The organism is Plantactinospora endophytica (assembly GCF_016862915.1).
In the GTDB taxonomy this organism is placed as follows: domain Bacteria; phylum Actinomycetota; class Actinomycetes; order Mycobacteriales; family Micromonosporaceae; genus Plantactinospora; species Plantactinospora endophytica.
In genome coordinates, this window is the sequence record NZ_BONW01000039.1 from 230,687 (window position 1) to 288,357 (window position 57,671).

Here is a 57,671-nt window from a genome sequence, read left to right on the forward strand (position 1 = left end):
CGGCGCCGGCCGCCGTCCTTGAGGAACGCCGCCAGCACCGGCGCGACCAGGTACAGCCCGGCGATCAGCCAGAGGAAGTAGAGCGCCGTGAAGACCCGCGCGTCCATCAGGTTGCGGGCCAGCAGGTTCAGGCTCAGCTCCTCGCCCCGCCACAGCACCCGTACGCCCACCAGGTAGACGAGGTGCCAGGCGACCAGGGCGGGGATGATCCGGACGAACCGCTTCCGGTAGAAGGCGGCCGGCCCGGCGGCGTGTGCCCGGGGTGCCAGGGTGAGCGCACCGCTGATCATCACGAAGACCGGGACCACCCAGGTCACCCCGAGGTCGATCGCCGCCGCCGTCCACCAGGTCAGCGTGTGTCGCAGGTCGTCGTGTCCGAGTACGAGCCCGACCACGTGGATCGCGACGACTCCGCAGACGGCCACCACCCGGAGTGCGTCCAGCCCCCACTGCCGGGCCGGTCGGCCGGTGCCCGCCGCGCCGACCGTGCCGCTGGCCGTGGCGTCGACGGAGGTCTCCGGGGCGGGTGTGCCGGTCGCCGCCGACCCGGGCGTGTCCTGGGTCGGCAGTTCCGGTTGGGCCGGCATCCTCATCGCGCGAATACTAGTGGTGCCGGCGGCACCGGTGAATTCGGCCGAGCCGATGCGAAACCGGGCGGTTGCCGTACACTCGTCGGGTCCTCGGGGGCCCTTGGAAGGCGGAGAAGCCAAAAATGGTGGTTGACGGCGCGGCCGGGATGTCCGACTCCCGTCGGCGGATTGTCATGTTGGTCGACAACGCGGTCACGGGTGACTCCCGGGTGCAGAAGGTCGCCCGTTCGGCTGCCGAGGCCGGCTGGGACGTCATCCTGCTGGGCTGCTCGCCGACCGGGCAGACGCAGACCTGGCAGCTCGGCCAGGCCGAGGTGCGGCTGGTGCCGTTCCCGCAGCCGCTGGCCAAGAAGCGGCACGAGTTCCGGCGGGTCTTCCGGCGCGGTCCGCTGGCGTACCCGCCGAGCGGGATCGCCGAGCACCGCGCGCAGTGGGTCCGGGCCTGGCGGGCCGACCTGGGGGTCCGGCGGGCGCAGTTCGCCCTGGCCAAGCGCGGCGGCGGCCCGGTGCCGGCCGGTGGCGCCCGGCGGCTGAAGCTGGAGGAGCAGGCTGCGGCGCTGCTCAAGAAGTGGGTCTCGTTCCGCTACTGGCAGCTCACCAGCGCCCAGCGGTCCCGCCGCCGCCTGGAGGGGCCGATCGACCGCTTCTACACCTGGTTCTGGGGCGCGGTGCAGGGCGACCGGAGCTGGCGGAAGCTGGAGCCCGGGCTCTGGGACTACGAGCTGGCCTTCGGTCCGGTGATCGACCAGCTGGCCCCCGACCTGATCCACGCGCACGACTACCGGATGATCGGAGTGGGTGCCCGGGCGACCGTCCGGGCCCGGGCCGCCGGCAAGACCGTGCAACTGGTCTGGGACGCCCACGAGTTCCTGCCGGGGCTCAGCTCGGCGACCAAGCGGGGCCGCTGGCTGAAGGCGCACGTCGCGCACGAGCGGGAGTACGCGCCCTTCGCCGACGTGGTGCTGACGGTTTCCGAGGGCCTGGCGGAGATGTTGAAGGAGTCGCACGGCCTGGCCGAGCTGCCGACGGTGGTGATGAACGCGCCGGACGTGACGGTACGGGACCGGTCGACCGAGTCCGGCGCCGACGAGCCGGTCACCGACATCCGCGCCCGGTGCGGGCTGGGTCCGGGAACGCCGCTGCTGGCGTACTCGGGCGGGATCGCACCCGTGCGTGGCGTCGACGTGATGATCGACGCGCTGCCGACGCTCACCGACGTGCACGTGGCACTGGTCTCGGTGCCGCCGGGGAAGCGCTCGACCGCCTCGATCGACACCCTGCTCGCCCGGGCCGCCAAGCTCGGCGTGGCCGACCGGGTGCACCTGCTGCCGTACGTGCCGCACTGGCAGGTCTCCGAGTTCCTCTCCACCGCCGACGCCGCGGTGAGCCCGCTGGTGCACCTGACCAACCACGAGATCGCACTCAGCAACAAGTTCTTCGAGTACTCGCAGGCCCGGTTGCCGATGGTGGTCAGCGACGTGCGGACGATGGCCGCCACCGTCCGCTCCACCGGCCAGGGCGAGGTGTTCAAGGCCCAGGACGTGCAGGACTACATCCGGGCGGTCCGGGCGGTACTCGCCGACCCGGCGCGCTACCGGGCCGCGTACGACCGGCCGGGGCTGCTGGAGAGCTGGACCTGGGAGGCCCAGGCGAGGGTGCTCGTCGACGTCTACCGTCGGCTGCTGCCCGGTCGTCCAGCCACCGCGCAACCGGATGTTCCGGGTCACCTCGTCACTACCGGTACGCAACGCACGCTCGAAACCACGGGCTGACCGGCACGACCGACACCGGCACGACCTGCGGGATCTCCCGTCGAGCAGGCAGGCGTGCCGGTGCCGACGATCATCGATCTGCGGCGACGGTCACGATCGGCAACCGCACCCGGGATTGCCGTACACTCGCCGGAGTCTCCTGGAAAGCCCCGACCGGAAGGGCAGAGAAGACACAGTCATGGAGTTCGACGGCGCCGCCGAGGCGCGGAACACGCGTGGGCGCGTGGTGATGCTGGTCGACAACGGGGTGAACGGTGACTCCCGGGTGCAGAAGGCCGCCCGGTCGGCCGCTGCCGCCGGCTGGGAGGTGATCCTGCTCGGCCGCTCCCCGCACGGGCAGCCGCAGAGCTGGCGGCTCGGCGACGCCGAGGTCCGGCTGCTGCCGATGCCGGATCCGCTGGCCCGGCGCCGCCACGAGTACCGGCGGGCCTGGCTGCGTTGGCCGCTCGCCTATCCGCCCAACGGCATCGCCCCGTGGCGGGCCCAGGCGGCCAAGGCCCGCCAGGCGGACCTGCGGTTCCGGCAGGCGCAGCTCACCCTGGCCGCCCGGGCCGGCCGCCCCGACCCGCTCGGCCAGCGGCTGCTCCGGCTGCGGACGCTGACGGCACAGCTACGCCGCCGCTGGGTCTCCTTCCGGTACTGGCAGCTCACCCGGGCGCAGAACGGCCGGAAGTACCGCAACCCGTGGGACCGCAGTTTCACCTGGTTCTGGCAGCGGACCCGGGGCGACGGGGCCTGGCGCCGACTCGAACCGGGGCTGTGGGACTACGAGCTGGCGTACGGGCCGGTGGTGGACCAACTCGCGCCGGACCTGATCCACGCCAACGACTTCCGGATGCTCGGGGTGGCCGCCCGCGCCAAGATCCGGGCACAGACCGCCGGCCGGACGATCAGGCTGGTCTGGGACGCCCACGAGTTCCTGCCCGGCCTCAAGCCGTGGCGGGACAACGCCCGCTGGCTGCCGGCGAACGTCGGCCACGAGCGCGAGTACGCCCCGTACGCCGATGCCGTGGTCACCGTCTCCGAGGCGCTCGGCGACCTGCTGCGCGGCCAGCACGACCTGACCGAACGTCCGGCCGTGGTGCTGAACGCGCCGGCCGTCGGCGACCGGCCGACCGGGGTGGACGAGCCGCAGCCGGACATCCGCCGGCTCTGCGGGATCGGTCCCGAGGTGCCGTTGCTGGTCTACAGCGGTGCGGCGGGTCACCAGCGCGGCGTCGACACCATGGTGGCGGCGTTGCCGGAGCTGCCCGGAGCGCACGTCGCGATGGTGGTCAACAAGCCGACCGGTCCGCAGACGCTGGAGGTGCTGCGCCGGGCCGCCCGGCTCGGGGTGGCCGACCGGGTGCACGTGCTGCCGTACGTGGCGCACTGGCAGGTGGTGCCGTTCCTGGCCGGCGCCGACGTCGGGGTGATCCCGATCCACCACTGGCCCAACCACGAGATCGCGCTGATCACCAAGTTCTTCGAGTACTCGCACGCCCGGCTGCCGATCGTGGTCAGCGACGTCAAGACGATGGCCGACACGGTCCGCTCGACCGGGCAGGGCGAGGTCTTCCGGGCCGAGGACGTGGCCGACTACGTCCGCGCCGTCCGGGCCGTACTCGCCGACCCGGCGCGCTACCGGGCCGCGTACGACCGGCCGGGGCTGCTGGAGAGCTGGACCTGGGAGGCACAGGCCGGAATCCTCGACGAGGTCTACACCCGGCTGCTGCCCGGTTCGGCCCGTCCCGGGGCGGGCCTGCCGTCGAGCGCGGATGCGCTGGCCGGCGGCTCGCGGCCGACCGTCGGGCTGCCGGCGTGAGGACGACGGTGGCCTGATGGGAACGCCCGACGTCAGCGTGGTGGTGGCGGTCTACAACACCATGCCCTACCTCACCAAGTGCCTGAACTCGTTGGTCCGGCAGAGCATCGGCCGGGACCGGATGGAGGTCGTCGCGGTCGACGACGGCTCCACCGACGGCAGCGGCCGGGAACTCGACCGCTTCGCCCGGCTCTATCCGGACACCGTCAAGGTGGTCCACCAGGAGAACTCCGGCGGTCCGGCCGTCCCCAGCAACCGGGGCCTGGAACTGGCCACCGGCCGGTACGTCTTCTTCATCGGCGCCGACGACTACCTCGGCGAGGAGGCGCTGGAACGGCTGGTCACCGCCGCCGACGAGTACGGCTCGGACGTGGTGCTGGGCAAGACCGTCGGGGTGAACAGCCGCAACATCCACCAGGCGGTCTTCGCCCGCAACGAGACCGATCTCGACCTCTTCGACTCGGCCCTGCCCTGGGCGCTGTCGAACACCAAGCTGTTCCGCCGGGAGCTGGTCGAACGGCACGGGCTGCGCTATCCGGAGGACATGCCGGTCGGCAGCGACCAGCCGTTCACCCTGGAGGCGTGCTACCGGGCGAAGCGGATTTCCGTGCTTGCCGACTACCGCTTCTACCACGCCGTACGCCGGCTCAACGCGCACAACATCACCTACCGCTCCCGGCACGAGGAGCGGCTGCGCTGTGCCGAGCAGTTGGTGGAGTTCGTCGCCGGCCTGATCACGCCGGGCAAGCAGCGCGACGCCGTGCTGCTCCGGCACTTCACCTGGGAAATCGCCCGGCTGCTGGAGGACGACTTCCTCCGGCTCGACCGGGCCGTCCAGGAACGGGTGGTGGCCGGCATCCGGGCGCTGGCCGACCAATACCTGACCGACGACATCCGGGAGCGGTTGGAGATCGAGGCGCGGTTGCGGATCTCCACCGCGCAGCGGGGTACCGTCGACGACCTGCTCGCGGTGATCCGGCAGGACGCCGAGCAGGGCGTACCGCCGACGATCGTGGACGGCGACCGCTGGTACGCCGGCTATCCCGGCTTCCGGGACGACCGGCTGGAGATGCCGGACCGTTGGTTCGACGTCTCGGACAGCGCGGCCGACTGGCTGGCCCGGATGGACGCGGTCGACCTGGAGTGGGAGACCGCCGCCGACGGCAGCCGGGGCCTGACGATCACCGCGCACACCCCGCGCCGCAACCTGGCCAGCCTCACCTCCGGCCCGATCGGGCTGGCCGCCGGTGACGTGGTCGGCGCTACCCTGGAGACCAGCCGGGACGCCGACGGCACCACGGTGAAGGCCCGGTTCCGGGTGGAGCAGTTGCTGGCCGGGGTCGGGGTCGGCGGCACGCTCTTCACGGTCCGGTCCCAGTTGACCGCGTTCGGCACCACCGGCTCCAGCCCGCTGCGGATGCCGACCCGGCCGACCGCGCCCCGCATGATCTTCCGCCGGGGAGTCCGGTTCTTCGTCATCACGCCCACCACGAGTCACCGTGGGCAACTTGTCATCGCAATAGCACCTGTCACGCCCCGCCGGGTCATGGCCCAGCTACGGCGCAGGTTGCCCAAGGGAGGAAAGTAGAAGGCATGAAAATCTGCGTTGTCGCTCTGGGGAAGATCGGCCTGCCGCTGGCCGTGCAGTTCGCCGACAAGGGGCACACGGTGATCGGCGCCGACGTGTCCGAGCGGGTCGTGAAGCTCGTCAACGACGGCGCGGTGCCGTTCCCCGGCGAGGCCGACCTGGACGTCAAGCTCAAGGAGGCGGTGGCGGCCGGCCGGCTCTCCGCGACCACCGACACCGCCTCGGCGGTCGCCGAGTCCGAGGCCGTGGTCGTGGTGGTGCCGCTCTTCGTCGACGCGGAGGGGACGCCGGACTTCGGCTGGATGGACGACGCCACCCGGGCGATCGCGGCCGGGCTCAAGCCGGGCACCCTGGTCAGCTACGAGACCACCCTGCCGGTGGGCACCACCCGCAACCGCTGGGCGCCGATGCTGGAACAGGGCTCCGGGCTCAAGGTCGGCACCGACTTCACCCTGGTCTTCAGCCCCGAGCGGGTGCTGACCGGCCGGGTCTTCGCCGACCTGCGCCGCTACCCGAAGCTGGTCGGCGGGGTGGACGAGGCGTCGGCGAAGCGCGGCGTCGAGTTCTACGAGGCGGTGCTCGACTTCGACGAGCGCCCCGACCTGTCCCGCCCGAACGGCGTCTGGGACCTGGGCTCGGCCGAGGCGTCCGAGCTGGCCAAGCTCGCCGAGACGACGTACCGGGACGTGAACATCGGGCTGGCGAACCAGTTCGCCCGGTTCGCCGACACCGTCGGCGTCGACGTGATCAAGGTCATCGAGGCCTGCAACACCCAGCCGTACAGCCACATCCACTCGCCGGGCATCGCCGTCGGCGGGCACTGCATCCCGGTCTACCCCCGGATGTACCTCTGGAACGACCCGTCCGCCACCGTCGTCCGGGCGGCCCGGGAGGCCAACGCCGGGATGCCGGACTACGCCGTCGAGCTGCTCGCCGCCGCCTGGGGCGACCTGACCGACGTCGAGGTGCTGGTGCTCGGTGCGGCGTACCGGGGCGGGGTCAAGGAGACCGCGTTCTCCGGTGTCTTCCCGACCGTCGAGGCGCTGCGCGCCCGGGGCGCGAAGCCGTACGTCTCCGACCCGATGTACACCGCCGAGGAGCTGACCGCGCTCGGACTCCCGGCGTACCAGGGCGAGCGGGTCGAGGCCGTGGTGGTGCAGGCCGACCACGCCGAGTACCGCACCCTGGCCGAGACCGACCTGCCCGGCGTACGGGTGGTCGTCGACGGTCGCCGGGTGACCGACGCCACCCGCTGGCCGAACGTACGCCGGATCGTCATCGGCGGCTGACCGGTACCCCCACCCGGCGCCACCGCCCCCGCCGCTATCCGACAGGAGTGACTAGCCATCACCACGCCGTCTGCCCGGGGACGTTCTCGGCCTCCCCGGGTCCTGTATCTGTCGTTCTACTTTCCGCCCAGCCGGGCCAGCGGGGTGTTCCGGGCCCGGGCCACCGCCAACCGGCTGGCGGAGGACGGTTGGGACGTGACCGTCTTCACCGCGCCCCGGGAGTTCTTCGCGGAGCACCTGGGCGGGGCCAGCGACGAGACGCTGGAGGCCACCGTCGACCCCCGGGTACGGGTGGAGCGGGTCAAGCTGGGTGTGCACCACTGGGAGACGGACGTCCGCAGGTTCGGCTTCTTCCGGGGCATGTTCCCGAACGTCAGTGACCGGATCTACCAGGCCGGGCAGCAGAAGATCTTTCCCGAGCACTACCTCGGGTGGCTGCCCGGTCTGCTCCGCACCGCGCTCAAGCGGCACCTGCGGCGCCGCTACGACCTGGTGCTCGCCACCGGTAACCCGTTCGTCTCGTTCGTCGCGGCATGGGCGCTGGGCAGGATGCTCCGGATCCCGTACGTCGTCGACTACCGGGACGCCTGGACGTTCAACCAGTTCACCGAGGAGCTGATCTTCCCCGAGGGCAGCACCATGATGCGCTGGGAGGGGCGGGTGCTGCGCGGCGCCGCCGAGAGCGTCTTCGTCAACGACGGCATGCGGCAGTGGCACGCCGAGCGCTATCCGTTCGCCGCCGAGCGGATGAAGGTGGTGCCGAACGGCTGGGAGCCGGAGATCCTCGGCCGGGCGACCTTCCAGGCGCCGGAGCCGGACCGGCCGCTGCGGTTCGGCTATCTCGGCACGGTCACCAACCACATGCCGCTGGACGTGCTCTTCGCCGGCTGGCGGCTGGCGAAGGCGCATCCGCTGCTCGCCACCGCCTCCCTGGAGGTGCACGGCCACCTGGGCTTCTTCCCGCACAACATCGCGCCGCTGAAGGCCCGGATCGAGGAGGAGTCCGACCTGAACGTGCGCTACAGCGGCCCGTTCGGCAAGACCGAGGCCGCCGGGGTGTACGGCCGGACCGACGTGCTGGTCTTCTGTGTACCGGGTGCCCGGTACGTGACGTCCGGCAAGGTCTTCGAGTACATGGCGACCGGCAAGCCGGTGGTGTCGGTGCACATTCCGGAGATCGCCGCCACCGAGGTGCTCTCCGGCTATCCACTGTGGTTCGCCGGTAAGAAGCTGGACGCCGAGAGTGTTGCCCAGTCGCTGATCGCCGCCGCCAAGGCCGCCCGGGACCTGGACTCCGCCACGCACGAGGCTGCGGTCCGGCACGCCGAGACGTACACCCGGGCGGCGACGCTCGGCCCGTGGGAGGCCCGGCTGCGCCGGCTCGCGGAAGGGGCCCGCTGACCATGGCCTACTCGAACGTGGTGTACGTCGCGCTGGGCACGGAACGGATCCGGGCCGCGCGCTGGCACGTGAACCGGCTCGCCGAGACCGGCGCCCGGGTCACCCTGGTCGTCCCGAACCATCCACAGTGGAAGAACCCGAACACCCCGGCCGAGGTCACCGTGCGCAGGCTCGGGGCCCGGGAGCCCCGGAAGGCGTTGCGGGCGGCCCGCCGGCTGCTGCTCGGCCGGGGCGGTCCGCTGCGCGACGCCGACCTACTGGTGGTCGGCGACCCGGAGGCGCTGCCGGTGGCCTGGACCGCGCTGCGCAAACGGCCGGAGCTGGCCGTCCGGCTCGAACCGGCCGAGCAGCCGGAGCGGCGTACCGGACTGACCGACCTGGCGGTGGTCACCCCCTGGTACCCCTCACCCGAGGACGCCGACTCCGAGTTCGTCCCGTCGGCGCTGGCGGCGGTGGACCCGTCGATCGAGCGGATCTCGGTGCTGCACGCCGAGGAGTGGCGCTACCCACCACAGTCGGCCGTCGCACCGCACATCGACGTACTGGTCGAGCGGTTCGGTCCGAAGTGGACCCTTCCGGTGGTGACCGACCACCCTCGGGGCGAACTCACCCGGGTCGCGGTGCCGAATCCCGCCCAGTCCCGGGCGTTCGCCGAGCACGCCGAGGCGAACCTGCGGATGGTGCAGGCCGCGCTGCCCAGTGGCCGAATCGAGGCACCGCTGGTGCACGGGTACGGCGGGCTTGCCGGTGGACTGCCGGCCGTTCGGTTGGCCCGTCCGGATGCCCGGGTGGTGGTCTCCGAGCAGTCCGACCGGCTCGCCGAGCTGCTCGGCCAGCCCGCCGCGAAGAAGCTCTACGCCGAGGTGCTGGGCCGGGCCACCGCTCTGCTCTGCGTCAACCCGCAACTGCGTGACCTGGTCGCCGGCCAGTTCCCGCAGTACGCGGCGAAGCTGCACGTGCTGCCGTACCCGGTCGACCCGGACCGGTTCCCGCTCCGCCCGACCCCGCCCGGCGACCTGCTCCGCTGGCTCTACGTCGGCGAACTCCCCGACGAACGGGCGGTCCGGGCCCTGCTCTCCGGTTTCGCCCGCGCGGTGGGCGGCGAGCCGGAGGCGAGGCTGACCGTGGTCGGCACCCGGGCGATGGCCGGTACGGTCCGGGCCCGCGCCCGTGACCTGGACCTCGCGGACAAGGTCATGTTGCGCACCAGCGTGCCGGCGGAGGAATATCCGGCCCTGCTGCACGGGGCCGACCTGCTGGTGCACCTGGGCCGGCACGACACGTTCAGCCCGGTCGTGGCGGAGGCGGTCGTCACCGGGCTGCCGGTCTTCGCCACCCGCAGCCCGGGTGCCGAGGACGTGCTCGGCGCCGTCGAGCCGCTCGCCGGTCTGCTGGTCGAGCTGACCAACGACCCGAAGGTGGTCGTCGAGGGCTTCCGCGAGCTGCGCGAACGGCTCGGCACGCTGAACCCGGCGGCGGCCCGTGCCGCAGTGCTCGCCCGATTCGGCCGGGAGGGTGTGGCGGCGGCGCTCCGCGAGCACTACGGCCTCGACCCGGTCGCCGTACCGGAGCCGGTCGCCGCGACGGCTCCGGAGTCCGTCGACGCCGCAGCGGGGTCGACGGGCAGCACCCGCGCCGCCCAGGTCCCCGGCCCGGTGCCGAAGGACGCCGACCGGGTGGTCGTGGTGGCGATCAGCGCCGGCAACGTACGCCGGAGCAAGGCGTTCACCCACTCGGTGGTGGCCCGGGGCCTGCACGTCGACCTGATCACCGCCGACCCGGGCGCGGCGAACCGGGTGGGGCTGGGACACAGCGTCCGGATCCACCCGTTGGCCGCACACGAGGAGCGTCGCCCGATGCTCCGGGCGGAGCAGTTGCTGCTGCGCAAGGTGCCGGGCAAGTTCCTCGCGGTGGCCCGGGGCCGGACCCGGCGGATGTCGGCGCTCCGGCCGGAGTTGACGGTCGCCGTCGCCCAGTGGGCGCACAACCGGGCCGCGGGAGCCTTCCACCACAAGATCTTCAACCGTGGCTACCAGGTGTTCCGGCCGCTGGTGCTGTGGCGGATCGCCCGCCGGCAGACGGTGCCGAAGCTCGACCTGGGGCGTACCCGTCGGGTGGTGGTCTCCGGCGTCGACGGCGTGACCATCGGCTGGAAGCTGGCCCGCCGGCACCCGAAGCTGCCGGTGACCACGTCGCTGGCCTGGACCGACGACAAGAGTTGAGTACCGGCGGTGGTGGCTCCGCCGACCGGCGGAGCCACCACCCGGGGTTCGGCCGAAGGTGGCGCGGAGCCGCCGTCCGAGTGTGTTCGGAGGCGGCACCGCGCCGCCGTCCGAATGTGGTCGGAGGCGGCGCGGAGCCGTCGTCCGGGTTCGGTCAGAGGTCGTGCGGCGGGTTCTCCTTGTCCCGGGAGACCACCTGGCCCTTGACGTCGACCCAGCCGAGTGGGCGGGCCGGGTTGCCGGCCACCAACTGGTGCGGCTTGACGTCCTTGGTCACCACCGAGCCGGCGGCGATCATCGCGTACTCGCCGATCTCGACGCCGCAGACGATGGTGGCGTTCGCGCCGATCGAGGCACCCTTGCGTACCGTCGTCGGGGTGATCTGCCAGTCCGGGTTCTGGGCACGCGGCCGGAGGTCGTTGGTGAACACCGCGCACGGGCCGACGAAGACCTCGTCCTCGATCGTCACGCCCTGGTAGACGGAGACGTTGTTCTGGATCTTCACCAGGTCGCCGACCACGACGTTCGCGTCCACGTAGACGTTCCGCCCGATGATGCAGTTCGCGCCCACCTGGGCGGTGGAACGGACGTGGGCGAGGTGCCAGACCTTGGTGCCGTCGCCGATCCGCGCGCCCGCGTCGACCTCGGCCGAGGGGTGCACGAAGACCGTGTCGGGCAGGGCGGGAGGTTCGTTCGTCGCTGAAGTCACGGCTTCGGAGGATACGGGAGGACGCCCGAGGTGTCCGCGTTCGGGGCCGCGTCGCCACCGCCGGGGGACCACGCCCCGATCGCGCCGTGGACCGCCGGTCGCCGTCCCTGGGGCGGCGGTGGTCCGCCAGCAGCATCCGTCAGCGGTGGTCTGCCGGCAGCATCCGTCGTCGGTGATCCGAGTGTCAGCCCGGCGGGCGCAGCGGCGCCGCCGGCAGGTAGATCCGGTGCCGGCCGACCTGGGTCACCCCGACCGGCACGCCGGACCGGTGCCGCAGGGCCTGGAACGCGGCGTCCGCGACCGTGCCGGCCTCGAAGACGAAGGCCGGCCGCTCGGCGGCGCGGACCCGCCTCGGGTACGCCGGATAGCGGTCCTGCCCCGGCCGCAGGTTCTCGCCGAGCACCGCACACGCCACCCGTTCCCGGGTGACGAACACCAGCCGGTTGCAGGTCCAGTACTCGGCGTAGACAGCGGTGACGCCGGCCCGCTCCAGCGTACGGGCGAGCTCCCGCTGCTGCCGCTCCTCGGCCCGGATCGTGCCGATCTCGCCGACCAGGTGTGCACTGGTGCCGAAGAGCAGCACCACCAGCAGGGCGAGTACGGCGCTGGCCAGCACCCCGGCGACCCGGGTCAGCGGGCCGGCGGCGAGCCGCCCCGACCAGCGGGCGACCAGCCAGAGCGGCCAGAGTACGGCGGGCAGCGAGATCTGCAGGATCGACAGGTACCGGGCGCTGGCCAGTGGTGCACTGCCGGCGAGTGAACTGCGGGCGTACGCGGCGATGGTGAGCGCGGCGCCGAGCACCAGGGCGAGCTGGGTGGCGTACCCGATCCGGGCGGCCCGGACCGCGCCGCTGTCCGGCGGACCGGTTGCTGCGGATCGTCGGCCGGCCCGGACCAGCCCGAGCACCGCCAGCACCCCGGCGGCGAGCAGCAGGGCCAGGTAGAACACGCCCCACGACATCTCCACGGCGTCGCAGCGTTCCGGCCGGCAGAGCCCGCCGGCCAGCGGGATGCCGACCAGCAGCGCGCCGTGCAGCCGGGTGCTGCCCGGGGTCGACGGGACCTCGCCCTCGCTGACCTGGCGCAGCACGGAGATCGAGTCCTGCCCGGCCGGTGCGGTCAGGTTGTCGACGACCAGTGGTGCGACGCCGAGCAGGAACCCGGCGACCAGCACGACGCCGGCCCAGCCGAGCAGGTCACGCCAACAGCCCACCAGCAGCACCCCGAAGGCGACCGCCAGATAGGGCAGGACCAGCCAGTCGTCCCAGACGCAGAGCCCGGTGACCAGGCCGAAGAGACCGAACGCCCAGAGCCGGTGCCGGCTGCGCCGCTGACCGAGGGCGAGCGCGATCAGCAGCAGTCCGAGTACCGCCGGCTTGACCTCCGGGCGTCCGCCGACGGCGGTGATCTGGTCCCGGACCACCCGTTCGCCGCCGAGCGCGAGTATCCCGACGGTGAAGGTGGCCAGCCAGGGGGAGTAGAGCCGGCGGGTGAGCCGGTACGCCAGGTAGAGGAAGGCGGCGTACAGGAACAGCAGCGGGATCCGCAGCGTGGTCCAGCCGGCACCGAAGAGCAGGAACAGCGGTGCGGCGAGATAGCTCTGCACGGTGCCCATGTAGTGCTGGCCGTAGAGGAAGACCGGCAGTTCGCGGCCCTGCGCGATGTGCAGCGCGACCAGCCCGAAGGTCGCCTCGTCACTGTTCGAGCCGGGCACCGTCAGCAGGATCAGCGCCAGCCGGTAGCCCAGGCCGAGCAGGCCGAACCCGAGCGCGAGCACGCCCGGTCGGTCGAGCGAACGCACCAGCCGGCCCCCGCGCGGCACCGCCACCGACACTCCCCGCGCCACCGTGGCCGTACCGCCCGCCTCGAAGTCTCGCACAGCGCTCCGCGCCCGGCGCCCGGATCCGCCCAGGTCCGGTCGGTGTACCCGGTCCGGCAGCCCGGTTCGGGGGATCTTCCCGGCGGGTTAGTTGATCTGTCTCGTAGCCGGACCGGAAGCTCTGTGGCAGGGTGTCAAGGTGTCGCTGATACCCGCCGGTCCGGCGCCCGCGCCCCGGCTGCACCGGGCGGCCCGCATCGAGGACGCGGTGCACCAGTTCATCGAGCGTCGGCTGGGGCAGGGCGGATGGGATGTCACGATCATCCCGTACGCCGGCTACGGTGCCCCGGGCTGGATCCGGGTGCTCGGCCGGGTGCTGCTGACCCGGCTCCGCCACCGTCCCCGTCGCCGCCCCGAGAAGGTACGCGGCTGGCGCAGCTTCGCCACCCTGCCGGTGCAGCACGCGCCGGTGGTGATCGAGGCGGGTGGCCGACGGCACGAGGCTCGGGCCGACCGGAGCGGCTTCATCGACCTCGTGGTCGAGGCGGACCTGGCGCCCGGCTGGCAGAGCGTACGGCTGGCCAGTCCCGGCGCCGAGCCGGTCGACGCGCCGGTCCGGATCGTCGACCCGGCACTGCGGATCGGGGTCCTCTCCGACATCGACGACACGGTGATGGTCACCGCGCTGCCCCGGCCGCTGCTGGCCGCGTGGAACACCTTCGTGCTGGACGAGCACGCCCGGATGGCCGTACCCGGAATGGCGGTGCTGTACGAGCGCCTGGTCAACGCGCACCCCGGCGCCCCGGTGCTCTATCTCTCCACCGGTGCCTGGAACGTGGCGCCGACGCTGACCCGGTTCCTGTCCCGGCACCTCTATCCGGCCGGCCCGCTGCTGCTGACGAACTGGGGGCCGACGGCGGACCGGTGGTTCCGCAGCGGCCGGGAGCACAAGCGGGCCACCCTGAAGCGGCTGGTCCGGGAGTTCCCGGAGGTCCGGTGGCTGCTGATCGGCGACGACGGCCAGCACGACCAGGAGATCTACGCCGAGTTCGCCGCCGAGCACCCGGACAACGTGGCCGGGGTGCTGATCCGTCGGCTCTCCCCGACCCAGGCGGTGCTGGCGGGTGGTTTTCCCGCTCCGGCCGGCGCCACCGACGGCAGTACCCCGGCCGCCGGCCTGCTCGGCGAGCGCTGGTTCTGTGCGCCCGACGGCGCCGGTCTGTGGCGGCTGCTGCGGGAGGCGAACCTAGTCTGACCGGCGGCGATCGCGTCGCCCCCGGGCGATCTCGGTGCCGAGGGCGTCGAGGCGCTGCGTCCAGAATCCCCGGTAGCGTTCCAGCCACCTGTCGATCTCCTGGAGCGGGGTGGGATCGACCGCGTAGAGCCGCCGGGTGCCGGCGGCGCGTACGGTGGTGAAGCCGTTCTCCCGGAGCACCCGCAGGTGTTGCGAGACGCCCGGCTGGGAGATCCCGAACTCCGCCTGGATCACGGCGCTGACGTCGCCGGCCGACCGCTCGCCGTCGGCGAGCAGTTCCAGGATCCGCCGCCGGACGGGATCGCCGAGAACGTCGAACGCGTGCACGTCGCCATCCTTTCAGCGTTCACTTATATAACCAGAGTCTAACGTCAATCCGGAGGTCGGTCCGGACGACCCTACCGGCCCGGTGCCGGCCCCCACCGGGCCGCCGGCCCCGATAGCCGGCCACCGGTCCCGGTGCTGCGGCCCGCCCCCGACGGCGGGCGAGCCACCGGTCGAGGCGGTGCGGCACGGTGCTGGCGGCGGGCGGACCACCGGTCGGGGCGGTGCGGCAGGGTGCTGGTAGACAGGTGCGATGCGGCTCCGCCTGATCCAGATCGACGCCTTCGCCGACCGGGTGTTCCAGGGCAACCCGGCGGCCGTGATGCCCCTGCCCGGCTGGCTGCCGGACACCGTCCTGCAAGCCGTCGCCGAGGAGAACAATCTCTCCGAGACCGCGTTCTACACCTCGGAACTGCCGTCCGACGCCGCCCCGCCACCCGGTGACGATCCCGCCTACCACCTGCGCTGGTTCACCCCCGCCGTCGAGGTGGACCTGTGCGGGCACGCGACGCTGGCCACCGCCGGGCAGCTCTTCGACGACGTCCACCCGGGAGCCCGCCGGCTGCTCTTCTGGACCCGCAGCGGTTGGCTGCCGGTCACCCGGGCCGACCGGGACGGCGAACTGGAGCTGGACTTCCCGGCCGGTCGACTGCGGGCCGTACCGGACGACGACGAGGTCTCCCGCACCGCCGTGGCCGCGCTCGGCATCGACCCCGAACAGCGGTTCGCCGACACCGACCTGGTCTACGTGGTCCGGACCGCCGCCGAGGTGCGGGCCGTCGCGGCGGACTTCACCGTAATGGCCCGACTGCCGGTACGCGGCGCGATCGTCACCGCGCCCGGCGACACCGACGGGGTGGACTTCGTCAGCCGGTGGTTCGGCGCCGGTGCTGGCGCGTTCGAGGACCCGGTGACCGGTTCGGCACACAGCCAGATCGCGCCCTACTGGGCGGAGCGCCTCGGTCGGCCGGTGTTGACCGCCCGGCAGCTCTCGGCCCGGGGTGGCACGGTGCACTGCGTGCTCGACGGCGACCGGGTACTGCTGCGCGGCAGCTACCGCCGCTACCTCGACGGCACCGTCACACTTCCCGAACCGGCACGGTAGCGGCCCGCCGGCCCGGTGTACCCGGCCCGGTTCAGTGGCCGCGGAACGCCTCTTCCAGCCACCAGGCGCCGTGCTCGCTGGTGACCTTCGCGTCGACCACCAGCGGCCGGTCCCGGGGGCCGACCAGCCAGTCCCGTACCGGGCCGAGGTCGTCGACGGTGCGTACGGTCAGCGCGGCGCAGCCGTAGCCCCTTGCGATCGAGGCGAGGTCGGTGTCGGGGAACCGGACCAGGTCCAGCGGGTGGCCGTCCGGGCCGAAGTGGTGCACCTCGGCGCCGTACGCCGCGTCGTCGTAGACCACCACCAGCAGCGGCAGGGCGAGCCGGACGGCGGTGACGAGTTCGGCCGCCGACATCAGGAACCCGCCGTCGCCGAGCGCCGCCACGGTGAGCCGGTCCGGCCGGGCCACCGCGGCGCCGAGTGCACTGGCCAGACCCAGCCCGATCGACTGGAACGCCTGGGTGAAGCAGAAGCCGAGCACGTCGGGTACGGAGAGGAACATCGACGGATAGCCCATGAAGTTGCCGGAGTCGACCGCCACGGTCCGCTCGGCCGGCAGCAGGTCGTCCAGGGCGATGCTCAACGTACGCGGGTCGATCCGCCCGGCGACACTGTTGTCCGAATAGGACACGTCCCGCCAGCGCCCCTCGGCGGCGATGCGTCGGCGCAGTTCCTCAGTGCGCTGGGTGCCGACCGGCCGGCCCACGCCCGGTTCCTTGTCCAGCCAGCGCGACGCGTACCGGGCGACCCGGGCGACGTCGCCGGAGACGTACACGTCGACCCGGGGATGCGGGTCGGACGCGACCGGCGCCTCGTCGACCTGGACCACGGTGGCCGTCGGCGAGATCAGCCGGCCGTGCCGGGTCGTCCACATGTTCAGCGTGCTGCCCCAGGCGACCACCAGGTCGGCCGCGCCGATCAGTTCGGCGGCGAGCGGGGTGGCGAACCCGCCCGAGACGTCGAGATACCACGGGTCGCCGACGAAGAGTCCCTTCGCGGCGGCCGAGACCGCCAGCAGCGCGGCACACTCGTCGGCCAGCCGGACCAGCGGCTCCCGCGCGTCCCGGGCGCCGCGTCCGGCCACGAAGACCGGACGCTGGGCGGCGGTCAGCGCCCGGACCAGCGGCTCGACGTCGGGAACCCAGGCGGCGGGGGCACGGCCCGGCTCGATCGGGCCGGTCCACGGCGCCATCTCCCGGGACTGCACGTCCAGCGGCAACCCCAGCACCACCGTCGTGCCCGAGGCCGCCCGCCGGTACGCGGCCTCGACGTCCACCACCACGTGCTCGGGGCGTACGGGCTGGTAGTGCAGGCCGAGCGCGGTGGCGGTGTGCGGCAGGTCGATGAAGAAGTTCGACAGTGGTGCCGTCGCCTCCGGGGCCAGCACCAGCATCGGCGTCCGGCTCTTGGCCGCCTCGACGATCCCGGTCAACGCGTTGGTGACCCCCGGCCCCTGGTGCACCGAGAGCACCCCGACCGACCCCGACGTACGCGCGTAGCCGTCCGCCATGCTCGCCGCGCCGCCCTCGTGCGCGGCGGCCACGAACCGGGCACCCGCCGCGACCAGGCTGTTCGTGACGTGGAAGTTGCCGCTGCCCACCACCCCGAATACGTGCCGCACTCCGAGCGCGGCGAGTACCCGACCGACCACCTCGGCGACCCGCATGCCGTCCCGCCCGTCCCGTCGCCCCTGTCCGCCCCGACTTCCCGCCGCTACCGCTCGACCAGGGCGAGTACCCGGCACGGGCTGCCCGAGCCGCCGACGATCGGCAGCGGCCCGGCGACCACCACCGCGCCGGTCGGCGGAAGCTGCGCCAGGTTGCGGAGCTGGGTGAGGCCGTACTTGTCGGCGCCGAGCAGGAACGAGTGGCAGGGGAACGGCGGGTCGAACGAGTGCGCGCCGCCCGCGTCGGTGCCGACGGTCTCGACGCCGACCCCCTGGACCGAGGACTCCTCGGCCAGCCACTTGGCGCAGGCGGGCGAGATCCCGGGGGTACGGCCCGCGTTGGCGTACCGCTGCGCGTCGTCCCCGTACGCGTCCCAGCCGGTCCGGTAGAGCAGCCAGCCGCCGGCCGGCAACGGCCCGTGCTCGGCCTCCCAGGCCCGGACGTGTTCGACCTCCAGCAGGAAGTCGGGGTCGGCGGCGGCCTCCGCGGTGTGGTCGAGTACCACCGCCGGGGCGACGAGCCGGCTCGCCGGCACCTGCGAGACGTCGTCGCCGTGCTGACCGCTGACCCAGTGCACCGGCGCGTCGAAGTGCGTACCGGTGTGCTCGCCGGTGGTGAAGTTGTTCCAGTACCACGCCGGGCCGCGCTCGTCGTACCGGCTGATCTCGCTCAGTCCGAACGGGACGGTCTGGCCGAACGGCTCGGGGAGGTTCAGGATCGGCGTCTGCGCCGAGAGCGGGGCGGTGAGGTCCACGACCTCGACCCGGCCGGTGGCGAGCGCGGCAACAAGATCTTGCAGCACGGTCATGGCGAGAACCTACCGGAGTTTGCGGTGAACCGGACCCGCGCGATCGGTCAGGAGATCGCCCCCGCCCGGCGGTCCACCGGGCAGGGCCGCGCGGAGTTGTTACCGGGACGCCGTACGGCCGCCCGGGGGAGTCGCGGACGGACCGGCGACCACCCCCGGACGGGCCGTCACCGGTCGGTGGCCTCCGCCGTGCCGACCCGGACCCGTGCCTCGTCGACCCGGATCTGCGTCCTGGCGTCCCGGCCGGTCATTGCCACGACGACGAGTAGACCCGCGGTACGCCGCAGTAGCCGATCGGCCGGCTCGACACCGCCGAGGCCCGGCAGACCTGCACGACCAGGGTGTCGACGCCGGTCGACGGCTGGCGGGGGCCGAGCCGGAAGGTGAACTTGACGATGTCGTTGTCCACCTTCTCCGCTGCCTGGGCGATCAGTGTGCCCCGGCCGTAGGCGTAGAAGGTGACGATGCTGTGCAGCCCGTCGTCGACACAGATCGGGCCGGGGTCGCGCTCGTACGGTCGGTCGGCGAGGGTGCCGGTGACGTCGACCGAGCCGAGCCCGGGGGGTGCGGTGACCGGCAACCAGTCGAGGGTGCCTTCGGTGGCGCCGTACCGGCAGGTGTCGCCGCTGTCGGCGGCGAACGGTTGCGGGGCGAGGCGGGTGTCGCCGCCGGTCCCGGCCAGTGCGGGGGCGGAGAGGACGGTGCCGACCGCGAGCAGGGCGGTGGCGAGGACGACGGCCGAGCGGCGGATCGATCGGGGCATGGCTGTCACTCCTGATCGGACGGACGGTGCTGGACGGTTGCGGTGGCGGTGGCCGGGCGGCGGGTCACGGTGCCGGGGTGAGCGGTCCACGGACCGGGCGGGTGGGCGCCAGGCGCGCGGACTCCGGCCGGACGTGCTCCCGCCCGGTCAGCCATCCGAAACACATTGTCACACGTCTATTTAATAACTTCGGCTGCCGCTCGGAACCCCAGTTGCCGGACGGAGTGCCGCGAGGTTGACCTCAACCAAGGTCGAGATCCGATCCTGGTCACATGACCGCCACTCCGGAGCACACCGGAACCCCGCAGCACCGCCCCGGTCCGGGCCGCGCCACCACTCCAGGCCGCGCCGACCGACCGTCCGGCGACGGTACGCCGAAAGGCCCGCTCTGGGTACTCCTGCTCGCCTCCACCCTGACCGTGCTGGCCGGGGCGGTACTGGCGCCCGTGGTCGAACTGCTCCGGTCGGACCTGGGGATCAGCACGGGCGCGGCCGGACTGGTGCTGACCGCGCACGGGCTGTCGCTGGCCCTCGTCGGTCCCCTGGTCGGCCGGGCGATCGACCGCTGGGGCGTACCCGGACCGCTCGCCGCCGGACTCGTCCTGTACGGCCTGGCCGGTGGCGCCGGCCTGCTGATCGACGACTACGTCCCACTGCTCGCCAGCCGACTGGTGTTCGGGATCGGCGCCGCCGCCGTCTTCGCCGGCACCACCCTCGGACTGCTCGACCTGGCCGAGGGGCCGGCCCGGGACCGGATGATGGGCTGGCGCACCACCGCGATCAGCCTCGGCGGGGTGCTCTGGCCGCTGCTCGGCGGTGCCCTGGGGGCGATCTCCTGGCAGGCGCCGTTCGCCGTCTACCTGCTCGGCGTTCCGCTCGGCCTGGTCACCCTCCGAGTACTGTCCACATCGGAGCACGACCGGCGCCGACGGACCACCGGCCCGACCCGACCGGCTTCCCTCCCGCGCCCGGTGAACCCGCCTACCGCCCGGAAAGCGTCGGCCCCCTCCGTCCCCGGCCACGGTACGCCGGTCCGCCCCGAACCACCGTCGCTCTGGCGCTCCGGACTGCTCGGCAGCTACGGGCTCCAGGCGATGGCCACCGCGCTGCTCTACGGGGTACTGGTGTTCCTACCGCCGCGCCTGGCCGAGGTCGGCGTCCGGGACAGCTTCCGGGTCGCGCTCTTCGGCGCGCTGCTCTCCCTGGTGATGAGCCTGACCGGGCTCCGCTTCGCCTGGTTCCGCGCCCGGTTCGGCGGGTCGGGTCTGCTGCGCCTCGCCTTCGGCGCCTGGACGGTGGCGCTGCTGGTCTTCGCGCTCGGCACGTCGCCGATCGTGCTGCTGGTCGCCCCGGTCGTCTTCGGATTCGGCATGGGACTGACCCTGCCGGTCCTGACGGTGCTGGTCGCCGAACAGGCCCCGCCCGGTCGGCGCGGGCAGGCGACCGCACTGCTCGGCACCGCCACCTTCGCCAGCCAGTTCGCCTCGCCGCTGCTGTTCGGCCCGGTCGAGGCCGCCACCTCGGCGAGCGGGGTCTTCCTGGTCGCCTCCGCCCTCGCCGCGCTGAGCCTGCTGGCGGTGATCGCCGCCGGGCCACGCCTCGGTGCCCGCCGTCCTCGGTAGCCCGGACGACGGCAGGTCGGCGTACCCGGCTCCTACCCCTGAATGGCGGGAATGACCAACTCCAGTGCACACCACCACATCGCGGCGACCGTCACCACGATGAAGGCGACGATGTAGGTCTCGTACCACCGGTAGAAGTTGCCCAGCGTCGGTGGCGCCCGGAAGTCCGGGTGCAGGACGTCCGACAACAGTTGGCACTCTTCGTTGCGGTAGTCGAGCCAGGTCAGTACGCCGACGATCACCACCAGGACGGTGAAGGCGGCGACGACGGTCACCAGCCACAGCAGAGCGATGATGCCGGCCCGAGCGGTCGCCGGCGGCACACCCCAGTCCCGGTGGCCGACGAAGATCGCCAACGCCGCGCCGACCAGTGTGGTGGCGAGCGCCTGGTAGATCCCGAGAAAACGGTGCACGTTCTCGTTGGCGGCCTGGATCTGTTGCAGGATGTACCGGTACCGCTCCAGGTGGAACTCGAGCTGGACGGCGTCGTCCTGCGGCTCCCGGCCCTGGTACGCCTCCCGGGACCAGCGCTCGCCGGTCTGCCGGGCGCGACGTCGGAGGCCCCCGCCCCGCGAATTCGGCAGCCGTCCCAAGTTGACCGACCGAGCTGACCGGTTCATCCGCCGACCGCCGCTGTCACCTGCGCGGACCCGCGATCTGGACGCTGTAGCCGGACCATCTCGATGCGCTCGGCACCGCCCCCGACCAGCGGTACGGGGCACCGGTCGTCGCCGTCCTCGTCCAGGTGCATCGGTTCCATCAGATCGAGCAGCTCACCGAGATCGACGTTCCACATCTCCGCGATGGTGCGGACCACGATGCCGACTGAACCGAAATTGCCACTGTCCGACCACCAACCGCGAGCGTTCCACTTTGTGCCCTGCGGATCTGGGTCGGGGAAACGTTCGTCCTTCGGGCGCGGCAGAATCTCTTCCGGATACAGCCACTCCGAGTAGAGACTGACGACCAGGCAGTCCTGGGGGATCAGCAGTTCGCCACCGCCGTAGGAGACGAACCACGGGGTGTCGTCCGGCCGGTAGTGCACGTAGAACCCACCGCCAACCAGGAGGACACAGTCGCGGCCGGTCAGCCAGCCGCGCAGGCCCGCCTCGTCGAGCGCCGTGCCGTTCGACAGCGCACAGGGCAGTCGTGGCGCCACCGCCCCCAGCGCCCTGGCCAGGTTTCCGATCACCTGCCGCTGTGTCGATCCCATCCGTGAACTGCGGCTCACTCGTTCGGCCTGTGACTCGGCCCACCCGGTGAGCTGCTCGGGGTTGGCGTTCGGAAACGACCGCAGCCGGTCCGCGGTGAGAGGACTGCCGACGAAGACGCCCATCGTCTCCCGGAGAGTGTCGGACTGAAGGCCACCCACGTAGATGTGCGACTCGCAGCCCACCCACCATCCCGCTCCTCCGGTCCCCTCCCACATCGAGGTCATCATCGCCCTGCCAATCACCTCCCCCCGCTCGTCACGGATCTTCTCGGCCCGTTCGACGAACCGCTGACGGTAGACCTCAAGGCTGAGCCGGTGTCCGTAGCTGTCGTCGGGGCGTTGGTAGACGCGTTCGAACAGTTCCGAGTCCGAGATCGTCACCCAGTCGTCCGCGTTGACCAAGCGGACCGGCACCGGGTCGTCGGGACCCTGCACGTCGATGTGTACCCGGGCCAGCGCGCACATCGGCAACACCATCGCGTGCAGGCACTCGGTGTAGGTGAGTCGTTGGCTCGTGGTGCGGAACAGACCGTCGGCGGAGCGTGGGTCCGCTCGCAGACGGGCTCGTACCACGGTTCCGGGCTGGCGGAGCCATTCGGTGCGTTCGGCCGCCCGCAGCAGTGGTCGGACCGACACACCGTTGGCGAACTCCAGCACGTGGGTGTCGCGTGCGGCCTCCTCCAGCGCCAGACTACGGACGCTCACCTGGTCGGCGATCATAAAAGTGGAGAAGAAGCCGATACCGAAGCGACCGGTCGGCTGGAATCCGCTCAGTTCCGGATACTCGGTCAGCGAGTCGGCGGACCGCCACCGGGAGAATCCGAAGTCGGTCAGCGCCGATACCATGGTGTCCGGCAGCATCCCGATGCCTTGGTCGGCAACCGTCAGCCACCAGGAGCCGCCCTCCTCGGCGAGGATGACGGTGACGGTGCCGGGCGGTGTGCCTTCCCGGGCGGATCGAGCCAGCGTCGCATCGGAGGCGTTGGCGACCAACTCCCGCAGGGCCACGTCCGGCCGCTTTCCGTACAGCTTCTCGCCGCCGAGATTGCCCACGACCTTGTCGACGTCGGTGACCCTGATCCGTGCGTCGATGGGGCGCCACCGATCGGTCTGCAGGTATCCGGCGAGGCGGTCGGGCGCGTCGGCACCAGCGACCGAACGGGCACGGAAGCGGTGGCGCTTGAGGTCGGCGCAGAGCGCGTCGACCCGGCGCAACTCGCCGTCGATCATCTGGATCGTCTCGTAGGCCAGCCACCAGGCGGGTGCCTCGGCACCGGCGAACCGTCGGGTCGAGGTGTACACGAGCCGGTCGTCGTCCAGTTGCGGACGGGTCAAACGTTCCTGGAAGACCCAGTGGTCCTCGGCCACCCCGCTGGGCCGCCGGAACGCGTGCACGTAGCTCGGCGCCCTACGGCTGTCGATGTGTGCGGCGTCGGCCAGACGCAGGATGCAGGCGATCTTCAGCCGGTCCACGGTCCACGCCGGTGGATGGTCGGGACGGGAGCCCTGCACCCGGTCCAGTTCGTGCAGTCGCCCGACGTCCCACCAGTGACTCTCGGCGATTTCGCCGATCATACTGCCGTAGTCGAGTCGGAGACTGAGATCGGGCAGGAGGTAGTTGTCACTGCCGTCCGAGCCGATGAAGGGCGTTCTCAGTAGCTGCGGGGCTCGTTCGGCATGCCGCCGCCGCAGCAGTTCGACGAGCGCCTGCTTCTGGGCGACCGCAGCCACCTCCGCCGAATCCGCGGCCGGTTCCAGGTGCTGCAACCGCTCGGTCTCGATGGCAAGGAGACCGGGGTAGGCGGGATCGGCGATCACCTGTTCCACGCCGCCGGGATAGGCGCACAGCCCCATTCCGAGGTCGTGCATCAGGAAGGCGCCGCCGAGCACAAACGCCTCGGCGGGATTGAGCGGATAGTCGTCGCCACAGACTATCGACGCGGTGTCCCACAGGGCGTCGATGTGCGCGATGGAGTGGTCGGTGAACATCGGCATCGACAGCACGATCTCGTTGGCAAGCGGAGCCACCTGCGCTCGGAACTGTTGGTACGCGGCCCGCAGGGCCGCCCGCTGTGTCGCCCAGCAGTCCCCGGGGATCTCACCGAGCGTTCGACGCCACAACGGCGACTGCTCGTAGGACACCTGATCCGAGGCGTTGGTCATGAGGAAGTCTCCCCTGAACACCATGTGCGCTGACGGCTGCGGCCGATTCTCGAACGGCGCGTACCGAGGACAAGGGCAACCGGTTCGGCCTGCACCGGCTACCGATCCGGCACCACCGACAGAACGATGCCTTTCCCGGGTTCCTCCTTCTGGCGCCACTGCCGTCGGGTGGCCAAGGCGTTCCGCAGGCCCGACCCGAGACACCGGGCAGTCGGCGCGCTTGGACCACGGATCGTACTGACGGACATGATCTGGATCACGTTCGAGTCGGAAATCGGACGCCTCGCCCGCGCCGAGCCGGGTGTGACCGACTGACGCCTCGCCCGCGCTCAGCCGGGGCGGAGCCAGAGTACGCCGAGCGGCGGCACCCGCAGCGCCACCGAGGCCGGCAACCCGTGCCACGGCTGGTCCTCGGCGGTGACCGCGCCGAGGTTGCCGACCCCCGACCCGCCGTAGCAGTCCGCGTCGGTGTTCAGGATCTCGGACCAGCGGCCGGCCAGCGGCAGCCCGATCCGGTAGCCCTCGTGCGGCAGCGCGGCGAAGTTCGCCACGCAGGCCAGCGGGGACCCGTCGGCGGCGATCCGGAGAAAGGCGACGGTGTTGTTCGCCGAGTCGTCCGAGACGATCCACCGGAAGCCGGCCGGTACGGTGTCCTGGGACCAGAGCGCCGGATGCTCCCGGTAGCCACGGTTGAGGTCGCGGAGCAGCCGCTGCACGCCGGCCCGGCCGGGGTCGTCCAGCAGGTGCCAGTCCAGCCCCCGGGTCTCGCTCCACTCCCGGTCGTCGCCGAGTTCACAGCCCATGAAGAGCAGTTGCTTGCCCGGATGCGCCCACATGTACGCCAGCAGTGCCCGTACGCCGGCCAGTTTGCGCCACTGGTCGCCGGGCATCCTGCCGAGCAGCGAGCCCTTGCCGTGCACCACCTCGTCGTGGCTGATCGGCAGCACGTAGTTCTCGCTCCAGGCGTACACCAGGGAGAAGGTCAGCTCGTTGTGGTGGTGCTGCCGGTAGATCGGGTCCTTGCCGAGGTAGTTCAGGGTGTCGTGCATCCAGCCCATGTTCCACTTGAAGCCGAAGCCCAGCCCGCCGGAGTCGGTCGACCGGGTCACCCCCGGCCAGGCGGTGGACTCCTCGGCCACCATCAGCACACCCGGATGCTTCCGGTAGACGGTCGCGTCGACCTCCTGGAGCAGGGCGATCGCCTCCAGGTTCTCCCGACCGCCGTGCTCGTTCGGCAGCCACTCGCCGTCGTTGCGGGAGTAGTCGAGATAGAGCATCGAGGCGACCGCGTCCACCCGCAGACCGTCCACATGGAACTCTTCGCACCAGTAGAGGGCGTTCGCCACCAGGAAGTTGCGGACCTCGGGACGACCGTAGTCGAAGACGTACGTGCCCCAGTCCGGGTGCTCGCCCCGGCGCGGGTCGGGATGCTCGTAGAGCGGCGTGCCGTCGAACCGGGCCAGCGCCCAGTCGTCCCGGGGGAAGTGTGCCGGCACCCAGTCCAGCAGCACCCCGATCCCGGCGGCGTGCAGCCGGTCGACCAGGTGGCGGAAGTCGTCCGGGTCGCCGAACCGGGACGTCGGGGCGTAGTAGCCGGTCACCTGGTAGCCCCAGGAACCGCCGAACGGGTGCTCCATCACCGGCATGAACTCCACGTGTGTGAAACCCATGTCGAGGACGTACCCGGTGAGCTGCTCGGCCAGCTCCCGGTAGGACAGGCCCGGCCGCCACGAGCCGAGGTGCACCTCGTACACGCTGATCGGCTCCTGGTGCGGCTGCCGGCGGGCCCGCCGGGCCAGCCAGTCGGCGTCCGACCACTCGTAGCCGGACCCGTCCACCACCGAGGCGGTGGCGGGCGGCACCTCGGTACGCCGGGCCAGCGGATCCGCCTTGTCCCGCCACTGCCCGTCCCGGGACAGGATCCGGAACTTGTACCGCTGCCCGACCGCCGCCTCCGGGACGAAGATCTCCCACACTCCGCTGCGCCCGAGCGAGCGCATCGGCCAGCCCTCGTGCGCGCCCCAGCCGGTGAAGTCGCCGACCACCCGCACACCCCGGGCGTTCGGCGCCCAGACCGCGAACGCCACCCCGCCACCGTCGGCGGGCCGGGCGCCGAGCGCCGTCCAGAGCCGCTCGTGCCGGCCCTCGGCGATCAGGTGCAGGTCGAGTTCGCCGACGGTCGGCGGATACCGGTACGGGTCGTCGCGCGGCTCGCCGCCGTCCACCACCACCCGGTAGTCCAGCACCGTGCCGGGCACCGCCGCCGCGAAGACCCCCTCGTCGTGCACCCGTTGCATGGGCTGGCGTTCCCCGCCGACCAGCAGCTCCACCGTGCCGGCGCCCCGGCGCAGCGTACGGATCACCGTCCGCTCGCCGTCCGGATGCGCGCCGAGCAGCGCGTGCGGGTCGTGTGCCGTACCGGTGATCAGCTCGTCCATCCCTGGCCCTCCGGTCCGGCGACGTTGTCGGTGCGCGCGATCTCCATGTCGGCATCCGGCGAGTCGCCGTGCCGGTGCACCGTGAAGACGTGTGCGGGGGAGAGGAACGGGTCGAGCCGTACGGCGTTGTGCTGCCCCCAGTCGTAGCGGGCGCCGGTCAGCTCGTCGTGCACGGTGAACCGCTCGTGCCAGTCGAAGCCGAGCGCCGGCATGTCCAGCACCGTGTTGCCCCACTGCACCTGGCCGGGGTCGACCGAGCAGACCACCAGCACCGTGTTGCCGGTCAGCTCGTCCCGTTTCGACCAGCAGAGCAGCGCCGGGTTGTCGATCTCGTGGAAGACCAGGTTGCGCAGCCAGTGCAGGGCCGGATTGTCCCGCCGGATGGTGTTGAGCCGGGCCAGGAACGGCGCCAGCGACCGTCCCTCCGCCTCGGCCGCCGCCCAGTCCCGGGGCCGCAGCTCGAACTTCTCGTTGTCGAGGTACTCCTCGGCGCCGGGCCGGGCCACGTGCTCGAACAGTTCGTAGCCGGCGTAGATGCCCCAGGACGGCGAGAGCAGGCTGGCCAGGACCGCGCGAATCTTGAACATCGGCGGCCCGCAGTGCTGGAGGTGCTCGGGCAGGATGTCCGGGGTGTTCGGCCAGAAGTTCGGCCGCATGTGGTCGGCCGCGCCCACCAGCTCGGTGCAGTATTCGCGCAGCTCCGCCGGACTGGTCCGCCAGGCGAAGTAGGTGTACGACTGGGTGAAGCCGATCTTGCCGAGCCCGTGCATCACCGCCGGTCGGGTGAACGCCTCGGCCAGGAACAGCACGTCCGGGTCGTGCCGCTTGACCTCCCAGATCAGCCAGTGCCAGAAGTCGAACGGCTTGGTGTGCGGGTTGTCCACCCGGAAGATCCTGACGCCCAGCCCCACCCAGTGCAGCACCACCCGGAGCACCTCGGCCCGGATCCCGTCCGGGTCGTTGTCGAAGTTGACCGGGTAGATGTCCTGGTATTTCTTCGGCGGGTTCTCCGCGTACGCGATCGACCCGTCCGCCCGGGTGGTGAACCACTCCGGGTGCGCGGTCACCCACGGATGGTCCGGGGCGGCCTGCAACGCCAGGTCCATCGCCACCTCCAGCCCGACCTCCCCGGCGGCGGCGACGAACGCCCGGAAGTCGTCGACCGTACCCAGGTCGGGGTGGATCGTGTCGTGCCCGCCCTCGGCCGCGCCGATCGCCCACGGCGAGCCGACGTCGTCCGGGCCGGCGACCAGGGTGTTGTTCCGGCCCTTGCGGTTGACCCGGCCGATCGGGTGGATCGGCGGCAGGTAGAGCACGTCGAAGCCCATCGCGGCAACCCCGGGGAGCCGCCCGGCGGCGGTGCGGAACGTCCCGGACCGGGCCGGCTGCCCGTCGCCCGCCAGCACCGCCCCCTCGGAGCGCGGGAAGAACTCGTACCAGGCGGAGAAGAGCGCCCTCGGCCGGTCCACCCAGATCGGCTGCTCCGGCGCGCTGGTCAGCAGCGTCCGGACCGGGTACGCCCAGAGCAGGTCGGCCAGGTCGAGCGCGGGAGAGACCCGCTCCGCGAGCCGCCGGTCACCGTCGCGCAGCGCGGCAGCGGCCTCCCGGACCCGGTCGCGCTCCTTTTCGGGTACGCCGTTGGCGGCCCGGTCCAGCAGTTCCGCGCCCTCGGTCAGGTCGTTGGCCAGCTCGGTCGGCCCCTGCCCGGCGTCGACCTTCTTGACGACGGCGTCCCGCCAGCTCAGGTAGGGATCCTCGAACGCCTGCACGGTGAAGCTCCACTCGCCCACCGCGTCCGGCCGGATGCCGGCGTGCCACCGGTCGTCGAAGTACGGACCGGGCCGCATCCGGACCACCGGCCGGGGTACGCCGTCCGGGTCGCGCCAGGCGACCTGGCAGCCCATCGCCGCGTGCCCCTCCCGGTACGACCGCGCGCTCACCGGCACCAGCTCACCGACCACGGCCTTGGCCGGGTACCGACCGCCCGCCACGGACGGCGTCACGTCTTCGATCGGGATCCGTCCACTCACCCTGCCCAACCTACTGTGAATGATCGACCCCCGCCCGTCGGACATGTCACGGCCGCGCGGGTGTCGCCCCGTGATCCGGCAACTTCCGGCCGGGCTCGGACATGGCACGGCCGGGCACGGGTGTCGCCCCGTGATCCGGTGACTTCCGGCCGGGCCTGGCAGGCCGAACTCTTCCGGATCATGGGCGGGCGGCGGGGTCAGGCGGTGGTGAGGGTGGAGCGGTAGACGGCCAGGGTCTGGGCGGCGATGGTGTCCCAGGAGAAGTGTTCGACCGCCCGGCGCCGGCCGGCCCGCCCCAGTTCGACCGCGCGCCTCGGGTCGTCCAGCAGTTCGGTGATCGCGTCGGCCAGGTCGGCCACGAAACGCTCCGGGTCGAGCGGGGTACCGGTGCCGTCGCCGGCCTGGCTGATCGGCACCAGCAGCCCGGTCGAGCCGTCCGCGACCACCTCGGGGATGCCGCCGGTCGCGGTGGCGACGACCGCCGTCTCGCAGGCCATCGCCTCCAGGTTGACGATGCCCATCGGCTCGTAGACGGACGGGCAGACGAAGACGGTGCTGTGGCTGAGGATCTGGATCACCTCGGGCTTGGGCAGCATCTCGGCCACCCAGACCACGCCCTCCCGACTGCCCCGCAGTTCGGTGACGAGTTCCTCCACCTCGGCGGCGATCTCCGCCGTGTCCGGGGCACCGGCCAGCAGCACGAGTTGGGCCTCGGGCGGCAGTCGGCGGGCGGCCCGGAGCAGGTACGGCAGCCCCTTCTGCCGGGTGATCCGGCCGACGTACGTCACGCTGGGCCGGGCGGGGTCGATGCCGAGCCGGTCCAGCACGTCGGTGCCGGAGTCGGGAGAATACTGGTGGGTGTCGATGCCGTTGTGCACCACCCGTACCCGCTCCGGCGAGACCGCCGGATAGGCGGCCAGCAGGTCCCGCATCATCCCGGCGGAAACCGCGATCACCGCGTCGGCGGCCTCCAGCGCGGTCCGTTCGCACCAGGACGAGAGCGCGTAGCCGCCGCCGAGCTGCTCGGCCTTCCACGGCCGCAGCGGTTCCAGGCTGTGCACGGTCACCACGTGCGGCACCCCGTGCAGCAACTTGGCGACGTGACCGGCGAGGTTGGCGTACCAGGTGTGGCTGTGCACCACGTCCGTGCCGGCGGTACCGGCGGCCATCGCCAGATCCACCCCCATGGTGCGCAGCGCGGCGTTCGCGTGCGCCAGTTCCGCCGGTTCGGGGTACGCGGTGACGCCCGGCTCGGCGTACGGGGGCTGGCGGGGTGCGCCGAAGCAGTGCACCCGGGTGTCGGCGCGGGAACGCAGTTCGCGGGCGAGGTATTCGACGTGCACCCCGGCGCCGCCGTACACCTCCGGCGGGTACTCCCGGGTCAGCAGGTCGACCCGGAGCCGCCGGTCGTCGGGCACGGATTCGCTCACAGCCGGCACCCTAGTGCAGCCCGCCATGATCCGCGCGGAGACGCTGCCAGCCCGCTGCCCGAGCAGTCGGTCAGGTGTCCAGCACCAGGGCGACGCCGATGGTGATCATGGTGACCGCGATCAGGGCGTCGAGGACGCGCCAGGCGACCGGGCGGGCGAAGACGCGGCCGAGCAGCCGGGCGCCGTACCCGAGCGCGGTGAACCAGACGAGGCTGGCGAGCGCCGCCCCGGCGCCGAACGACCAGCGGCCGGACTGGCCGTGCGTGTTGGCGATCGAGCCGAGCAGCAGGACGGTGTCCAGGTAGACGTGCGGGTTGAGCCAGGTCATCGCCAGCACGGTGAGTACGGCGGTGCGCAGTGTCGAGGCGCCGCCGCCGTTGCCGGCCCGCAGGCTCTGGGTGCCGAACGCCCGACGGGCGGCCAGCAGGCCGTAGCCGACGAGGAAGGCGGTGCCGGCCCAACGGACCACGGTGAGCGCGGCCGGGGCGCGTTCGACCACCGCCCCGATCCCGGAGATGCCGGCGAGGATCAGCACGGCGTCCGAGACGGCGCAGATCGCCACGATCGGCAGCACGTGCTCGGCGCGTACGCCCTGGCGGAGCACGTACGCGTTCTGGGCGCCGATCGCCACGATCAGCGAGAGGCCGACACCGAACCCGGCGACGAGTACGGGCAGCAGGTCGGTGGCGGCAGTGGCCGAGGCGAGAGCCACGGAGTCGGTCGCAAGGGTGGTCGGGGCAGGAGTCACGGGCCCGACCCTAGGCAACCGGGGCGGACCACTCCAGCTAATCATTCTTACGATTCATTAGGCTTGCTTAACATGGACCTCCAGTTCGAGCAGCTTCGTACCTTCGTCGCCGTGGTCGACCACGGGTCGTTCGAGGCGGCGGCCCGGCGGCTGCACGTCACCCCCTCGGCGATCAGCCAGCGGATGAAGGCGCTGGAGAGCACCGTCGGTCGGGTGCTGGTCGAGCGGGGCCGGCCCACCCGGCCCACCCCGTCCGGCCAGATCGTGTTGCGGCTGGCCAGACAGGTCGCACTGCTCGCCACCGACGCGCTACAGGAGCTGGGGCAGGACTCGGCCGAGCCGGCCGAGTTCAGCCGAATTCCGATCGTGGTCAACGGGGACTCGCTGAACACCTGGGTACTGCCGGCGCTGGCGGTGGCCGCCCGGGAGCGGATCTGTGTCGACGTGTACCGCGAGGACCAGGACCATTCCGTCGAACTGCTCCGCCGGGGTACGGCGATGGCGGCGGTCACCTCCGCGTCCCGGCCCGTCCAGGGCTGCGTGGTACGCCCGCTCGGCCGGATGCGCTACCGCCCGATGGCCAGTCCCGAGTTCCTCCGGACCTGGCTGCCGGACGGCCCGACGGTCGAGGCACTGTCCCGGGCGCCGATCGTGGTCTTCGACCGCCGGGACGACCTACAGGAGCGCTACCTCCGGCGACGGTCCCGCCGCGCCTGGAACCCGCCACGCAGTTACATCCCGTCCTCCGGCGACTTCCCGGAGGCGATCCGGCTCGGGCTGGGCTGGGGCATGATGCCGCCCCAGCAGATCGACCGGTACCCGGCCGGCAGCCTGGTGCCGATCGACCCGGCGGCGGTGGTCGAGGTGCCGCTCTACTGGCAGCAGTGGCGGCTCGACTCCCGGCTCCTCGGCGTACTCGCCGACGCCGTCGCCGTCGCCGCAGCCGAGGCACTCGACCAGTAGCGGTCGGGCTCGCTGGCCGAGCCGCTCGACCAGTAGCGGTCAGCTCGGTGGCCGAGGCGCTCGACTCGTAGCCCGCGGTCGGTGACCGCAGGTCGGCGTTGGTGGGAAGTCGGGCGAATCGGGCGGTTAAAGATCTTGGTGGGACGAAGCCGACGAGCCCCGTGCGGCGGACTGCGCACTCCGTTACCGTCGGGACATGTCAGCCAAGGTCCTCGCGATTGTCCTGGCCGGAGGAGAGGGCAAGCGACTGATGCCCCTGACCGCCGACCGGGCCAAACCGGCCGTCCCGTTCGGCGGCATGTACCGCATGATCGATTTTGTGCTGTCCAACCTGGCCAATGGCGGGTTCCTGAAGATCGTGGTGCTGACCCAGTACAAGTCGCACTCGCTGGACCGGCACGTCACCAAGACCTGGCGGATGTCGAACCTGCTCGGCAACTACGTGACTCCGGTGCCGGCACAGCAGCGGCGCGGGCCGTGGTGGTTCGCCGGCTCGGCGGACGCGATCTACCAGAGCTTCAACCTGATCAACGACGAGCAGCCGGACTACGTCATCGTGTTCGGCGCCGACCACATCTACCGGATGGACCCCCGGCAGATGCTGGACGACCACATCGCCTCCGGCGCCGGGGTGACGGTCGCCGGCATCCGCCAGCCGCTGGCCGCCGCCGACCAGTTCGGGGTGATCGAGGTGGGCGGGGACGGCCGGCGGATCCGGGCCTTCCGGGAGAAGCCGACCGACGCGAAGGGGCTGCCGGACGCGCCGGACGAGATCTACGCGTCGATGGGCAACTACGTCTTCAGCACCAAGGTGCTCTGCGAGGCGGTGGAGACCGACGCGGCCGACAAGGCCAGCAAGCACGACATGGGCGGCAGCATCATCCCGATGCTGGTCGAGCGGGGCGAGGCCAACGTCTACGACTTCCGGGACAACGAGGTGCCGGGCAGCACCGACCGGGACCGGGCGTACTGGCGGGACGTGGGGACGCTCGACTCGTTCTACGAGGCGCACATGGACCTGATCGCCGTACACCCGGTCTTCAACCTCTACAACTACGAGTGGCCGATCTACACCGACCATCCGCCGTGGCCGCCGGCCAAGTTCGTGCACGGGCTGGAGGAGCGGGTCGGCCGGGCGGTGGAGTCGATGATCTCCCCGGGCGTGGTGGTCTCGGGCGCCCTGGTGGAGAACTCGGTCGTCTCGCCGAATGTCCGGGTGCACTCCTGGGCCCACGTGGAAGGCTCGGTGGTGATGGAGGGAGTGGAGATCGGCCGGCACGCCGTCGTCCGCAACGCCATCCTGGACAAGAACGTGGTGGTGCCGGAGGGCGCGGAGATCGGCGTCGACCTGGCCCGGGACCGCGAGCGGTACACGGTCTCCGACCGTGGCATCGTGGTCGTGGGCAAGGGCCAGCGCATCGAGCCCTGACCCGTCGGCGACCACCTCGGGATCCGGCCGCACCCGGGTCCCCTGCCCACACCCGTGCCAGATGGAGGTCACATGTCGGTCCACGCCCGCGCCGGCCAGCTCGCCCAGCCCGAGGACCTGGTGGACGTGCCCCGGCTCGTCACCGCGTACTACGCCGAGCGGCCCGATCCGGCGGACCCGGCGCAGCAGGTCTCGTTCGGCACCTCCGGGCACCGAGGGTCGAGCCTGCGGACCGCCTTCAACGAGCAGCACATCCTGGCCATCACCCAGGCGACCTGCGACTACCGGCGGGCCCACGGCGTCGACGGGCCGCTCTTCCTGGCCCGGGACACGCACGCGCTCTCCGAGCCGGCGATGGTCAGCGCGCTGGAGGTGCTGGCCGCCAACGAGGTGACGGTGCTGGTCGACAGCCGGGACGGCTACACGCCGACCCCGGCGCTCTCGCACGCGGTGCTGCGGCACAACGCTGGGCGCAGCGGCGGGCTGGCCGACGGGATCGTGATCACGCCGTCGCACAACCCGCCGCCGGACGGCGGGTTCAAGTACAACCCGACGAACGGTGGCCCGGCCGACACCGACGCGACCAGGTGGATCCAGGACCGGGCGAACGCGCTGCTCGCCGACGGCCTGCGCGAGGTCAAACGCATCCCGTACGCGCGGGCGCGCGCCGCCGACACCACCGGCCGGTACGACTTCCTCGCCGAGTACGTCGACGACCTCCCGTCGGCCCTCGACCTAGCGGCGGTACGCGACGCCGGGGTGCGGATCGGCGCCGACCCGCTCGGTGGGGCGAGCGTGGCGTACTGGGGCGAAATCGCCGACCGGCACCGCCTGGACCTGACCGTGGTGAACCCGCTCGTCGACCCGACCTGGCGGTTCATGACGCTGGACTGGGACGGCAAGATCCGGATGGACTGCTCGTCCCCGCACGCGATGGCCTCGCTTATCGACCGGCGGTCCGACTACCAGGTGGCGACCGGCAACGACGCCGACGCCGACCGGCACGGCATCGTCACTCCGGACGCCGGCCTGATGAACCCGAACCACTACCTGGCGGTGGCGATCTCCTACCTGTTCGGCAACCGCCCCGACTGGCCCGCCGGGGCGGCGGTCGGCAAGACCCTGGTCTCCTCGTCGATGATCGACCGGGTCGCCACCGACCTGGGCCGGACGCTGCTGGAGGTCCCGGTGGGCTTCAAGTGGTTCGTGCCGGGGCTGCTGGACGGCTCGGTCGGCTTCGGCGGTGAGGAGAGCGCCGGGGCGTCGTTCCTGGCCCGGGACGGCCGCACCTGGACCACCGACAAGGACGGCATCCTGCTCTGCCTGCTGGCCGCCGAGATCATCGCGGTGACCGGCCGGACCCCGAGCGAGCACTACGCCGAGCTGGTGTCCCGGTTCGGCGAGCCGGCGTACGCCCGGATCGACGCACCGGCCGACCGGGAACAGAAGGCCGTGCTGGGGAAGCTCTCCCCGGACCAGGTCACCGCCACCGAGCTGGCCGGCGAGCCGATCACCGCCACCCTGACCGAGGCGCCGGGCAACGGGGCGGCGATCGGCGGGCTGAAGGTCAGTACGAGGTCCGGGTGGTTCGCCGCCCGTCCGTCCGGCACCGAGGACGTCTACAAGATCTACGCCGAGTCGTTCCAGGGGCCGGACCACCTCGGCCGGCTCCAGGAGGAGGCGCAGACCTTGATCACCGACGTGCTGAAGAGCGCCTGACCGGACCGCTCCGCTGGGCCGACACCGCCCCGCCTCGACTGCGGCGCCGCTTCGGCGGGCAGCGCTGCGCCTCGACTGCGGCGGTGCCTGGGCCGGAGCGCCGCGCCTCGACTGCGGCGGTGCCTCGGTCGGCAGCGCCGCCAGCGCCGGCATATGTCCGAGTACGGAAGATGCCACAGAGGCATAACTATGCCTGAGAGGCATGTCCCTCGGACGACATCTGTCCCGGGCCGGCGGCCAGGCCGAGCCCGGAGGTCAGGGTGGCCCGCCGGAGGGAGAAGCAGCCGGCTCCGGCCAGCGGTCACCGGCGTCGAGCCGCTTGCGCAGCAGAGCGGCCAGCGGGATCGACTGGCCGTCCGGGCCGCCCTCGCCGACGACCAGCTTCGGCGGTTGCGGCGCGGGAGTCGCCCCGGTCAGCCGGGCGCGCAGGCTGGTCGGCACCGTCAGCAGGTAGAAGTTTCCGGCGGCGTCGACCGCGTGCACCCGGGCCAGGTCGAGGTACCAGCCGGTGAGCCGGGTGCGGTAGCGGCTACGGCCGTTGTAGGCGAGCGCCCTCAGCCGGGTCTGCCGCAGCCCCCGTTCTCGGGCCTGCGCGGTGAACGCCGCGACGAGTTCCCGCGCCTGCTCGTGCTCGGCCTCCCGGCGACGCTGCTCGGCCAGTGCCCGGGCCGCGATCGCCTGCCGCCGTTGCTCCGCCCAGTCCTCCGAGCCGTCCTGCCGCATCCCAGGACGGTACGCCCACCCCGGCTCCCGCTCCCGACCGAGCCCTGCCGGCGCCCGGTCGTCTGCCGCTCGGTCACCCGCCGGGCGGCGGCGTACCGGGATGTCTGGGCGGGTACGGGCGACCGGACGGGCCGTAGCCGGGCGACTGGCCTCCCGACGGATGCTCCGGCGGAGCGGGGTACGACGGATACGGCGGTGTCGCCGGTGCGCGGGGATATCCGGGCGGCGGGGGCGCCGGGTACCTCGCCGTCGGGGCGGGCGGGACCGGGGGTGGGATCGGCGACGGGCGCCCCGGACCGGGCGGGCCGCCGGTGTTCCGTCGACGCCGTCCGGCCCGTACCAGCAGCCAGCCGAGAATGCCGGACCCGGCCAGTACCAGCAGCAGGCAGAGCCCGCCGATGGCGTACGCGGCGGAGCTGAGTCGGAGTTCCGATCCGTCGTCCGACGGCGGGGCGGCCACCGCCGGTGACGTCCCGTCCGCCGGGGGAGTCGTGGCGGAGTCCGGACTGGCCTGCGCCCCGGCCGGTGCGACGTCGGCGGTCAGCGCCTCGACGAGGTCGAGTGCACCGTGCCCGTACTCGGGATCGCGGCCCTTGGCGCCCCGGTCGGTGGCGGTGGCGGTGAGCCGGTGCACCACCTCGGCGGCGGACAGGTCCGGGTACTTCGCCCGGACCAGCGCGACCGCCCCGGCCACGATCGCGGTGGAGTTGCTCGTCCCGTTGCTCAACTGGTAGGCCCCGGTCCGGCTGGTGGAGGCGATGTCCACCCCGGGTGCGACGAGCCCCACCGAGTCGCCGGTGACGCTGATCGGGGCGAGTTTCCCGTCCCGCCCGGTGGCGCCGACGGCGAGTACTCCCGGGTAGGCCGCCGGATAGCCGACGAAGCCGTCATCCGGCCGGTTGCCGGCTGCGGCGACCAGGACGACGTCGGCGGCCAACGCCTCCTGGACCGCCTGCTTCAGGCTCTCGCCCGCACCGGCGGAGAGGGACAGCGACACCACTCCCGCCTTGCGCTGGACCGCCTCCCGGATGGCCCGTGGCAGGTCGGCGCCGGCACCGAACTTGGTCCGCACCGTGCGTACCGGAAGGACCTTGGCCCTGGGGGCGATTCCGAGCACGCCGTCGGCGTTGCCGGACCCGTGCCCGTGCCCGGCGATCAGCCCCGCCATCGCGGTGCCGTGGCCGTCGGTGTCCTGCCGGCCGTCGGTGTCCGCGCCGGTCACGTCGACGCCGGTCAGGACGTTGCCGGTCAGGTCCTTGTGGTCGCGTACCCCGGTGTCGAGCACCGCCACCACGACCCCGGCGCCCTGGGTGATCTGGTGCGCCCGCGCGACGTCGAGGGCCCGCAGGTGCCACTGCCGGTTCCGGGTCGCGTCCGCCACGGCCGGCGGCGCGCCGACCAGCGCCACGAGCAGGCCGCAGACGGCTGCCGCGCACCAGCGCGGCAGCCGTGCGTGGACGTCGATGGCTCTCCTCACCGGTCCTTCCCGAGGACACCGCCACCTGGTTCGTGTCGCCCGGCTTCCCGGTTCGGCTCGATCTCCGGGGCCACGCCCTGCTCGACCTCCCACGGGTTGTCCGGGTCCCACTCCCGCCCGTCCGGCTCGTCGGCGTCGCGCCGGCCACGGGCGCTGCCGAGCGTGCCGGGCACGCCGGAACCGCTGGCCCCGCCGGCACCGGACCGACGGGTACCCGACCTGGCCCCGGCCGGGCCGGCCCCGATCCCGCCGGCCGCGCCGGAGCGGGCGCCGCTCGCGCCGGGCGGCCCGATGACGCCGCCGACCGGGTTGATCCCCCGGGGTACGCCGCCCGCTCGGGGTGCGCCGACGCCGCCGGGCGGGACGGCGACGCCGCCGCCGGGTCGGGCACCGATCACGCCGCCCGGCGGTACACCGGTGGTCGCCGCCGGACCGAAGCCGGGGACCTTCCCCGGTGCGCCGGTGCTGCGCGGTACGCCGCCGAGCCCGGGGCCGGTGCCTGGTGGCCCACCGAGCGGGGGTGGGACACCGATGGTCGGCGGAACCACCGGTGACACCGGCGGGGGCGCACCGACCGGCGGGCCGGGCGGCACCGGGGCCACCGGCGGGGGCGGCGCAGTGGTCGGCGGGGCGACACCGGTCAGAGTCGGACCGTCGTCCACCGGGTAGCGGGGCGGAGTGACCTGCTCCGGGGTCAGTTCGGTGTGCAGATCCGGCGGCGGGGTTCCCTCGATGAAACCGGGACGGGACTCCTCCCTTTCGGCCTCGGCCCGGCGGCGGGGCGGCGGGTTGACCACGGGCGGCCGGACGGTCCCGTCCGAGTCGTCGTCGAACTGCCGTGCGTCGTCGCCCCTGGGCACCGGCGGGGGAAGGTACTCCGGTGGCGGTTGGATCCGGCCGCCACCGTCCCGAGCCGCGCCGTCCATCTCCACCTGCACCGCGCGGGCCCGGGCGACCAGCGCCGCCTGCTGGGCGTCGCTCACCGGCGGGTCGGTGAGCAGCGTCATCGCGCCCTCGCCGAGGAAGTCGCCGGCCTTCTGGCCCAGCGCGGTCAGGCCGAAGCGCGAACCAGCCGCCCCGCCGACCACTCCACCGACGTCGCCGGCCAGCTCCACCTGCCGCTGGTAGTCGGCCAGCTTCCGCTGGTTCTCCAGGTATTCGTTGTAGATCGGCTCCAGCTTGGTGCGGGCCTGCTCGATGGCGTCCGCGACGTGCCCGATGTGCGTGGCGTTGTTCTGGGCCGCGGTCGACGTCTGCCGACTCGCCTCGATCAGCCGGTCCAACTCGACCATGTACGCGGCCGAGGCCGCGTTCTGCTCCGGCGGCCACAGCCCGGCGAGCTGGTTGCGACAGTCCTGCAACCTGCTGGCGTGGCCGCCCAGCATGCTCGACGCCCGCTCCCAGGCCGCCACCTGGTCCCGGCTCGGCTGTAGCCGCTGCCGTGCCGCGTCGACCAGCCGCCACAGCCGGGGGATGTAGTCCTCAGCCATTGCCGGCGCCTCCCGTCGACCCGGTCGGGGCGGCAGGATCCGTGCCGGGCTGCGGCCTCGTCTGCTCGGTCGGCGGCAGGACCTCGTGCACGTCGCTCACCGTCGCGTGCGCGAACGCGTCGGAGCCGCGGTAGTTGGTCGCGATCTGGTCCGCCGCCCGGGCCACCGCCTGGGTGCCCTTGTCCAGGTTGACCAGCGCCTCCAGGCTCTTCTGGATGCACTCGTCGTAGCGTTCCTGTAGGTGCAGCCAGTCGTCGCCCTCGAGCCGGTCTCCGATGGTGGCGCCCTGCTGCATGGCGTCGTGCACCGGCGGCACCTGGGTGCGGTAACCCTCCTTGAGTTCCTCGCGCATCGCCGCCGCAGCACTCGACAGACCGTCGATCTCGACGTTGATCTGGCCGATCACTGCTGCGGCTGCCGCGCCGATCGCGGCGCCGGCCGCCGCGCCGACCGATGGACCAACCGGGCTCATCGCAACCCTCCCCGTGGATGGCTGGGTCAGACGTGGTCGCGGCTCATTGTAGCCGAGGCACAACAGGGAGTTGTTTGTCAAATCGGGCGGTGTCGGGCGCCGAAGTGGACGATGTGCGCTCCGGTGTGCGGCGCCGGGCCGGCCGTACCGGTCCGGGAAGGGCTGAACAGGCCGGCATCCTCACCGGTTCGTCCGATCCGTCGTCGCCCGTCGACCCCGGTTCGTCCGATCCGTCGTCGCCCGTCGACCCCGGTTCACGCCGATGTCGCCCGGCGCACGCCTGCCGGCCGCCGACTGTCGTGATGCTGTGCCCCGATCGCCGGGCCGGACCCGGCGCGACCTCGACCGCGCTGCGGAGGCCCGGCCGACCGGGATCCGAAGCACCACATTGGAACGGGTGATACCGAATGTCCCGACGGCGCCAACTGATCGGCGCGCTGCTGGTGACGGCGGCCGTACTGGCGGGGATGCCGACCGGCGTCCAGGCCGGCGAGCGCCACCGGCCGGAGTCCCGGCACGGGTTCGACCTACAGGCCCACCGGGGCGGGCTCGGCCTGCGGGTGGAGAACAGCCTCGCCTCGTTCGGCAACGCGCTCCAACTCGGGGTCAGCACCCTCGAACTGGACGTGCAGGTCACCGAGGACCGGCAGCTCGTGGTCACCCACGACCGCCGGGTCACCGGTACGAAGTGCGTCGACACCGCCCCGGCCACCCCGGGCGACCCCGAGTTCCCGTACGTCGGAAAGTACGTCAACACGCTGACCCTGGCCCAGGTGCGTACCCTCGACTGCGGTACGAAGACGCTGGCCGACAAGCCCGGTCAGCTCGCCGTACCCGGGTCGCGGATGCCGCTGCTGCGCGAGGTCTTCGCGCTCGTCAAGCGCTACCGGGCGGACGACGTGACGCTCAACGTGGAGACGAAGGTGGAGGCCGGCGCGCCGACCGAGACCGCTCCCCGGGAGCAGTTCGTGCAGCTCACCGCAGCCGAGGTCCGGGCCGCCGGGCTGTTGAAGCAGGTCACGATCCAGAGCTTCGACTGGGGCGCGCTGATGCGGATGCGCCAGGTCGAGCCGAGGCTGCCACTGGTGGCGCTGACCAACTACGACTTCCTGCAGACCGGGCAGCCGGGTGCCTCGCCGTGGCTCGGCGGTCTCGACATCGACGACTTCGGCGGCGACCCGATCAGGGCGGTCAGGTCCTTCGGCGCCAGCGCCTTCTCCCCGGTGCACGGCTTGCCGCAGAACGGCACGGTCGGCGACCCGACCTACCGGCCGTACGTGACGAAGGAGATGGTGGCGCACGCGCACCGCAACGGGCTGAAGGTCGTGCCGTGGACGGTCGACGACGTGCCGACGATGGCGAAGCTGCTCGACGACGGGGTGGACGGCATCATCACCGACTACCCGGACCGGCTGCGTACCCTGCTGGCGCAGCGCCGGATCGCCGTGCCGAAGGGGTACGCCGCGCCGTTCGACGTCCAGGCGCACCGGGGCGGCCGGGCCACCCGGCCGGAGAACACCCTGCCGGCGTTCGCGAACGCGCTGGCCAACCCGGCGATCTCCACGCTGGAGCTGGACACCGGCGTGACCCGGGACGGCCACCTGGTGGTGCTGCACGACCGGACCGTCAACGGCAGCCACTGCGAGGACACCGCCCCGGCCCGGCCGGGTGACCGGGACTTCCCGTACGTCGGCAAGCGGGTGCACGACCTGACGCTGATGCAGCTCCGGACCCTCGACTGCGGCTCGAAGACCCTGCCGGAGCTGCCGGAGCAGGTCGCCGCGCCGGGTGCCCGGATCCCGACCCTGGACGAGGTCTTCGACCTGGTGCGCAACAGCGGCCGGCGGGACGTCCGGCTGAACGTCGAGACGAAGCTCAGCCCGCTGGTGGCGGACACCGAGCCGTACCGCAGCTTCACCGCGAAGCTGGTCCGGGCGGTCGAGCGGGCCGGTTTCACCGACCGGGTGACGATCCAGTCGTTCGACTGGCGGACCATCACCCACGCCCGGGAGCTGAACCGGCGGATCGAGACGGTCGCGCTGGTCTGGCAGTACGGCCCGGCCGAGTGCGCCAGCCTCGCCGACGAGTGCTCGCTGCGGGCGGACTACGACGACCCCTCGGTACGCAGCCCGTGGACCGCCGGGCTGGACTGGTGGCGGTACCGGGACCTGGGCAAGCTGGTCCGGGCGGCCGGTGCCGGTACGGTCTCGGCGAACTGGCAGGTGCACGATCCGGCCCAGGGTACGGTGCCGTCGGCCGACTGGTACCTGCGGCAGGATCCGGCGTACTTCCACGGTCCGACGGTCACCGAACTCCAGCGCCGGTACGGGCTGAAGGTGGTGCCGTACACGGTGGACGATCCGGCGGTGATGCAGCGGGTGATCGACCTCGGGGTGGACGGCATCATCACCGACTACCCGGAGCGGCTGGTCACGGTGGCGATCCGCAACGGCCTGCGCTGAGCCCGTCGGCAACATCGGAAAGGTGCCCTCCGGCGTCCGGAGGGCACCTTTCGCACACCCGCCCGACTCTCACCCGCCCCGTTCTCATACCCGTTCGAAGTAGCGGCGGACCTCGGCGACGACCGTCTCCAACTGCTCGTCGGCGAGTTCCGGATAGATCGGCAGGGAGAGGCACTCCCGGGCCCACGCCTCGGTGATCGGCAGGTCGCCGGGCTTGTGCCCGAGCGAGGCGTACGCCGGTTGCAGGTGCAGCGGGATCGGGTAGTGCACCCCGGCGCCGATGCCGGCGTCGTGCAGGTGGGCCAGCAGCCGGTCCCGGTGCCCGGTCCGGACCACGAAGAGGTGGTGGACGCCGCGCCGGTTCGGCGGTTCGGCCGGCAACACCAGGTCACCCACGCCGTCGAGCCGGGACCGGTACGCGGTGGCCAGCTCCCGCCGCCGCTGGTTGCTCCGGGCCAGGGTGTCCAGCTTGACCGCGAGTACGGCCGCCTGCACCGTGTCCAGCCGGGCCGCGTAGCCGACGGTGAGGTGCTCGTACTTGCTGGTGCGGCCGTGGTCGGACAGCCGCCGGATCCGGTCGGCCAGCGCCGGGTCGGAGGTGGTGACGGCGCCCGCGTCGCCGAACGCGCCGAGGTTCTTCCCGGGATAGAACGAGAAGCAGCCGATCCGCCCGTACGCGCCGGCCCGGACCACGGTGCCGTCGTCGCGGACGTACTCGGCGCCGTGCGCCTGGGCGGCGTCCTCGATCAGCGGCACCCCGGCGGCCGAGGCCAGTGCGCCGATCGCGGCCAGGTCGACCGGCAGCCCGTAGAGGTGCACCGGCAGCACCGCCCGGACCCGGTCGATCACCGACTTGAGCGCGTCCGGGTCCATTCCGCCGGTCTCGGCGTCCACCTCGACGAAGCGGGGCCGGGCGCCGAGCCAGCTCACCGGTTCGGCGGTGGCCACGAAGGTGTGCGCCGGCACCGCCACCTCGTCGCCGGGCCCGACCCCGAGGGCGGCCAGGCTGAGGTGGATCGCGGCGGTGCCGGAGGCGACCCCGACCGCGTGCGTGGTGCCGCAGAAGGCGGCGAAGGCCGACTCGAACTCGCCGACCTCCCGGCCGAGGATGAACCGGGTGTCCTCGACGACGGCGCGGATCGCCGCGTCGATCTCGTCCCGGTGCCGGTCGTACGAGGCGGCCAGGTCGACCAGGGGAATACGGGGCATGGCAGGCTCCTCTGCGTCCGGTGCGCGGCGTTGGTGCATGGCGTCAGCGGCTGGCGTCGGTGTGTGGCGTCAGCGGGTGGATGTTGGTGCGCGGCGTCAGCGGGTGGCGGGGGTCAGGTCGGGGTGCGGGCCGTCCGGGCGCGGGCGCCCGGCGTGCGGCGCTGCGGCGTCCACCGGGCCGGGTACCGGCGGCACCGGCACCGTCGCGCCGCCGGCCCGCAGCGAGGCGTCGGCGGCCTCCAGCACCGCCACCACCCGGGCGCCGTTCCAACCATCCGTCCGGGGCCGTGCCCCGGTCCGGACGCAGTCCATGAAGTGCCGCAACTCCAGGCCGAGCGGTTCCGCCGGGGAGAGCACGGGTACGTGCACCGCGTCGTCGCGCAGCCGGTAGCGGCGTACGCCGTCACCGTCCGGCTCCAGCGGTTCCGCTCCCTTGTCGTGCACGGTGAGCCGGGCGTCGGTGTTCAGGTCGTCGTAGACCAGCATCCGCCGGGTACCGACCACCGTGGTACGCCGGGTCTTCGCCGGATCGAGCCAGCTCACGTGCATGTGCGCCACCACGTCGCCGGGGTAGCCGACGGTGACGAACGTGACGTCCTCGACGCCGTCGTGCAGGTACCGGCCGCCCTGCGCGGCGACCCACTGCGGCTCGGCGTCGAGCAGGTAGTTGGCGATCGAGACGTCGTGCGGCCCGATCGACCAGAAGGTGTGCAGGTCGTTCTGGATCCGGCCCAGGTTGAGCCGCTGCGAGTGCAGGTAGAGCACGTCGCCGATCTCGCCGGACCGGATGTAGTCGCGCATCCGCTCGACCGCCGGGACGTACTCGAAGGTGTGCCCGACCATCAGCACCAGGCCGGACCGGTCGGCCGTCTCGGCCAGCGCGACCGCGTCGGCGACCGACATCGCCAGCGGTTTCTCGACGAAGACGTGCTTGCCGGCGGCGAGTGCGCGCCGGGCCAGCGGCGCGTGGCTCGGCGCCGGGGTGGCGACCAGGACCGCCCGGACCTCGTCGTCGCCGAGCACCGCGTCCAGGTCGTCGGTGGCCAGCACCTGCGGGTACCGCTCGGTGGCCGCCTGCCGCCGTTCGGGGCTGGCGTCCACCAGGTAGCGCCACCGCTTCCCGGCCAGCTTGTCGAGGTTCCGGGCGAGGTTGGTGCCCCAGTAGCCGAAGCCGATCAGGCCGAACGTATCGGTCACGATGGTGTCTCCCGGAGATCGGTGACTGTGGAAATCGTCAGGAATCACGCGCGGACGAAATATGCGACGCGAATTCCGTTCGGCAGCGACACGAGTTATCGCAATTCACCGGGATCCTGCAACGGCGGGCAGCGACCCGCCAGCCGGGTGTCCAATTCCCGACCGGCGTCACGTCGACCGGGATGACGACGGGCGAGCGTTTCGGGTATTCGGCACCAGCGCCACGGCCGGGGCGCCCTGGTCCGGCTGGCCGCAGAGCCAGGCGAGTTGTTCGATCACCTTCTCCGGTTCGTCGAACGGGTCCAGTCCGGTCACCTCGGTCGGGTTCAGCGGCGGTACCGACACGTGCGAGATCAGCGGGTGCAGCGGCCGTACGTCGGGTTCGCCGTCGCCGAGCAGGTCCTCGTGCAGTTTCTCGCCGGGCCGCAGCCCGGTGTAGACGATCCGTGGCTGGCCCGGCGCCTGTGCCGCGAGTTGCCTGGCCAGGTCGTCGATCCGGACCGGGGCACCCATGTCCAGTACCAGCGCCTCGCCGTCCCGGCCGATCGCCGCGGCGTGCAGGACGAGCTGCACCGCCTCGTGCACGCTCATCAGATAACGGGTGACGTCGGGGTGCGTGACGGTGATCGGGAGTCCGGCGTCGATCTGGGACCGGAACGCGGTGACCACGGATCCGCGACTGCTCAACACATTTCCGAACCGTACGCTGAGGAATGTGCCGGTGCCGTTGGCGGCGGCGTACGCGGTCAGCCGTTCGGTGATCCGCTTGGAATAGCCGAGCACACTGATCGGGTTGGCCGCCTTGTCCGTCGATATGTTGACGAACCTGGCGACGTCGCGAGCGGCATTCAGGACCGACAACGTACCCCAGATATTCGTCTTGATCGCCTCTCCGGGGTGCCGCTGCAACAGTGTGAGGTGTTTGAGCGCGGCGGCGTGGAAAATGACGTCGGGCCGACGTTCCCGAATGATCCGCGCGATTCCCTCGCCGTCGCGCAGGTCGGCCAGGATCAGCTCCGGCCCGTCCAGCAGCGCCCGGCCGGTGGCCGACAACTGGAGGCTGTGCAGCGCCGACTCGTCCCGGTCCAGCATCATCAGCTCGGCCGGGTCGGCCCGGAGGATCTGCCGGCACAGTTCGGCGCCGATCGAGCCGCCGGCGCCGGTCACCAGCACCCGCTGCCCGGTCAGCGCCGAGTCGGCGGTGACCAGGGCGGCGGCCACCTGGCGGCGCCCCAGCAGATCGTCGATCTCCACGTCCCGTACGTCGGCGACGCTGATCCGGTGGTCGACCAGTTCGGAGACCGGCGGCAGCACCTTGAAGTCGGCTCCGGCCTGGAGGGTGGCGGCCCGGATCTCGCGGATCAGGTCGGCGTCGGCGTTCGCCACCGAGAAGATCACCGTGGTGGCGCCGGTCTGGGCGACCGCCTCCCGGATCTCCCGTCGACCGCCCAGCACCCGTACGCCGTCGATGCGCAGGTTGTGCTTGTCCAGGTCGTCGTCGAGCAGCCCGACCGGCAGGTACCTGCCCTGCGGATCGGTGACCAGGGCGTGCAGCAGGCCCTGGCCGGCCGAGCCGAGGCCGAACAGCAGCACCGGGGTCGCCGACCGGGTGTCCGGGCGCAGCCAGCGGTCCCGCCGGTGTCGGTAGGCGACCCGGACGCAGACCATCAGCAGCAGCGCCACCGCCGAGCCGACCAGCGGGGTGCTCGCCGGGACCGGCCGGTCCGGCTGGGCGATGTCGGCCAGGAAGACCAGGATCGCGGTGCAGGCCACCGTGACCGAGAGGGCACGCAGGTCCGGCAGGCTGCCGAGCGGATGCCGGCCGAGATAGCGGCGGCCGAGCGAGGCGATGGCGGCGTGCAGCGCGGCGGCGAGCGCCCCGACGGCGAGCGCCCGGACGAGTTGGCCGGTGGTCAGGTCGAACTCGTACCTCGTCCAGGCGCCCGACCCGAAGCCGATCGTCCAGGCCGCACTGTCGGTGAGCAGGAGAGCGGCCCGGCCCAGTCCGGGCTGCTTCCGCCGAGGGGCGGCCGGCGGGGTCTCGGTCGTCGGTGCGGCGGCGCTGGGCGGCATGGAGCCTCCTGGTGTGGCGGTGTGGGCGGTATTCGGGCAGCTCAGTGGGAACTCCCGGCGGGTAAACCACACTTAAGTCCTTTGGTGAGGACTAAGGGGCCACTTTCACGTTTTTAGTGCCTTGGATGGCTTCACCCGCGATGTCCGCGCCCTGGCTCGGCCGCAGCGCGGCGCGGCCCCGGCCCGGAGCAGGCGCGACTCCGGGCCGGACCGGTCAACGGCCGGGCACCCGCACGGGTGCCCGGGGTGCCGGGACGAGCAGCAGCAGGCCGATCAGCAGCCAGGTGATCGTGCCGACCCGGTTGGCGGTCAGCATCGGCAGCCCGAGAGATCCGCCGAGCACGACGACGACCAGGCCGCTGGCGAAGCGTACGGTCGCCGGGTCCGTCCCAGGTCGACGGAGGAACCAGGCGGCGACCAGGCAGCCGAGGATCCCGGTGTACAGGAGTACGCCGACGATGCCGGCGACCGCGAGCGCCTCGATCCAGCCGTTGTCGTACGCGGCGGCCAGCCCACCGGCACCGAGGCCGAACCACGGCGACGAGCCGAGTACCGCGTCCGAGACGTACTGGAGGGTGGGGGTGTCGCCGAGCCGGCCGGCGGTGTAGAAGCCGACCAGGTCGGTGCCGTCCCCCGGTGGCCGGAGCAGTCGGGTGAGATAGTCGGCACCGGCCCACGGCGGCAGCAGCCCGTACTGCGCGGCCAGCATCGTGCACAGCACGGCCGAGGTGAGCGCCCAGACCCGGGGCCGGGCGATCCCGAACGACCGGACCACCTGCCACAGCCCGAGCGGAAGCCCGATCAACAGGAAGATCTTCGAGACGGTCAGCACGCCGCCGATCGTCAGCAGTGCCGTGGCGACGACGAACGGGACGGTCCGGTCGCGGTACCGGTGGACGGCGGCCAGCAGGGCGAGCGAGTAGAGCGCCCCGGCCTCGGCCGGCTGGTTGAAGATCCCGCTGAGCCGGCCCAGCTGCGCCGCCCGGACCGCGACGCTCTCCTGACCGGAGTGGTTCTCCCAGAACGCCCCGAGCAGCGGCGTGATGTCGTAGCGGATCGAGACGCAGGAGAGCACCGTGTTGAGGCACATCGCGACGACGAGCACGGTGCAGACGATCCGGAGCAGCCGGCGCGGGTCGGCGCCCGAACTCGCCATCAACAGGGTCAGCGTCAACACGGCGATCGGCATCAGCAGGCTGTCGATTCCGGCGAGCAGGCTGCCCGACTCGACCGCGACGGGGGCACCGGTCGGTGCCGAACCGCCGACGACGGCGACCAGGAACTCGGTGACCAGGAGCAGCAGTACCAGCGCGGCGACGGCGGTGAGCTGGATCCGGCCGGCGAGCAGGGCGACCAGCAGCAGCGCGTAGACGGCGACCTGTTCGGTCCGTACCCCGACCTGCGCCGTGTACGGGCCGAACACCGCAGCGGTGACCAGGGCGGCGACGGCGTACCAGACCGCCGGTCGGACGGTGCGGCGCCGGTCCGCGCCCGGACCGTTCCGCGGCGGGGTGAGGGGGTACCGGATGCCCGGGGAGGACGCGGGTCCGGTGCGGATCCGGGGCGGGCCGGACAGGGTGCCGGTGGGTCGTAGTGCCTCGCGCATCGCTGGAATCACCTTCGACTCTGTGCTGCCCAGCGCTGTGCCGCGAGGCGGTGTGTCCCTATTTGTAACGCTATCTGGGCAAACGGAGCAGGGTTGGTCGAGGTGACGGGAAGCGCCCCGGCCGCCGGAGGGCGGCAACGTGCTCGCCGGCCGGCTCCCGAACCGGTCGATCCTCGGCGGGCCCGACCCGGCGTGACGGTTCCGGGCCGGCCTCGTTGACCCTGGTGGCCGACCGGGGTGTCGAGCACGGTGGCCGGCCGGGACAGGGAGGGGATCCGGACCTTGACGGACGCCCAGACGCGCCCGCTCCGGGCGGCCGGTCGGCAACGCCGCATCGGACCGCCGACCGCTCCGAAGACCGCCGGTCCGGTCGCCCCGGTGCCGAGGCGTATCCGGCTGGTCCGGGTACTCCAGCGCTATCCGGTCAGCGTCCTGCTGCTGGCGCCGTACCTGATCCTGGTGCTGCCGATGGCGATCCTGCACCGGAACCCCGACCTCGGGTTCGTACTCCGGCTGCTCGGCCTGGCCCTGGCCGCCACGGTGCTGGTCGAGACGCTGCTGCTCTCCTCGGGCGGATCGGCGCGGCGCCGGACCTCCGGCGGTACCCCCGAACGAACCTTCGCGGAGGCGAACGCGGGATATCCGAGGATCTTCCTCGTCGCCCGGCTGGTGGCGGTGGTCAGCATCGTCGCCGAGATCGTCGGCGGGATCGCCGGCCGGGGCAGCATCGTCGCCCAGATCGCCGGCGCGCAGGCCGCCTCGCCGCTGGTGAACCTGGTGGCCCTGGTCTCCGGCTGGAAGTACCTCGCCTTCGCCCTCCTGATCGCCAGCTTCCACGCTGGACACGCCCGGCTGGCCAGCGTCTACCGGTGGACGGCGGCGCTGCTGGGCGTCCAGGTACTGCTGGTCTTCCTGACCGCCATCTCCGTCTCGCTCGTCGGCTACCTCACCTTCGTGGCGGCGGCGGGGTCGATCTGCGGCGTCATCCGGGCCCGCTACGTGCTGGTGGCCGCCGTGGTGCTCTTCCTGGCCTGGCCGAGCGTGTTCGCGATCCGCAACGCGATCCGGAAGGACAGCGGGGTCAGGGTCTCCAGCGAGGTGACCGCCGCCGACCGGCTCCGGTTCGACCAGCAGATCGGCCGGGCCAGCATGTACGACGTACCGGTCGACGTGGGTCAGCCCGGCCCCACCGCCTACCTCCGGTACGGCTTCGTGCCGCGCATCCTCGACCCGGGCCGGCCACCGCTGGCCACCGGTACGGCGATCAACCGGTTCCTCGGCGGAAGCGACAGGTCCTCGTTCAACTTCCTCACCCTCGGCACCGTCTACTTCGTGGACGGCCGGGCCGGCGTGGTCGTCTTCTACGGGGGCTGGGCACTGGTCGCCGGACTGCTGCTGCGGCTGCGTGGCGCACCCGGGCCGACCCGGCTGAGCCTGTTCTGTTTCGTGGTGGCCGGGCCGCTGGTCTGGTCGAACGGCTATCCCGAGTCGGTGATCGCGGCGACCCAGAACACCGTGGCGGCGACACCGGTCCTGCTGGTGCTCCTGCTGACCAGGCGTGATCCGGGCGACCGGCCGACGCCGGCACCGCCGCTCGGCCGGGTACCGGTGCCCCGGGCCGGCCGGCCGCGACGGTGACCGCCGGGTCGGGCTGGCGGGCCACCCTCCGGACCCTGCGCCGGCAGGTTCTCTCCGGCGGACGTGCCCCGGTCGCGGTGGCCGTCACCGCGACCTCCAGCCTCGGCAACCTGCTGCTCTCGGTCACCGTGGCGCACGGCGGCTCCCTGAGCGAGTTGGGCCGGTACGCGCTGGCGTTCTCGCTGTACGTCCTGGTCTCCGGCCTGGCCCGGGCCATGGTCACCGAGTCGGTGCTGGCCGAGACGGACCGGCGGGACCCGACTCCGTTCCGCCGGTCCGCCCGGCGGGTCTGCCTGCTCGGTGCCGGTGCCGGCGCCCTCGTCGGCACGGTCGGGCTGCTCGCCGGAAACCACTACCTGACGGTCGTCGGCCCGGCCCTGCCCGGGCTGGTGCTCTACGACTACCTGAAGGCGTACGGCCTCGGTGTGGCCGATCCGCGTCGGATCCTCCGGTACGAACTGGTCTGGACGGTGGCCAGCGCGGTCGCCGCCGGACTGGGGCTGGCCGGCCGGATCAGCGCGCTGACCGTCTTCGTGGTCTGGGCCGGCGCGGGTGCGGCGGTCGGCTGGGTCGGGGCGGCCCGGCGGCGCTGCGCCCTGCTGCCCGGCTGGCCGGTCGGACGCACCGAGACCAGGAACGCGCTCGCCTTCGGCCTGCACTTCCTGGTCGGCTCGGGAACCGCCCAGCTCGCCACCGCCGCCCTGGCCACGGTCGCCGGTACGGCCGTGGTCGGTGCGCTCGGCGGGGCGAAGACCGCGCTCGGTCCGATCACCCTGCTGCTCGGGGCCACCTCCGCGCTGCTGATCCCGTACCTCGCCCGGAGCAGGGACGCCGGGCCACGGGTCAGGCTGCGGTCGGCCGCCCGGATCACCGGGGCGATCGGCCTGCTGGTCGGGCCGCTCGCGCTGCTCCTGCCCGCCCTGCCGGATCCCGTCGGCCGGGCGCTGCTCGGCGCCAACTGGGCGCACGCCCGACCCCTGCTGCCGGCACTGGCCGTCGAGAGTGTCTTCATGGTGGCCGCCATGGTCGCCTTCGCCGGGCACCGGATCGAGCGGGCCGGCGCCCGTACCCTGCTGCTCGGCGCGGTGCTGGGGCCGGTCCGGGTCGGCGCGATCGTCGGCGCCGGCCACCTCTTCGGCGCGGCCGGCGCGGCCTGGGCGATGGCCGGGGTCGCCTGCTGCGCCGCCACCGGCTGGTGGTGGAGCTACCGCTCGCTGCTCCGGACCCGCGACCGGGCGGAACCGGTGCTGGAACCGGTCTGAGCCGGCCCGCCGCTCCAGACCGGCTGTCGGACGGAACTGTCGGTGTCGGTAGCGGTCAGGCCGGGGCGGCGGCCGACAGCCGGGCGAGCGCGGTACGGACCCGGTCGGCGATGTCCAGCACCTCGGGATCGGTGAGGTCGGCGTAGGTCGGCAGGTTGATGCCCCGCCGGCTCAGGTCGGTGGTGACCGGGAAGCCGTCGTCCCGGGCCGCCGCCCGGTACGGCGGAAGTTCCGGAATCGGCACGAAGAACGGCCGGGTCTCGACCCCGAGCCGATCCAGTTCGACCGCCAGCCGGTCCCGGAGCCGACCGTCGCCGGCCGGACCGACCAGGAAGGACGCCATCCACGGAGCACGTTCCACCCCGACCGCCACCGGCTGCGGCGTCAGCGCGCCGAGATCCGCGAACGCCTTCTCGTACGTCGCCACGATCTGCTGCCGGCGCTGCACCATCGCCGTACCGCGTTCGAGTTGGGCGCAGAGCAGCGCGGCGGCCAGGTTGGTGAGCCGGTAGTTGTAGCCGACCACCGGGAAGTAGTAGCGCCGCTGCGGATCCATTCCCTGGTTGCGCAGCAGCCGCATCCGCTCCGCCAGCGCCGGGTCGAAGGTGGTGACGCAGCCGCCCTCGCCACTGGTCAGGATCTTGTTGCCGAAGAACGAGAAGGTGCTGGCGTCGGCGAGCCCACCGGTCCCGGTGCCGCCGAGTCGGGCACCGAAGGACTCGGCGGCGTCGGCGACCAGCAGGATGTCGCGGCCGGCACAGATCTCCCGGAGTCGGGGATAGTCCGCCGGATGCCCGTACAGGTCGACGGCGACGACCGCCCTGGTCCGGGCGGTGACCGCCGCGCCGACCCGGTCGACGTCGACGCACCAGGTGGCCGGGTCGACGTCGACGAAGACCGGCCGGGCGCCGCAGTAGGTGACCGCGTTGGCGGTGGCCACGTAGGTCAGCGCCGGGACGATCACCTCGTCGCCGGGACCGATCCCGGCGGCGGCCAGCACCAGGTGCAGGGCGAGCGTGCCGTTGCCGGTCGCCACCGCCGTCGGGGTGCCGCAGCGGGCCGCGAACTCCGCCTCGAAGCGCCGCAGGTACGGCCCCTGCGACGAGATCCAGCCGCTGCGCAGCGCGTCGAGGACGTACGCCTCCTCCAGCTCGGTCAGTGACGGTCGGGCGACCGGGTAGCGCAGGGCAGGGTTCATGACGTGCTCCCTCCGACGACGTCCGGGGTCAGGAACGGCGACTGGGGTACCGGACCGGGGCGGCCACCGGCGACCCAGTCCAGTACCGCCGTGTAGTCCCGGGCGGTCTGCGCCCAGGTGCGGGTGGCCAGCCGGTCGGCGGCGCGTCGCGCGGCGGCGGCGTACCGGGGACGGTCGGCGAGCAGTCGTCGGACGGCGGTGGCGATCGACTCCGGGTCGTGCGGGTCGAAGTAGCTGACCTCGGCGCCCGCGAACTCCACCTGGGCGCGCAGCGGCTCCACGTCGGCACAGGCCACCGGCAGGCCCCAACTGAACGCCTCGAAGATGGCGCCGCTGGCCGCCTCCCAGAGCGACGGCACGACGACGGCGGTCGCCCGGGCGTAGAGCTGCTCCAGCGCCGGCACCGGCACGAAACCCGGAAAGACCACCCGGGTACGCAGATCCGGCGCCGCCGCCCGCGCGGTGAGCTGCCCGGCCTGCGGCTCCACCAGTGGCCCGGGGCAGACCAGCCGGTACTCCGGCAGCAGGGCGAGCGCCTCCAGCAGGTTGCGGTGGTTCTTGTGCGCGGCGGTCGAGGACGGGTACAGCAGCAGTTGCGGGTCGGGTTCCGTCGCCGTACCGGCCGGGCGGGCGTGGAACACCGGCAGCGGGATCAGCGCCGTCTTCGCCGCCACCTCGGGAAAGGTCCGCAGGAGCTGCTGGTACGGATGCGGCCAGGAGGCGACCAGGGCGTCCGCGCTGGCGATGTTCCGGGCGAAGATCTCGGTGATCGGCGCGGAGTCGTACCGCAGGTGGAACCGGCGCATGTCGTGCACCACCACCACCGACCGGCGGGCCCGGGCCGGTACGCCGCCGAACGGGTACAGGGTGACCCGGTCGTCGTCGGGCGGTACCGGATTGGCCCGGTTGCGCAGCAGCGTGACCATCCGGTGTGCCAGCGGTGCGGACCGGAGCTGGCCGGGGAGGATCCGGCGCAGCCCGCCGCCGAGCCGGGCGTCGGCGCGCAGCGGCTGCCGGACCTCGGTCCAGCGCACCCGCTCGTCGTCGGGGACCTGGCGCCGCCAACTCTCCCGGGTGCCCCGGGCGATCGTCACCTCGAGCCGGTGCGTGTCGTCTTCGGCGAGTCCCCGGAGCAGGCCGTAGGTGAACGCCTCCACCCCGGCCGAGTGTCCGGGCAGGATCGCGGTGCCATCGAGCTTGATCTGCAACTGGTCGTCCCTTCCGAGCGCGGGTGGAGTGGTTACCGGTCCACCCGGACCAGCCGGCCGGAGCGCTCGTCCGCCAGCAGTTGCCGGTCGGCGTCGACCATGATCCGGACGAGGTCGGCGAAGAGCGTCTTCGGCGCCCAGCCGAGCTTGCGGCGGGCCTTCGCGGCGTCCCCGATCAGCGCGTCCACCTCGGACGGCCGGTAGTACGCGGGGTCGATCGCCACGTACCGCTCCCAGTCGAGGCCGGCGTAGGAGAAGGCGGCGGTCACGAACTCCCGTACGGTGTGCCCGGTGCCGGTGGCCACCACGTAGTCGTCCGGCTCGTCCTGCTGGAGCGCCAGCCACATCGCCTCGACGTACTCCGGGGCGTAGCCCCAGTCCCGTACCGCGTCGAGGTTGCCGAGGTAGAGCTTGTCCTGCATGCCCGCCTCGATCCGGGCGATCGCCCGGGTGATCTTCCGGGTGACGAAGTTCTCGCCGCGCCGGGGACTCTCGTGGTTGAACAGGATGCCGTTGGTGGCGTACATCCCCCAGGCCTCGCGGTAGTTCACCGCCGCCCAGTAGGCGAAGACCTTGGCACAGCCGTACGGGCTGCGCGGGTGGAACGGGGTGTTCTCCCGCTGCGGCGGCGGGGTGGCCCCGAACATCTCCGACGACGACGCCTGGTAGTACCGGCAGTCGAGCCGGGCGGTCCGGATCGCGTCGAGCATCCGGACTGCACCGAGCCCGGTGATGTCGGCGGTGTAGTTGGGGATCTCGAAGGAGACCCGGACGTGGCTCTGCGCGCCGAGGTTGTAGACCTCGTCGGGGCGGATGTCCCGGAGCAGCCCGGCCAGCGCCGCCGCGTCGGACAACTCGCCGTAGTGCAGGAACAGGTGTGCGTCCGGGTCCCTCGGATGCAGGTCGATCCGGTCGATCCGTTCGGTGTTGAAACTCGACGACCGCCGTTTCAACCCGTGTACGACGTACCCCTTGCCGAGCAGGAACTCGGCGAGATAGCTCCCGTCCTGCCCGGTGATCCCGGTTATCAGCGCGACTCTCGGCACTGTCTGCCCTCTCCTGTTGCCATCCGTGACCGGGCCGGACCGCGCCCGGCCCCGGATCGTCGAGCGATCTGTCGGAAACTCAGTGGTCTCGCCGATCCATCGGCCGGGCCGGTACCCCGACCACGACGGCACCGTCCGGCACGTCCCGGACCACGGCCGCGCCGGCCCCGACCATCGCGCCGGCCCCGACGGTGATCCCGTCGATCACCGTGGCGCCGGCCCCGACCGTCGCGCCCGCCCCGATCCGGGTCGACCCGGCCACGGTGCAGCCGGGCAGCAGCGTGACGTGGTCGGCGAGGACGGCGTCGTGCCCGACGCTGACGTTCGTGCCCACGTGCACGTGCCGGCCGGTGGCGATGTCGGCGGTGAGTACGGCGCCCGGCCAGAGCACGGTCCCGGGGCCGAGTTCCACGGCCGGGCCGACCACCGCCGCCGGGTGCACCAGCCGGGCCGGTGTCCGCCGGTACGGGTCGAGTTGCCGGTCGAGCCGGGCCCGGACCGCGCCCGAGCCGACGCCGAGCACGTACCGGACGCCGTCGTCGGCGTCCCGCAGCCAGTCGTCCGGGCCGAGCCAGTCCACCGGCAGCCGGGCGAGGTCCGCCTCGCGGCGCGGGCCGAGGCAGCCCAGCAGCTTGTAGCCGCCGGCCGCCTCGGCGACGGCGAGGATCTCGCGGGCGTGCCCGGAGGTGCCCAGCACGACCAGGCCGGCACTCATCCGCCACTCCCACGACCCGCGTCCGCGCCACGTCCGCGACCTGTGTCCGGACCGGTCCCGCGATGCGCGTCCGCGCCGATTCCGCGACCCGCGTCCGGGCCGGTCCGGCGATCCGCGTCCGCGCCGGTCCCGCGACCCGCGTCGGGGCCGAGGAGCCAGTCGAAGTAGCCGGACCGGTCGAACGGGCCGGGATCGGGGACGATCGGCTCCCGGATCCGGCTCACCGCCGCCGCCAGGCTCTCCGGATCCTCCGGGTCGTACCCCAGCAGCGCCCGGCCGGCGATCTCCCGGGCCTGCGGGGTGTCCGGCGCGATGATCGGGATTCCGCTGGCCCGGGCCTCCGCCAGCGGATAGCCGAACGACTCCAGCGAGGACGGGTAGTAGACGGCGGTGGCCCGGCGCCAGAACGAGAGGAGTTGGTCGTGCGGTACCACGCCGATGGCCCGGAGCGCCGGATGGGCGGTGACGTCCGGCGGCAGGTCGCCGGGGCGGGCGGTGACCCGGACCTCGATCCCGCCGGCCGCCGCCCCGCCGCCCCGTCCGACCGTGTCGAGCAGCATCCGCAGTTGCGGCACCAGGTTCTTGTAGCCGGCCACCACCACCGGGACGAGCAGGCAACCGCGCTGGTCCGGGGCCCACGCGTCGACCGGGGTGACCGGATGCGGGCGTACCACGATCCGGTCGCGTACCGACGGGACGTGTCGGGCGACCCGGTCGGCCATCGCGGTGCACGGGACGACGGCGAGGTCGGCCCGGCGCAGCAGCAGCCGGATCAGCGGAATCTGCGCCCGGAACGACCGGGGGAGTGTGCCGAGCAGGTGCTCCTCGTCCGGGTACAGGAAATGCAGGGCGTTGCGGAGCAGGACCCGGCGCTCGCGGCCGGCGTACCCGAAGGAGACGTTGTTCGGCGCGACCAGCAGCCGGGCGCCGCGCACCAGCCGCTCCCGGCGCAGCAGCCAACCGGGGGTGATCCGCTGGTCCCGGCCGATCACCCGGGGGTGCACCGGCACGCCGGCCAGGTATGCGTCCAGTTCGCCCCGCCACCGGGCGGCTCCGCCCCGGTCCCCGCCGGCCGCGTCCAGCACCACGTCGCCGAGGTCTTCCGGGGATGCCGGGCGTGGCGGCGGCTGTTCGGCCGGACGGCTGCCCGTGCCGTCCCGGCCGGTCGGGGAGATCGGGGCGCCCGTGCCGTCCCGGTTGCCGGGGGCGGCGCTGCCGGTGGTCGCGGTCACCGCGCCGGCACCCCCTTGACCACCGCGCCGGCCGGCACGTCCCGGACCACGCAGGCGCCCGCGCCGACGGTCGCGTCCCGGCCCACCCGCAACCCCTGGAGTACGGCCGCGGTCGTCCCGACCAGCACCCCGGTCTCCAGTACGCAGGCGCCGGAGATCGCCGCCAGCGGGTTCACCGACACGCAGTCGGCGAGCACACTGTCGTGGCCGACGGTGCAGTTCTGGTTGAGGTGCACGTGCCGGCCGAGCCGTACGTTGGTGGTGACCCGGGCACCGGCGAAGACCACCAGCCCGTCCCCGGCCACGGTGTCCGGGCCGACGGTCGCGTCCGGATGCACCAGCACCGGAGCCGGCAGCCCGTACGCGTCGACCCGGGCGGCGACCGCGCGGCGTACCCGGGGGTCGCCGATGCCGAGCGCCACCGCCGTGCCGGGCGGCGCCTGCCGCAGCTCCTCGACCGGGCCGAGGTACGGCAGGTCGAGCGCGTGCACCAGTTTGAGGTTCGGCTCGGCGGGAGCGTCGTCCACGAAGCCGAGTACCCGGAACCCCGGGCCGTGGCCGGCGGCGGTGATGGCCCGGACGATGCCGAGCACCTCCCGCCCGTGCCCGCCGCAGCCGACGACGACCAGATCGGTGGTCACGAGTCCGCTCCCCGGCCCGGCCCCGGCTCGGCGCCGACCAGTCGACTGCCGGTGCCGGCGAACTCCGGCATGGTCGGGCTGCCCGGTGCGCTGATCCCCTGCCGGCGCAGCACCCGGAGCACGGTCGCCAGCAGGATCCGCAGGTCGAGTGCGAGGCACCGGTCCTCGACGTACCGGACGTCGTGCCGGAACTTCTCCTCCCAGCTCAGCTCGTTGCGACCGCGTACCTGTGCCAGACCGGTGATGCCGGGCCGCACCTCGTGCCGGCGGGCCTGCTCCGGGGTGTACCGGTCGAGATAGCTCACCAGCAGCGGGCGCGGCCCGACCAGGCTCATCTCGCCGCGCAGTACGTTCCACAGCGTCGGCAACTCGTCCAGGCTGGTGGCCCGCAGCCAGCCGCCGAACCGGGTCAGCCGGTCGGCGTCGCTGGTCCGGCCCGGTGCGGCCGGCCGCATGGTGCGGAACTTGCGCAGCTCGAAGAGCTGGCCGTGCCGGCCGGGCCGGGTCTGCCGGAACAGCACCGGCCGGCCCAGCGCCACGGCCACCGCGCCGGCACAGCCGAGCAGCACGGGGGAGAGCAGCACCAGCAGTGCCGCCGCGACCAGCAGGTCCAGTACGCGTTTGAGCCGGTCGTACCGCCGGTGCCGCCCGCCGCCGGTCGGCGGTGCCGCTGCGACGTGCACGGCCGTTTCGAGGTGTTCGGCCGGCCCGACGTGCTCGGTCGCTTCGAGGTACTCGCGGGGGGTCACGCTCGGGCCGCCAGGAAGCTCGCGACGGCGTCCAGCACCCGGCCGGCCTGTGCCTCGGTCAGTCCGGAGCCGCTGGGCAGGGTCAGGCCGTCGGCGAAGAGCCGTTCGGCCGCGCCGGTGATCGCGCCCGGCGTACCGGCGAAGGCGGGTTGCAGGTGCATCGGCTTCCACACCGGACGGGTTTCGATCCGCGCCGTACCCAGGTGTGCGGCGAGGTCGGCGGCCTGCCAGCCGGCGGTCGCCGGGTCGACGACGATCGTGGTCAGCCAGCAGTTGGCGCCCGGATCGCTCTCGGCGAGCAGTCGCACTCCGGGGGCGGTGGCGAAGAGTTTCGCGTACCGCTCCCGCAGCTCGCGGCGGCGGGCCAGCATCCGGTCCAGCCGGCGGAGTTGGGCCCGGCCG

The 57,671-nt window shown here is 72.6% G+C and carries 43 protein-coding genes and 1 pseudogene (2 of these 44 running past the window's edge); 15 read left to right on the plus strand and 29 right to left on the minus strand.

Annotated elements, in window-relative coordinates; translation table 11 throughout:
- On the minus strand, positions 1 to 593 hold the 5' portion of the coding sequence (locus Pen02_RS32700) for an acyltransferase (RefSeq protein ID WP_203870005.1). It extends 589 nt beyond the left edge of the window; 593 of the gene's 1,182 nt are visible here — the first part of the coding sequence; it begins with the start codon at positions 591 to 593; its stop codon lies off the left edge, out of view.
- Between the two features lie 170 nt (positions 594 to 763).
- Here Pen02_RS32700 and Pen02_RS32705 point away from each other — a divergent pair, with 170 nt between their 5' ends.
- The 6 genes from Pen02_RS32705 (at position 764) to Pen02_RS32730 (ending at position 10,666) form a co-directional block, all read left to right on the plus strand.
- Positions 764 to 2,362: a glycosyltransferase family 4 protein gene (locus Pen02_RS32705; RefSeq protein WP_203870006.1), complete on the plus strand. Its 1,599-nt coding sequence runs from the start codon at positions 764 to 766 to the stop codon at positions 2,360 to 2,362.
- A gap of 178 nt (positions 2,363 to 2,540) precedes the next feature.
- Entirely contained in the window at positions 2,541 to 4,166 is a 1,626-nt protein-coding gene (locus Pen02_RS32710) for a glycosyltransferase family 4 protein (protein WP_372445711.1), read from the plus strand.
- A 16-nt stretch (positions 4,167 to 4,182) separates the two neighbouring features.
- A complete protein-coding gene (locus tag Pen02_RS32715; protein WP_203870007.1) occupies positions 4,183 to 5,754 on the plus strand; it encodes a glycosyltransferase family 2 protein in 1,572 nt (523 codons plus the stop codon).
- Positions 5,755 to 5,759: 5 nt separating this feature from the next.
- The gene (locus Pen02_RS32720; RefSeq protein WP_203870008.1) at positions 5,760 to 7,043 is read left to right on the plus strand and encodes a nucleotide sugar dehydrogenase; all 1,284 of its coding nucleotides are present in this window, start codon (positions 5,760 to 5,762) and stop codon (positions 7,041 to 7,043) included.
- Positions 7,044 to 7,187: 144 nt separating this feature from the next.
- A complete protein-coding gene (locus Pen02_RS32725) occupies positions 7,188 to 8,444 on the plus strand; it encodes a glycosyltransferase (RefSeq protein WP_239141677.1) in 1,257 nt (418 codons plus the stop codon).
- Positions 8,445 to 8,446: 2 nt separating this feature from the next.
- The gene (locus Pen02_RS32730) at positions 8,447 to 10,666 is read left to right on the plus strand and encodes a glycosyltransferase (protein ID WP_203870009.1); all 2,220 of its coding nucleotides are present in this window, start codon (positions 8,447 to 8,449) and stop codon (positions 10,664 to 10,666) included.
- A 154-nt stretch (positions 10,667 to 10,820) separates the two neighbouring features.
- Here Pen02_RS32730 and Pen02_RS32735 read toward each other — a convergent pair whose 3' ends face one another.
- Together Pen02_RS32735 and Pen02_RS32740 are read right to left on the minus strand one after the other, a co-directional pair.
- Positions 10,821 to 11,375, minus strand: a complete 555-nt coding sequence (locus Pen02_RS32735) for an acyltransferase (RefSeq protein WP_239141679.1) — start codon at positions 11,373 to 11,375, stop codon at positions 10,821 to 10,823.
- A 184-nt stretch (positions 11,376 to 11,559) separates the two neighbouring features.
- Positions 11,560 to 13,209 carry a glycosyltransferase family protein gene (locus Pen02_RS32740; protein ID WP_203870139.1) on the minus strand — a complete coding sequence of 550 codons (1,650 nt, stop codon included), beginning with the start codon at positions 13,207 to 13,209 and terminating at the stop codon, positions 11,560 to 11,562.
- A 184-nt stretch (positions 13,210 to 13,393) separates the two neighbouring features.
- On the opposite strand from Pen02_RS32740, the gene Pen02_RS32745 reads away from it, so the two are divergent.
- The gene (locus tag Pen02_RS32745) at positions 13,394 to 14,449 is read left to right on the plus strand and encodes an App1 family protein phosphatidate phosphatase (RefSeq protein WP_372445712.1); all 1,056 of its coding nucleotides are present in this window, start codon (positions 13,394 to 13,396) and stop codon (positions 14,447 to 14,449) included.
- On the opposite strand, the gene Pen02_RS32750 is transcribed toward Pen02_RS32745, so the two are convergent.
- Positions 14,441 to 14,776 (minus strand): ArsR/SmtB family transcription factor, encoded by a 336-nt coding sequence (locus Pen02_RS32750; RefSeq protein ID WP_203870010.1) that lies wholly within the window; start codon positions 14,774 to 14,776, stop codon positions 14,441 to 14,443. The two genes, Pen02_RS32745 and Pen02_RS32750, sit on opposite strands and share 9 nt — an antisense overlap.
- Before the next feature lie 250 nt (positions 14,777 to 15,026).
- Between Pen02_RS32750 and Pen02_RS32755 the strand changes: the two genes are divergently transcribed.
- Positions 15,027 to 15,878, plus strand: a complete 852-nt coding sequence (locus tag Pen02_RS32755; RefSeq protein WP_203870011.1) for a PhzF family phenazine biosynthesis protein — start codon at positions 15,027 to 15,029, stop codon at positions 15,876 to 15,878.
- Positions 15,879 to 15,909: 31 nt separating this feature from the next.
- Here the strand turns inward: Pen02_RS32755 and Pen02_RS32760 are convergent, their stop codons facing one another.
- The 3 genes from Pen02_RS32760 to Pen02_RS32770 all read right to left on the minus strand — a co-directional run bounded on the left by Pen02_RS32760 (position 15,910) and on the right by Pen02_RS32770 (position 19,116).
- A complete protein-coding gene (locus Pen02_RS32760; protein WP_203870012.1) occupies positions 15,910 to 17,544 on the minus strand; it encodes a thiamine pyrophosphate-binding protein in 1,635 nt (544 codons plus the stop codon).
- A gap of 47 nt (positions 17,545 to 17,591) precedes the next feature.
- Entirely contained in the window at positions 17,592 to 18,353 is a 762-nt protein-coding gene (locus tag Pen02_RS32765; protein WP_203870013.1) for a cyclase family protein, read from the minus strand.
- Positions 18,354 to 18,600: 247 nt separating this feature from the next.
- A complete protein-coding gene (locus Pen02_RS32770; protein ID WP_203870014.1) occupies positions 18,601 to 19,116 on the minus strand; it encodes a hypothetical protein in 516 nt (171 codons plus the stop codon).
- 272 nt (positions 19,117 to 19,388) lie between these two features.
- Between Pen02_RS32770 and Pen02_RS32775 the strand changes: the two genes are divergently transcribed.
- A complete protein-coding gene (locus tag Pen02_RS32775; RefSeq protein WP_203870015.1) occupies positions 19,389 to 20,738 on the plus strand; it encodes an MFS transporter in 1,350 nt (449 codons plus the stop codon).
- Positions 20,739 to 20,770: 32 nt separating this feature from the next.
- Here Pen02_RS32775 and Pen02_RS32780 read toward each other — a convergent pair whose 3' ends face one another.
- The 6 genes from Pen02_RS32780 to Pen02_RS32805 form a co-directional block, all read right to left on the minus strand.
- Positions 20,771 to 21,331, minus strand: coding sequence for a hypothetical protein (locus Pen02_RS32780; RefSeq protein ID WP_203870016.1), 561 nt, complete (start codon positions 21,329 to 21,331; stop codon positions 20,771 to 20,773).
- 23 nt (positions 21,332 to 21,354) lie between these two features.
- Positions 21,355 to 24,114: an HD domain-containing protein gene (locus Pen02_RS32785; RefSeq protein WP_203870017.1), complete on the minus strand. Its 2,760-nt coding sequence runs from the start codon at positions 24,112 to 24,114 to the stop codon at positions 21,355 to 21,357.
- A 329-nt stretch (positions 24,115 to 24,443) separates the two neighbouring features.
- On the minus strand, positions 24,444 to 26,552 hold the full coding sequence (gene glgB / locus Pen02_RS32790; RefSeq protein WP_203870018.1) for a 1,4-alpha-glucan branching protein GlgB: 2,109 nt from the start codon (positions 26,550 to 26,552) through the stop codon (positions 24,444 to 24,446).
- Entirely contained in the window at positions 26,540 to 28,582 is a 2,043-nt protein-coding gene (locus Pen02_RS32795) for an alpha-1,4-glucan--maltose-1-phosphate maltosyltransferase (protein ID WP_203870019.1), read from the minus strand. Before Pen02_RS32795 ends, glgB begins: the two co-directional genes overlap by 13 nt.
- A gap of 197 nt (positions 28,583 to 28,779) precedes the next feature.
- Positions 28,780 to 30,012, minus strand: coding sequence for a glycogen synthase (gene glgA / locus Pen02_RS32800; protein ID WP_239141683.1), 1,233 nt, complete (start codon positions 30,010 to 30,012; stop codon positions 28,780 to 28,782).
- A 70-nt stretch (positions 30,013 to 30,082) separates the two neighbouring features.
- Positions 30,083 to 30,691, minus strand: coding sequence for a LysE/ArgO family amino acid transporter (locus tag Pen02_RS32805; RefSeq protein ID WP_203870141.1), 609 nt, complete (start codon positions 30,689 to 30,691; stop codon positions 30,083 to 30,085).
- Positions 30,692 to 30,832: 141 nt separating this feature from the next.
- Between Pen02_RS32805 and Pen02_RS32810 the strand changes: the two genes are divergently transcribed.
- The 3 genes and pseudogenes from Pen02_RS32810 to pgm all read left to right on the plus strand — a co-directional run bounded on the left by Pen02_RS32810 (position 30,833) and on the right by pgm (position 34,871).
- A complete protein-coding gene (locus tag Pen02_RS32810; protein ID WP_203870021.1) occupies positions 30,833 to 31,723 on the plus strand; it encodes a LysR family transcriptional regulator ArgP in 891 nt (296 codons plus the stop codon).
- Positions 31,724 to 31,916: 193 nt separating this feature from the next.
- A pseudogene (gene glgC / locus Pen02_RS32815) lies at positions 31,917 to 33,152 on the plus strand (glucose-1-phosphate adenylyltransferase); the annotation flags it as partial.
- Between the two features lie 72 nt (positions 33,153 to 33,224).
- Complete coding sequence (pgm, locus tag Pen02_RS32820) at positions 33,225 to 34,871, plus strand: phosphoglucomutase (alpha-D-glucose-1,6-bisphosphate-dependent) (RefSeq protein WP_203870023.1); 1,647 nt, start codon at positions 33,225 to 33,227, stop codon at positions 34,869 to 34,871.
- A gap of 255 nt (positions 34,872 to 35,126) precedes the next feature.
- Here pgm and Pen02_RS32825 read toward each other — a convergent pair whose 3' ends face one another.
- The 4 genes from Pen02_RS32825 to Pen02_RS32840 all read right to left on the minus strand — a co-directional run bounded on the left by Pen02_RS32825 (position 35,127) and on the right by Pen02_RS32840 (position 39,033).
- Positions 35,127 to 35,594 carry a hypothetical protein gene (locus tag Pen02_RS32825; protein ID WP_203870024.1) on the minus strand — a complete coding sequence of 156 codons (468 nt, stop codon included), beginning with the start codon at positions 35,592 to 35,594 and terminating at the stop codon, positions 35,127 to 35,129.
- A gap of 73 nt (positions 35,595 to 35,667) precedes the next feature.
- Positions 35,668 to 37,071, minus strand: a complete 1,404-nt coding sequence (locus Pen02_RS32830; protein WP_239141684.1) for a S8 family serine peptidase — start codon at positions 37,069 to 37,071, stop codon at positions 35,668 to 35,670.
- Positions 37,068 to 38,561 carry an MCP four helix bundle domain-containing protein gene (locus Pen02_RS32835; protein WP_203870025.1) on the minus strand — a complete coding sequence of 498 codons (1,494 nt, stop codon included), beginning with the start codon at positions 38,559 to 38,561 and terminating at the stop codon, positions 37,068 to 37,070. The genes Pen02_RS32830 and Pen02_RS32835 overlap by 4 nt, the downstream gene beginning before the upstream one ends.
- On the minus strand, positions 38,554 to 39,033 hold the full coding sequence (locus tag Pen02_RS32840; protein ID WP_203870026.1) for a hypothetical protein: 480 nt from the start codon (positions 39,031 to 39,033) through the stop codon (positions 38,554 to 38,556). The genes Pen02_RS32835 and Pen02_RS32840 overlap by 8 nt, the downstream gene beginning before the upstream one ends.
- Before the next feature lie 407 nt (positions 39,034 to 39,440).
- Between Pen02_RS32840 and Pen02_RS32845 the strand changes: the two genes are divergently transcribed.
- Positions 39,441 to 41,495 carry a glycerophosphodiester phosphodiesterase family protein gene (locus Pen02_RS32845; protein WP_203870027.1) on the plus strand — a complete coding sequence of 685 codons (2,055 nt, stop codon included), beginning with the start codon at positions 39,441 to 39,443 and terminating at the stop codon, positions 41,493 to 41,495.
- A gap of 84 nt (positions 41,496 to 41,579) precedes the next feature.
- Here Pen02_RS32845 and Pen02_RS32850 read toward each other — a convergent pair whose 3' ends face one another.
- The 4 genes from Pen02_RS32850 to Pen02_RS32865 form a co-directional block, all read right to left on the minus strand.
- Entirely contained in the window at positions 41,580 to 42,704 is a 1,125-nt protein-coding gene (locus Pen02_RS32850) for a DegT/DnrJ/EryC1/StrS family aminotransferase (RefSeq protein WP_203870028.1), read from the minus strand.
- A gap of 96 nt (positions 42,705 to 42,800) precedes the next feature.
- Positions 42,801 to 43,901 (minus strand): Gfo/Idh/MocA family protein, encoded by a 1,101-nt coding sequence (locus Pen02_RS32855; protein ID WP_203870029.1) that lies wholly within the window; start codon positions 43,899 to 43,901, stop codon positions 42,801 to 42,803.
- A gap of 168 nt (positions 43,902 to 44,069) precedes the next feature.
- Positions 44,070 to 45,974, minus strand: coding sequence for a nucleoside-diphosphate sugar epimerase/dehydratase (locus Pen02_RS32860; RefSeq protein WP_203870030.1), 1,905 nt, complete (start codon positions 45,972 to 45,974; stop codon positions 44,070 to 44,072).
- Positions 45,975 to 46,188: 214 nt separating this feature from the next.
- Positions 46,189 to 47,580, minus strand: a complete 1,392-nt coding sequence (locus Pen02_RS32865; RefSeq protein WP_203870031.1) for a hypothetical protein — start codon at positions 47,578 to 47,580, stop codon at positions 46,189 to 46,191.
- A 378-nt stretch (positions 47,581 to 47,958) separates the two neighbouring features.
- Here Pen02_RS32865 and Pen02_RS32870 point away from each other — a divergent pair, with 378 nt between their 5' ends.
- Both Pen02_RS32870 and Pen02_RS32875 read left to right on the plus strand, forming a co-directional pair.
- Complete coding sequence (locus Pen02_RS32870) at positions 47,959 to 49,218, plus strand: hypothetical protein (protein WP_203870032.1); 1,260 nt, start codon at positions 47,959 to 47,961, stop codon at positions 49,216 to 49,218.
- Positions 49,215 to 50,480, plus strand: coding sequence for an MATE family efflux transporter (locus Pen02_RS32875; RefSeq protein ID WP_203870033.1), 1,266 nt, complete (start codon positions 49,215 to 49,217; stop codon positions 50,478 to 50,480). The genes Pen02_RS32870 and Pen02_RS32875 overlap by 4 nt, the downstream gene beginning before the upstream one ends.
- A gap of 55 nt (positions 50,481 to 50,535) precedes the next feature.
- Here the strand turns inward: Pen02_RS32875 and Pen02_RS32880 are convergent, their stop codons facing one another.
- The 8 genes from Pen02_RS32880 to Pen02_RS32915 all read right to left on the minus strand — a co-directional run.
- On the minus strand, positions 50,536 to 51,678 hold the full coding sequence (locus tag Pen02_RS32880; RefSeq protein WP_203870034.1) for a DegT/DnrJ/EryC1/StrS family aminotransferase: 1,143 nt from the start codon (positions 51,676 to 51,678) through the stop codon (positions 50,536 to 50,538).
- Positions 51,675 to 52,886 carry a glycosyltransferase gene (locus Pen02_RS32885; RefSeq protein WP_203870035.1) on the minus strand — a complete coding sequence of 404 codons (1,212 nt, stop codon included), beginning with the start codon at positions 52,884 to 52,886 and terminating at the stop codon, positions 51,675 to 51,677. The genes Pen02_RS32880 and Pen02_RS32885 overlap by 4 nt, the downstream gene beginning before the upstream one ends.
- A 32-nt stretch (positions 52,887 to 52,918) precedes the next feature.
- Positions 52,919 to 53,932: a GDP-mannose 4,6-dehydratase gene (gene gmd, locus Pen02_RS32890; RefSeq protein WP_203870036.1), complete on the minus strand. Its 1,014-nt coding sequence runs from the start codon at positions 53,930 to 53,932 to the stop codon at positions 52,919 to 52,921.
- Positions 53,933 to 54,011: 79 nt separating this feature from the next.
- Positions 54,012 to 54,647 (minus strand): NeuD/PglB/VioB family sugar acetyltransferase, encoded by a 636-nt coding sequence (locus Pen02_RS32895; RefSeq protein WP_203870037.1) that lies wholly within the window; start codon positions 54,645 to 54,647, stop codon positions 54,012 to 54,014.
- The gene (locus Pen02_RS32900) at positions 54,644 to 55,879 is read right to left on the minus strand and encodes a glycosyltransferase (protein ID WP_203870038.1); all 1,236 of its coding nucleotides are present in this window, start codon (positions 55,877 to 55,879) and stop codon (positions 54,644 to 54,646) included. Before Pen02_RS32900 ends, Pen02_RS32895 begins: the two co-directional genes overlap by 4 nt.
- A complete protein-coding gene (locus Pen02_RS32905; protein ID WP_203870039.1) occupies positions 55,876 to 56,520 on the minus strand; it encodes a NeuD/PglB/VioB family sugar acetyltransferase in 645 nt (214 codons plus the stop codon). The genes Pen02_RS32900 and Pen02_RS32905 overlap by 4 nt, the downstream gene beginning before the upstream one ends.
- Positions 56,517 to 57,269 carry a sugar transferase gene (locus Pen02_RS32910; RefSeq protein ID WP_275413634.1) on the minus strand — a complete coding sequence of 251 codons (753 nt, stop codon included), beginning with the start codon at positions 57,267 to 57,269 and terminating at the stop codon, positions 56,517 to 56,519. The genes Pen02_RS32905 and Pen02_RS32910 overlap by 4 nt, the downstream gene beginning before the upstream one ends.
- On the minus strand, positions 57,266 to 57,671 hold the end of the coding sequence (locus tag Pen02_RS32915; RefSeq protein WP_203870144.1) for a DegT/DnrJ/EryC1/StrS family aminotransferase. Its footprint extends 716 nt past the window's final position; the window shows 406 of its 1,122 coding nt (coding positions 717-1,122); the start codon falls outside the window, past its right edge — the gene reads right to left on this strand; it ends in the stop codon at positions 57,266 to 57,268. The genes Pen02_RS32910 and Pen02_RS32915 overlap by 4 nt, the downstream gene beginning before the upstream one ends.

Coding starts and splice junctions, on each gene's coding strand:
- Pen02_RS32705 (WP_203870006.1), top strand. CDS start 764: ATGTTGGTCGACAACGCGGTCACGGGTGACTCCCGGGTGCAGAAGGTC.
- Pen02_RS32710 (WP_372445711.1), top strand. CDS start 2,541: ATGGAGTTCGACGGCGCCGCCGAGGCGCGGAACACGCGTGGGCGCGTG.
- Pen02_RS32715 (WP_203870007.1), top strand. CDS start 4,183: ATGGGAACGCCCGACGTCAGCGTGGTGGTGGCGGTCTACAACACCATG.
- Pen02_RS32720 (WP_203870008.1), top strand. CDS start 5,760: ATGAAAATCTGCGTTGTCGCTCTGGGGAAGATCGGCCTGCCGCTGGCC.
- Pen02_RS32730 (WP_203870009.1), top strand. CDS start 8,447: ATGGCCTACTCGAACGTGGTGTACGTCGCGCTGGGCACGGAACGGATC.
- Pen02_RS32755 (WP_203870011.1), top strand. CDS start 15,027: ATGCGGCTCCGCCTGATCCAGATCGACGCCTTCGCCGACCGGGTGTTC.
- Pen02_RS32760 (WP_203870012.1), bottom strand. CDS start 17,544: ATGCGGGTCGCCGAGGTGGTCGGTCGGGTACTCGCCGCGCTCGGAGTG.
- Pen02_RS32765 (WP_203870013.1), bottom strand. CDS start 18,353: ATGACCGTGCTGCAAGATCTTGTTGCCGCGCTCGCCACCGGCCGGGTC.
- Pen02_RS32770 (WP_203870014.1), bottom strand. CDS start 19,116: ATGCCCCGATCGATCCGCCGCTCGGCCGTCGTCCTCGCCACCGCCCTG.
- Pen02_RS32775 (WP_203870015.1), top strand. CDS start 19,389: ATGACCGCCACTCCGGAGCACACCGGAACCCCGCAGCACCGCCCCGGT.
- Pen02_RS32785 (WP_203870017.1), bottom strand. CDS start 24,114: ATGACCAACGCCTCGGATCAGGTGTCCTACGAGCAGTCGCCGTTGTGG.
- glgB (WP_203870018.1), bottom strand. CDS start 26,552: ATGGACGAGCTGATCACCGGTACGGCACACGACCCGCACGCGCTGCTC.
- Pen02_RS32810 (WP_203870021.1), top strand. CDS start 30,833: ATGGACCTCCAGTTCGAGCAGCTTCGTACCTTCGTCGCCGTGGTCGAC.
- pgm (WP_203870023.1), top strand. CDS start 33,225: ATGTCGGTCCACGCCCGCGCCGGCCAGCTCGCCCAGCCCGAGGACCTG.
- Pen02_RS32825 (WP_203870024.1), bottom strand. CDS start 35,594: ATGCGGCAGGACGGCTCGGAGGACTGGGCGGAGCAACGGCGGCAGGCG.
- Pen02_RS32835 (WP_203870025.1), bottom strand. CDS start 38,561: ATGGCTGAGGACTACATCCCCCGGCTGTGGCGGCTGGTCGACGCGGCA.
- Pen02_RS32840 (WP_203870026.1), bottom strand. CDS start 39,033: ATGAGCCCGGTTGGTCCATCGGTCGGCGCGGCGGCCGGCGCCGCGATC.
- Pen02_RS32845 (WP_203870027.1), top strand. CDS start 39,441: ATGTCCCGACGGCGCCAACTGATCGGCGCGCTGCTGGTGACGGCGGCC.
- Pen02_RS32850 (WP_203870028.1), bottom strand. CDS start 42,704: ATGCCCCGTATTCCCCTGGTCGACCTGGCCGCCTCGTACGACCGGCAC.
- Pen02_RS32860 (WP_203870030.1), bottom strand. CDS start 45,974: ATGCCGCCCAGCGCCGCCGCACCGACGACCGAGACCCCGCCGGCCGCC.
- Pen02_RS32865 (WP_203870031.1), bottom strand. CDS start 47,580: ATGCGCGAGGCACTACGACCCACCGGCACCCTGTCCGGCCCGCCCCGG.
- Pen02_RS32880 (WP_203870034.1), bottom strand. CDS start 51,678: ATGAACCCTGCCCTGCGCTACCCGGTCGCCCGACCGTCACTGACCGAG.
- Pen02_RS32895 (WP_203870037.1), bottom strand. CDS start 54,647: ATGAGTGCCGGCCTGGTCGTGCTGGGCACCTCCGGGCACGCCCGCGAG.